The organism is Geothermobacter hydrogeniphilus, assembly GCF_002093115.1.
GTDB lineage: Bacteria > Desulfobacterota > Desulfuromonadia > Desulfuromonadales > Geothermobacteraceae > Geothermobacter_A > Geothermobacter_A hydrogeniphilus.
In genome coordinates this window covers 1-48526 of the sequence record NZ_NAAD01000023.1, presented here as the reverse complement: position 1 = coordinate 48526, position 48526 = coordinate 1, and the positions used below count along the sequence as shown (strand labels likewise).

Genomic DNA, 48526 nt, shown 5'->3' with positions numbered 1-48526 from the left:
AGGCGAAAGGGAGTCCCCTGGCCGCTTGTGCCTTTACCTTTAGCCCTTGGCCGATTTTTACAAATTCGAAAGGATAAAACCATGTCTGACGTATTCATCATCGAGGCCCTGCGTACCCCGTTCGGCAGTTTCGGCGGCAACCTGGCTGATGTCCCGGCTCCCGAACTCGGGGCGACGGTGGTCAGGGAACTGCTGGCAAAAACCGGTGTCGCGCCTGACCAGGTCGGGCAGTTCATCGCCGGCCAGGTGATTCAGGCCGGGGTCGGCCAGGCGCCGGCCCGGCAGGCGATGCGGGCGGCAGGAATTCCCGACGGGGTTCCGGCGATGACCATCAACAAGGTCTGCGGCAGCGGTCTCAAGGCGATCATGCTGGCCGCCGACAGCATCCGTCTTGGCGACGACCAGCTTGCCATCGCCGGCGGCATGGAGAACATGTCGCTGGTTCCCTACGCCCTGCCCAAGGCGCGTTACGGCATGCGCATGGGCAACGCTACGGCGATTGACCTGATGATCCACGATGCTTTGTGGGACCCCTACAGCGGCCGTCACATGGGCGAAGTGACCGAGGAAACCGTGGCTCGGCTCGGCATCAGTCGCGAGGACCAGGATGAATTTGCCATCGACTCCTATCGGCGCGCCCAGAATGCGGTCAAGGAAGGCCTGTTCGTCCGGGAAATTGCTCCGGTCTGTAAAAAGACTCGCAAGGGGGACGTCGTCGTCAGCGAGGATGAAGATCCGTTCCGGGTCGATTTCGACCGTTTCACGTCCCTGCGGCCCGCGTTTCGCAAAGACGGTACTCTGACCGCCGGTAATGCCTCGACCATCGCCGACGGCGCGTCCTTCGTTATGCTCGCCTCCGGTGAAGCGGTGGCGAAATACGGCCTGCAGCCGCGTGCCCGCCTGGTGGCCTACGCGACCAACAGTCTGCACCCGGACAATTTCCCCGAGGCGCCGGTCGGGGCGATTGAGCGCGCCTGTACCAGGGCCGGATTGACGGCCGGGCAGATCGATCTGTTCGAGATCAACGAGGCTTTCGCCGCGGTGACGATGATCGCCATCCGCAAGCTCGGTCTCGACCGTGACAAGGTCAACATCAACGGCGGCGCCTGCGCCATCGGGCATCCGGTCGGCGCCAGCGGTGCCCGCCTGGTTACGACCCTGCTCAACGGACTGGAACAGCGTCAGCAGCGTTTTGGTCTGGCGACCCTCTGCATCGGTGGCGGCGAGGCGGTTTCGGCGATTTTCGAGCGGGTGTGAAAACAAAAATCTTGAGCCACCAAGGCGCCAAGAACACCAAGAAAAACAGGAATCTGGGACGGAAGGCTCCATTCTTGGTTTTTCCTCCATCTTTTTCGACTTCTTGGTGAACTTGGTGCCTTGGTGGCTGCATCTGGTTTTCGATTCTTCAAACAGGAGGAAAGCAATGGCAATCAAGCGGATCATGGTCATCGGGGCCGGTCAGATGGGTGGCGGAATCGCCCAGGTGGCGGCCGAGGCGGGTCTGGAGGTGGTCCTCAACGACATCGACCGGACCTTCATCGACAATCGGCTGGCGTTTATCGGCAAACTGCTCGACAAGAATATCGCCAAGGGGCGGATCAGCGAGGATGACAAGGTCGCCATCATGTCCCGCTTGATCCCCTCGACCGACCTGGCTGACGCCGCCGGGGTCGATTTCGTCGTCGAGGCCGCCGTCGAGAAAATGGAGATCAAGGAGAAGATCTTCCGCACCCTTGACGAGGTGGCCGCGCCGGGCGTGATTCTCGCCAGCAACACCTCCTCTCTGCCGATTACCGAGCTGGCGGCGGTGACCGGACGCCCGGAACTGGTGATCGGCATGCACTTCATGAATCCGGTACCGGTGATGAAACTGATCGAGGTGATTCGCGGCATCGCCACCAGTGACGCCACCTATGCCACGGTCAAGGAACTGGCGGAAAAGATGGGCAAGGTTCCGGTCGAGGTCAACGACTATCCCGGTTTCATCTCCAACCGGGTCTTGATGCCGATGATCAACGAGGCGATCTACTGCATCTACGAGGGGGTCGCCGACGCCGAGTCGATCGATACCGTGATGAAACTCGGCATGGCCCATCCGATGGGACCGCTGACACTGGCTGATTTCATCGGCCTCGATACCTGCCTGGCAATCATGGAGGTTCTCTATGAAGGCTTCGCCGACAGCAAGTACCGGCCCTGTCCGTTGCTGCGCAAGATGGTCAAGGCCGGCTGGCTGGGCAAGAAGAGCGGCAAGGGATTTTTCGATTACCAGAATTCATAAAGTATACTGAATCCTGGAATTAACCGTTGACACCCCGGGAGGTGAGCATGGCCTACAGGAACATCCTGGTGCACCTCGACCAGACCGACCGCAGCAGCGAACGTTTCGATCTCGCCCTGGACCTGGCAGGACGCCGGCAGGCGCGGTTGAGCGCCTTTTACTCAACATCAATGCCCTATCTCTTTCAAGGGCAGGAAAAGGAACTCCGGGATCAGGTGCAGGCGGATTGTGCCGCCCGTGCCCAACAGGCCGGAGTCGACTTCGTCTGGATTCCGGAAATCCGGAGCATGGCTCACCAGCCTCTGGCGGCGCGGTTGAGTTTTCAGGCCTTTTTCGCCGACCTGACCCTGGTCGGCCAACCGGGTCCCGAGGCCGGAGCACCGCCCGCACCGCCCCGTGACCTGCCGGAAAAAATCATTCTCACCTCCGGACGGCCGATTCTGACCATCCCCTTTGCCGGGAATTTCCAGCGGGTCGGTACCCGGGTAATGCTTGCCTGGCGGTCGGGTCGGGCCTCGGCGCGCGCGGTTTCCGATGCTCTGCCGCTGATGGCGGAGGCCGAGGCGGTTTATCTGCTCAGCTTCGCCACCGACAGTTCGGAGCGTGAACAGTCCGAGGTGACACTGAAAAAACTTGCGGATTTTCTCGCCCTGCATGGGATCACGGCCGAGGTTGAAGTGCGTCTGATCAGTGGCATCGGCCTGGGAGATGCCCTGCTCAACCGGGTCGCGGAAGAGGGAATCGACCTGCTGGTCGCCGGCGGCGCGTTGCCCACGGCCCCGGCGCCGATGGCCTCGCAGCTGCTCAAGCAGATGACGGTGCCGGTACTGATGTCGTCATAGGGTGAACGTCGGCCAAGGGCTGAGGGCCAAGGGCCAAAGGCTGAAGGGCCAAAGGCTGAAGGGCCAAAGGCTGAAGATGAGTCAACAACCAACTTAAGACCCAGACGGGGGATGGAATGACATTCGAAAATTTGTTGTATGCAGTCGAGGATGGTATCGCTACGGTGACGGTCAACCGACCCAGGGCCCTCAATGCCCTCAATGAAGCGACCCTGAAGGAGCTGATCTGCTGTTTCGCCGGGATTCGGGATGATGACGCGGTCAAGGCGGTGATCCTGACCGGGGCCGGTGAGAAGGCCTTCGTTGCCGGGGCGGATATCGCTGAAATGCAGTCGCTCGATGCCGTAACCGCACGTCGGTTTGCGCAACTCGGTCACCAGTTGGCGGCGGCCATCGAAGAGCTGTCCAAGCCGGTTATCGCCGCGGTCAACGGTTTTGCCCTCGGTGGTGGTTGCGAACTCTCCCTCTGCTGCGATATCCGCCTGGCTGCTGAAAATGCCAGATTCGGTCAGCCGGAGGTCAATCTTGGAGTCATCCCCGGCTTCGGCGGTACCCAGCGACTGGCGCGGCTGGTCGGCAAGGGGATGGCAGCGGAGTTGATTATGACCGGCGACATGATTGACGCCGCTGAAGCCCATCGCATCGGGCTGGCCAACAAGGTTTATCCTTCCGCAGAGCTGCTGCCGGCGGCGCGCAAGATGGCGGCGAAAATCGCTTCCAAGGGGCTGGTGGCGGTGTCTTTTGCCAAGGCCGCCCTGCGTGACGGACTCGAAACCGATCTTTCCCGTGCCTGCGCCCGCGAAGCCGACCTCTTCGGTCTCTGTTTCGCCACCGCCGACCAGAAGGAAGGGATGCAGGCCTTCCTGGAGAAGCGGCCGGCGAAGTTTACGGGGAAATAAGCTGAAAATCTTTGGGCCGCCAAGACACCAAGAGCGCCAAGAGAACCTTTTTCAACGGAGAGACGCAGAGCAGGAGAGAACGCAGAGCAAATCCAGACCTGGATTCGGGAATTTAAATTCTTCCAAATGGATTTTCTCTGTCTCTGCCCCTCTCCACCTCTGCGTGAAACAGATTTTGACTTTCTTGGCGTCTTGAGCGAACACCGTGAGCGGGCGGCCCCCGAAAAAAGGATCTGAAACGTGAACCTTGACCTGACCGAAGAACAGAAACTGATCCAGCAGACCGCGAAGGAATTTGCCGAGGCGGAACTGGCCCCGGTGGCCGGCGAGCTTGACCGGGGCGGCGATCAGCAGCCCTTTTTCGACAATCTGCGCAAGCTGGCTGAACTCGGCTTCATGGGGCTGAACGTGCGCGAGGAGTACGGTGGTGCCGAGACCGGGGTGGTCGCCTTTTCCCTTGCCCTGACGGAGATCTCCCGTGCCTGCGCTTCGACCGCGGTGACCGTGTCGGTCAACAACATGGTCTGCGAAGTCATTCAGGCGGTCGGCAGTGAAGAGCAGCGCCGGCAGTACATTCCCCGGATCTGTTCGGGGGAGTACCCGGCCGGTGCCTTTGCCCTGACTGAATCCGGTGCCGGGTCCGACCCGGCCGGGATGACGACCACGGCTGTCCTGGAGGGTGACCAGTGGGTTCTCAACGGCAGCAAGATCTTCATCACCAGCGCGCCCTACGCCGGGGTGTTCGTGGTCTGGGCGGTGACCGACAAACAGGCCCCGAAAGGGAAGGGGATCAGCTGTTTCCTGATCGAGCGGGAGACCCCGGGCCTGAGCATCGGCAAGCAGGAAGAGAAGATGGGGCAGCACGCCTCGGCTACCAACGAGGTTGTTTTCAGTGACTGCCGGGTGCCGAAAGATGCGTTGATGGGGCGCCTCAACGACGGTTTCCGCGTCGCGGTCGGTGAACTGGCCGGTGGTCGTATCGGCATTGGTTCCCTGGCTCTCGGCGTCGGCCTGGCTGCCATCGACTGTGCCACCCGCTATGCCCTGGAGCGCAAGCAGTTCGGCCACAAGCTGGCCGATTTCCAGGCGATCCAGTGGAAAATAGCGGATACCTTCACCGAACTCGAAGCGGCCCGATTGCTGCTGATGAATGCCGCTTTCCAGAAGGAGCAGGGTCGCTCCTACGCCCGGGCGGCGTCGATGGCCAAGCTGTTCGCCAGTGAAAGCGCCAACCGGGCCTGTTACGAGGCGTTGCAGATCCACGGCGGCTACGGATACACCAGCGATTTCCCGGTCGAGCGCTACGCCCGCGACGCCCGCATCACCACCATCTACGAAGGCACCAGTGAAATCCAGCGACTGATCATCGCCCGGGATATTCTGCGCAGTTTCGGGTGAAAACGGCAGTAGATTCGCCACCAAGACACCAAGATCACCAAGAAAACCATCTTGACGGAGAGTCGCATAGAGGGAGGGGACGCCGAAAAACCAGAAAGCAATTTCGGGTTTAAAACCCAGAGGATTTTCTCGCTTTCTCCAATGTTCTCTGCCCCTGCGATAAATCAGTTTTCAGTTTTTGATTTTCTTGGTGGACTTGGTGTCTTGGTGGCTGCATTTATCTTTTTCAACCAGCAACAGGAGGCATAAATGAAATTTGAACTGACCGAAGAACAGAGCCTGATCCGCCAGACGGTGCGCGAGTTCGCCGAAAAGGAGATCAAGCCGGGCGCCGCGGAGCGGGATGAAACCGAAACCTTCGATCGCGCCCTGATGCACGACAAGGTTGGTGAACTCGGCCTGACCGGGATCGTTTTCCCCGAAGAATATGGTGGCGCCGGTGCCGACTATATCAGCTACGCCATTGCCGTTGAAGAACTCTCTCGGGTTTGCGCTTCGACCGGCGTGACCCTTTCGGCGCACCTGTCCCTCGGCGCCAATCCGATCTACCTGTTCGGGACCGAGGAACAGAAACAGCAGTTTCTGACCCCCCTGGCCCAGGGGACCAAGCTCGGAGCTTTCGCCCTGACCGAGACCGGGGCCGGTTCTGACGCCGGCGGCACCCGGACCACCGCGGTCAGGGATGGGGACAGCTGGGTCTTGAACGGCACCAAGATCTTCTGCACCAACGGTGGAGAGGCCGAGATCTACATCGTTTTCGCCCGGACCGACAAGCAGGCGGAGAAACATCACGGCATCAGTGCCTTCATTGTCGAGAAGGATACCCCCGGTTTTACCTTCGGCAAGAAGGAGTCGAAGCTGGGTATCCGCTCCTCACCCACCCGTGAACTGGTGTTCGACAATTGCCGGATTCCCCTTGCCAACCTGCTCGGCGAAGAGGGGAGCGGTTTCAAGGTGGCGATGAAAACCCTCGATGGCGGTCGCATCGGAATTGCTTCCCAGGCCCTCGGCATCGCCCAGGGAGCCTACGAGGAAGCTTTGAACTACGCCCGTGAGCGCAAGCAGTTCGATCAGCCGATTGCCGGTTTCCAGGCGATCCAGTTCAAGCTGGCCGACATGGCGACCGAGATCGAGGCCGCCCGTCTGCTGGTTTACCAGGCCGCCTACAAGGCGAGCGCCGGGATTCCCTACGGCAAGGATTCGGCCATGGCCAAGATGTACGCTTCCGACGTGGCCATGAAGGTGACCACCGAAGCAGTGCAGATTCACGGCGGTTATGGATTTACCCGTGATTTCCCGGTTGAAAGAATGATGCGCGACGCCAAGATCACCCAGATTTACGAAGGCACCAATGAGGTGCAGCGGATTGTCATCGGGGCGGCCATCACCCGCTAGCTGTCCCGGGTCAACGGACGGAGACAGCTGTTAAGCAGCGGTCGTCTCCGTCCGTTGACACACCCCGGAAGAAGATTTGAACAGTCACTATGCCGGTCTTTAAAGCCGTTTTATTTCAATAGGTTAGTGGAGGATTTTTAAATACGTAATCGCTTCCGGGTTTGGCACTGGGCTTGCTATTCAACAGGGCAGCAGTTTCTTAACCACCGTTGGAGAAAATCATGACAGTGATCAACTATCCCGGACTCAGTTTTGACCTTGACGATACCGCTACCCTGCTGCAGGAGACGGTGCGACAATTTGCTGCCGAGGAGATTGCTCCGCGTGCCGCCGACATCGACCGGGACAATCTCTTCCCGGCCGACCTCTGGCGCAAGATGGGGGATCTCGGACTGCTGGGCGTCACCGTCAGCGAAGAGTACGGCGGGGCCGGCATGAGCTACCTTGAGCACGTCATCGCCATGGAAGAAATCAGCCGGGCCTCGGCTTCGGTGGCACTCTCCTATGGCGCCCATTCCAATCTCTGCGTCAACCAGATTTTCCGTAACGGCAATTCCGAACAAAAATCAAAATACCTGCCGAAACTGATCAGCGGCGAGCATGTCGGCGCCCTGGCCATGAGCGAGACCGGGTCCGGTTCCGATGTCGTCAGCATGAAGTTGCGGGCGGATCGCCAGGGAGACGTCTTCGTCCTCAACGGTACCAAGATGTGGATCACCAACGGCCCGGATGCCGATGTGCTGGTGGTTTATGCCAAGACCGACCCGGAAGCCGGTCCACGCGGCATCACCGCTTTTTTGATCGAGAAAGGGTTTACCGGTTTTTCCACCGCTCAGAAACTCGACAAACTCGGGATGCGCGGTTCCAATACCTGCGAACTGGTTTTCGAGAACTGCCAGGTGCCGGTTGAGAACGTCCTCGGGGAGATCAACGGCGGGGTCAAAGTGCTGATGAGCGGCCTCGATTACGAGCGGATTGTTCTTTCCGGCGGTCCGCTGGGAATCATGGGGGCCTGCATGGATGTGGTGATCCCCTATGTTCATGAACGCAAACAGTTCGGGCACGCGATCGGCGAGTTCCAGTTGATCCAGGCCAAGCTGGCCGATATGTATACCGGTATGAATGCCTGCCGGGCCTACGTCTATGCGGTGGCCCGCGACGCCATCAGGCGCGGTGGGCGCACCCTGCGCAAGGATGCCGCCGGCGCGATCCTCTACTCCGCCGAAACGGCCACCCGGATGGCCCTCGACGCCATCCAGTGTCTCGGCGGCAATGGTTACATCAATGAATTCCCCACCGGCCGACTGCTGCGCGACGCCAAGCTCTACGAGATCGGCGCCGGCACCAGTGAGATCCGGCGGATGCTGATCGGTCGGGAGTTGTTTGCGGAGACGGAATAGGGAACGGCGAATGCAGTCACCAAGGGACCAAGGCCGCCAGGAAAAACCCTTTTAACGGAGAGTCGCAGAGGGGGAGAGGGCCCAGAGAGAAAATCAAAAGCAATTTTTTGGTTTTAAACCCAAATCTTCTCTGCCTCTCTCCGCCTTTGCGTTAAAGCAGTTTGCAGTTTTGCCTTTCTTGGCGTCTTGGTGGCAAAAAGATTTTGATGTGAACCCCAGATCGGATCATTCATGAGTATTCTCAAGAGTTCATTACAGCCTGAATCAGAGGATTTTCGTCGCAACGCCGAGGTGCTGCGCGCCCAGGTTGCGGATCTGCGCGAGAAGGTGGCGCGGATCAAGCTGGGCGGCGGCGAGCGGGCGCGGGAGAAGCACCTGGCCCGCGGCAAACTGCTGCCGCGTGAACGGATCCGCCAGTTGCTTGATGTCGGTTCGCCGTTTCTCGAATTTTCCCAGTTCGCCGCCTGGGACATGTACGACGGCAAGGTCGCGGCCGGTGGAGTGATCACCGGTATCGGCCGGGTTTCCGGTCGGGAATGCCTGATTATCGCCAACGATGCGACGGTCAAGGGCGGTTCCTACCTGCCGCTGACGGTCAAGAAGCATGTCCGGGCCCAGGAGATCGCCGAGCAGAACCATCTGCCCTGCATCTATCTGGTCGATTCGGGCGGGGCCTTCCTGCCTCTGCAGGAAGACGTCTTTCCAGACCGGGACCATTTCGGACGGATTTTTTACAACCAGGCCAGGATGTCCTCCAAGGGCATCCCGCAGATCGCCGTGGTGATGGGCTCCTGCACCGCCGGGGGCGCCTATGTCCCGGCGATGGCGGACGAAAGCATCATCGTCCGGCAGCAGGGCACCATCTTTCTCGGTGGTCCGCCGCTGGTCAAGGCGGCCACCGGCGAAGTGGTCAGCGCCGAGGATCTCGGCGGCGCCGATGTGCACTGCCGCACCTCCGGGGTGACCGACCATTACGCCGCCAACGACGCCCACGCGCTCGGTCTGGCCCGGAAGATCGTTGCCAATCTCAACCGGGTCAAGCGCCCTTCGCTGGCGTTGCGCGAACCGGTCGAACCGCTCTACCCGGCCGAGGAGATCTATGGACTGATTCCGACCGACAGCCGCAAGCCCTTCGATGTCCGCGAAGTGATCGCCCGTATTGTCGACGGGTCGGAGTTCGATGAATTCAAGAAGCTCTACGGTGAAACCCTGGTCTGCGGGTTCGCTCACATCTTCGGCTACCCGGTCGGCATCGTCGCCAACAACGGCATCCTCTTCTCCGAATCGGCGCAGAAGGGTGCTCACTTCATCGAGTTGTGCAGCCAGCGCGGCATCCCGCTGGTGTTTCTGCAGAACGTCACCGGCTTCATGGTCGGCAGCAAGTACGAGGCCGGCGGCATCGCCAAGGACGGGGCCAAGATGGTGACCGCGGTTGCCTGCGCGGCGGTACCTAAGTTCACGGTACTGATCGGCGGCAGTTTCGGGGCCGGCAACTACGGCATGTGCGGTCGTGCCTACAGCCCGCGCATGCTCTGGATGTGGCCCAACGCGCGCATCTCGGTGATGGGCGGCGAACAGGCCGCCGGGGTGCTGGCCCAGGTCAAGCGGGACGGGTTGGAGGCCCGCGGCGAGGAGTGGAGCGCCGAGGAGGAAGAGGCCTTCAAACAGCCGATCCGTGAACAGTACGATTGCCAGGGACATCCCTACTACGCCAGCGCCCGTCTCTGGGATGACGGCATCATCGACCCTGCCGAAACCCGCATGGTACTGGGCCTGGGGATCTCGGCGGCGCTCAACGCGCCGGTTGAAGCAACCCGCTTCGGAGTGTTCCGGATGTAGGCCGGATTGTCCCGCGACCGGCGGCAGGCTGGCCCAAATCCACCGGCGGTTTTGCGGAGCGAGGGTGGCGGAACGGGTGGAGATGCGCGGCGCCGCACCGTTTCGGGCACAGGCGTAGCCGCGCTACGTCGAGCACCGAAACGGTGACGGCAACAAAGCAGATTCACCGTAACGACAGCCGAATCCCGAAATGGTCGGTGGATTTGGGGCTGGGTGAAGGGATTGTCATTTTCCCCCTTTCCCCTTACCCTGCCGCAACGCGCGGGAGAGGCCTGCGGCATCTGAACATTCTTCATTTCGAAAGGTTTATTCAGCCATGAGCAACGACAAACTGCTGACGGAGATCGACGACCTCGGCCGGGCGACCCTGACCCTGAACCGGCCGGAACTGCACAACGCCTTCGATGACAGCCTGATCGCCGGGATGACGGAGGCGCTGCAGAAGTTCGCGGCCGATCCGCGGGTGCGCCTGGTGCGCCTGACGGCAACGGGAAAGAGTTTTTCCGCCGGGGCCGATCTCGGCTGGATGCGGCGCATGGCCGACTACTCGCGTGAAGAGAATCTCGCCGATGCCATGGCCCTGGCCGAACTGCTGCGGACCCTGAACGATCTGCCCAAACCGACTGTCGCCCTGGTCCAGGGAGCCGTCTTCGGCGGTGGTGTCGGACTGGTGGCTGCATGTGACCTGGTGCTGGCCACGCCACGGGCCAGTTTCTGCCTTTCCGAGGTGAAGCTGGGGCTTATCCCGGCGACCATCTCTCCCTATGTGGTGGCCGCCATCGGTCCGCGTGCCGCCCGCCGCTACTTTCTCACGGCCGAGCGGTTTGATGTCGAAAGCGCGCTGCGGATGGGCCTGGTGCATGAGATCGTGGCTGCCGAAGACCTGGATAGGGAAGCGGACCGGCTGACCCGGTTGCTGCTGCAGAACGGCCCGCAGGCGATGGCGGCCGCCAAGCAGTTGGTTGCCGATGTCGCCTGGCGTCCCGTGGACGAGGATCTGCTGGCCGATACCGCCGAGCGGATCGCCGCCGCCCGGGCCAGTGACGAGGGGCGTGAAGGGCTCGGCGCGTTCCTGGAGAAACGCCGGCCGAACTGGGCGGTGGAAAAAGATTAAGAGGGCCGCCAAGAAAGGCAAAACTGCAAACTGCTTTAACGCAGAGGTGGAGAGAGGCAGAGAAGGAGAGAAGATCTTTTGGGTTTGAAACCAAAAATCGCTTTTGATTTTCTCTGTATTCTCTCACTCTCTGCGACTCTCCGTTAAAAGGGTTTTTCTTGGCGTCCCTGGCGCCTTGGCGGCGAAAGGTTGAAACATTATGTTCGATTCTCTACTCATAGCCAACCGCGGCGAGATTGCCTGCCGCATCATCCGCACGGCCCGGAAACTGGGCCTGCGCACCATAGCGGTCTATTCCGATGCCGACCGACAGGCCCGGCATGTCGCCCTGGCCGACGAGGCCTGGCACATCGGTCCGGCCCCGGCGGCTCAAAGCTACCTGCAGGCTGACAAGCTGCTCGATGTCGCCCGCCGTGCCGGGGCCGGAGCGATTCATCCCGGTTATGGTTTCCTGGCCGAAAATGCCGATTTCGCAGCCGCCTGTGGCGCTGCCGGACTGACTTTCATCGGTCCGACCGTCGAGGCGATCCGGGCCATGGGTTCAAAAAGTGCCGCCAAGACAATCATGCAGCAGGCCGGGGTGCCCCTGGTCCCGGGCTATCATGGTGACGACCAGGACCTTCAGACCCTGCGGGCGGCGGCCGGTGAGATCGGCTTCCCGCTGCTGGTCAAGGCAAGTGCCGGCGGCGGAGGGAAGGGGATGCGCGTGGTGCGCGATCCGGCGGAGCTGGATGCCGCCATCGAGGGCGCCCGGCGCGAGGCCGCAGCCAGCTTCGGCGACGACAAGCTGCTGCTGGAGCGTTACCTGGAGCAGCCGCGACATGTTGAAATCCAGGTCTTTGCCGACAGTCATGGCCGGGTTCTGCACCTGTTCGAGCGTGACTGTTCGGTGCAGCGCCGTCACCAGAAAGTGCTTGAAGAGGCCCCGGCTCCCGGGATGACCGCCGAGCTGCGTCGCGCGATGGGAGCGGCCGCGGTGACCGCCGCCGAGGCGATCGGCTATGTCGGCGCCGGAACGGTCGAGTTCCTGCTTGATACCGATGGATCCTTCTATTTCATGGAGATGAACACCCGCCTCCAGGTCGAACACCCGGTGACCGAGCTGATCACCGGGCAGGACCTGGTTGACTGGCAGCTGCGGGTGGCCGCCGGGGAACCGCTTCCCTGTCGCCAGGAAGAGCTCAATATCCATGGCCACGCCATCGAGGCCAGGATCTACGCCGAGGATCCGGCGCGTGATTTCCTGCCCTCCATCGGTTGCCTGCATCATCTGCAGTTTCCGTCCGAGGACGGGCATCTGCGGATCGATACCGGCGTCCGCCAGGGGGATGAGGTCAGCATTCACTACGACCCGATGATTGCCAAGCTGATCGTCTGGGACCGGGACCGCCCGGCTGCCCTGCGTCGCCTGCGTCGCGCCCTGGAACAGGTCGAAGTGGCCGGGGTGAAGACCAACGTCGGTTTTTTGTCGGCGGTGGCCGGGCAGGACGACTTTGCCGCCGGGACCTTTGACACCGGTTTCATCGAGCAGCATCGTGACGAGCTGATCCCCGAGACCGCTCCGGCGTCCGACCTGGTGCTGGTGCTGGCCTCTCTTTACCTGTTGCTGAGTCGCGAAGCCGAGGCGCAGCGGGCCGCGGTCGATTCCCACGATCCCTGGTCGCCCTGGCACCTGACCGACGGCTGGCGGCTTAATGATGACAATCATCATCGTTTCTGCTTCACCGACGGTGAAACCGATGTTGAGGCCAAGGTCCATTATCGTTCGGGCGGCTGCCTGGTCGAATTATCGTCCGGAACGATCGAAGCATCCGGATCCCTGGCGGAAGACGGATCCCTGCAGGCGTCGATCGCCGGGAGAAAGCTGCAGGCCAGGGTCGTTCGCCGGGGAGCTGAGCTGGACGTCCTGGTGGCCGGTCATGCGCACCGGCTGCTGCTGCACGATCCTTACGCCGAGGCTTTTGACCAGGAGGATGCCGGCGGCAGCGTGACGGCGCCGATGCCGGGTAAGATCATCGCGGTGATGGTCGACCAGGGGGCGCGGGTCAAGCGCGGCACGCCGTTGGTGATTCTCGAAGCGATGAAGATGGAGCACACCATCACCGCGCCCGCTGACGGGGTGATCGCGGAGCTCAACTATCAGGCCGGAGCCCTGGTGGACGAGGGCGCGCCGCTGCTGGTTTTTGACGCAGACGAAGGGACCTGACGATGAGAGTGAGATTGCCGAAACGGGTCAAGATTGTCGAGGTCGGACCGCGTGACGGTCTGCAGCATGAGTCGACCGTCGTCCCGACCGAGGTGAAGATCGAACTGATCAACCGGCTTTCCGAAACCGGTCTGGCGGCCATTGAAGGGGCGAGTTTCGTCTCGCCGAAGTGGATGCCGCAGATGGCCGACAGCTCCGAGGTGATGCTGGGAATCAAGCGTCGGCCGGGGGTCAGCTACCCGGTGCTGGTGCCCAACCTGCAGGGGCTGCAGGCGGCGATCGCCGCCGGCGCCGATGAGGTGGCGGTGTTCGGTGCCGCCTCGGAATCCTTCTCGCGCAAGAATATCAACTGTTCGATCGCTGTCAGTTTTGATCGTTTCGGCGAGGTCTGCGAGGCGGCCCGCAAGCAGGGTTTAAGGGTTCGCGGTTATGTTTCCTGCGCACTCGGCTGTCCCTACGAAGGCGCGGTCGATCCGGAGTCGGTCGCCTGGGTGGCCGGGCGGATGATGGAACTCGGCTGTTACGAGATTTCCCTTGGAGACACCATCGGGGTCGGCACTCCGGGCAAGGCCCGGGCGATGATCGCGGCGGTGTCACGCAAGGTCCAGGTGGAGCGGTTGGCGGTTCATTTTCATGATACCTACGGTCAGGCGCTGGCCAACATTCTTGCGGTGCTGGAGCAGGGCATTGCCGTGGTTGACAGCTCGGTGGCCGGTCTCGGCGGCTGCCCCTTCGCTCCCGGCGCCTCGGGGAATGTCGCCAGCGAGGATCTGCTCTATATGCTCAAAGGTCTCGGCATCGAAACCGGGGTCGATCTGCAGGCGCTGGTGGCGGCGGGTCGTTATATCTCCGACTATCTCCAGCGTCCTTCCGGTTCACGCGTGGCCAATGCCCTGGCCGCGCACCGGGGTGAAGGAAAGAATTGCGCCTGAACTCTCCTCCGCCTCCTCCCGGAGAATGCTCCTCGGTTCAGGTTGGAATCCCCCCTTTTCACAAGAGAAGGGGGGATTGCTTTTGCCGGGAGACAGGATCCTGACAGCATGAATTCGGTGCAGAAGACGGTCGATCCGGTGCCCTGTTCTCTGCTTTCTGTAACTCCCTGACCTGCCCCTCAGCCCCGGCAATTGTTGTCTCGGATGGCAATGGAATTGTGCCCTGCAGTTGTTCGTGCCGCGTTGACGAGGGTAGAATGATAGCTGGACTGATTCAGGTGATGACTGGAGGATCAAGGATGTCGCCGCCGGTAAAGACCATTCTGAAACTCGTGTTGCCGTTGTGCCTGTTGGTTTTCGTCCTTGCCAACCGTGCCACCCATAGCGACTGGCATGCCGCAAACCGCGCATCGGCCGGGATCGCTCCCGATCCGCAAACGACCCGGGAGGCGGTGCTGCAGGTCTATGGAGCCTCCGCCTGGAGCTGGCGGGGGTGGTTCGCCATTCACACCTGGATCGCCGCCAAGCCGAGCAATGCCGACCACTATCGGGTTTACGAGGTGATCGGCTGGCGGCTTAAACCCGCCGGTTCGGTGGTGCGGATCGCTGCCGATCTGCCCGACCGTTTCTGGTACGGCGAGCGGCCGCGACTGCTGAACGAGCATCGCGGAAAAGGGGTGGATGAACTGATCGCCCGGGTTGACGCGGCGGCCCGCAGCTACCCCTGGGCAAAAGAGTACGGCCTTTTTCCCGGACCGAACAGCAACACCTTCACCGCCTGGGTCGGCCTCAAGGTACCCGAACTGCATCTTGATCTGCCTTTTTCCGCCATCGGCAGCGGCTATGCCGAACGAGGTTTGTGAGGTTTTTTGGGGGAGGGGAGGTGGAAGGGACTTTTGTCCGACCTCGCCACCGGATTCATCTCCGTCTGGAAAAGGTAGAATAATTTCATGACCCTGCGGCTGCCGTTTCGTAATCTCCAACCGAACTTCTGCTCCGGGCTGTTCGACGATCCGTTGCTGCTGATCCGCCAGCGGCCGCTCGGCAGCAACCTGCTGTTCGACTGCGGTCGGCTGCAGCACCTCGCCAAGCGCGTCCTGACCGCGATCGAGGCGGTCTTCGTCAGTCACGGTCATATGGATCACTGGATGGGGATTGATACCCTCACCCGCCATGTCTACGTTACGCCGAAGACCGTCGAGCTGTTCGGCCCGGTCGGGATCGCGGCCAAGCTGGAGAGCAAGCTGGCCGGATACGACTGGAACCTCTGTGAGCAGAACTGGGGAAGCTACCGGGTCCACGAGATCGGCAGTGAGACGATCAGGTCCCATCTTCTCTCCGGTCCCGACGGCTTCCGCCGCACGGAACTCGGAAGCCGCCCCCGGAGCAGCCGGGTCATCTTCGAGAACCACCTGCTCCGGGTTGCGGCGGAGCCCTGTGATCACCTGGTCGACTCGCTGATTTTCCGTATCGACGAGCAGCCGACCTTCATCATCGATGAAGCCTTTCTCGACCGGCACCAGTTGCTCAAGGGCCCCTGGATCAGGCAATTGAAGCGGCGTTTTCACCGGCGGGAAGATCTTGACCTGCCGCTCACCGTCCTGCGGTGCGGGGTGGACGGCGCCGAAGAGTTCCGGATCGAGGACGTACGGGGGTTCTGCCGGGAAATTGCCGCCGAGCAGCGACCGGCCTCGATCGGCTATATCAGCGACATTGGCTGGAGTGCTGCCAATCGGGAGAAAATCACCGGGCTGCTCAGCGGGGTGACCCTGCTACTCTGCGAAACCACCTTCCTGAGCGATGCTGTCGAACGGGCCCGCAGCTCACGACATCTCTGCAGCGCCGATGTCAACCGGTTGCTGGAGCAGCTGCGTCCGGAGTTTTTTCTGCCGATGCACCTGTCGAAAAGCTATAATCGCTGCAGTTCCCGGCTCTACCGGGAGCTGCAGATCCCGTCCGGAACCACCTTGTTGCGGATCCCCGATCAGGTTACCCCGCGACCGCTGCTGCAGAGTGAGTTCCCCTGGCAGGAGTACCGCGCTTCCGGTCCCGCGGAGTAAACCCATGAGTGCATCTCCCTCCCTTTATCAGCGCATCTATGATCGGGTTCGGCAGATCCCCGAAGGCCGGGTCACCACCTATGGCCGTATTGCCCGGCTGGTTGGCTGCGGCGCCCGCACGGTCGGCTTCGCCATGGCCGCCCTGCCGACCGGGCATGAACTTCCCTGGCAACGGGTGATCAACAGCAAAGGCGAGGTCAGCCCCCGCGCCGCCGGCGACGGCGGGGAGATCCAGCGGCTGCTGCTGGAGGCGGAGGGCATTTTTTTTGATGCACGGGGCAGGGTGGATCTGGCGAGATTCGGCTGGGACGGTTCGGAGGATGGGAAATGAACGGCCGCGGCACGATTCCGGCAGGCCAGAGCTTGCTGACCGCAGTCTGCACGAGCCGACCGCTTTTCCCGGGTAATTTGCGCATTGTTGTGGGATGGGACAGCAGAAAAGCCCGGCATGGTGCCGGGCTTCGATGGGTATCGGGAGGGTTCTTTGACGCCGCCTTTTTTATTTTATCTGCTTCAGGCCTGCAGTCTTCGGAGCCACCGAGTTTCTGCCCTCAACTCCTGTTCGGCTCTCATTTATCAGACGCCAAGGGTCTCCGATAGTTGGTATCTCTGTCAATTTCATTATGCACCCGTTGCCGCTTCGCGTGCAACCCGGCCTCAGTTCCAGCGCCAGAGCGCGACAACCATCAGGATAGCGATAGCCAGCCCGAGGTTGAGGTAGGCAAACAGGTAGAAAAGCCGTTTCGGAGCAGGCTCCGTTTGTTGTTCCGTTGTCGGCAAAAGCTGACCGACATCCGGCAGCTTCAGCACCCGGTCGGCCCCGTGCGGGGCCTGGCCGAGCGCTTCGCTCAGGTCGGTCCCGGCGGGGTGGCGTTTCATGTGCTCACCGCCTTTCCAAAGAGGGCTGTTGCCGGCATTGAAGATCCGCCCCTGGAAGGCGAAGCAGACCGGGTGCCCATCCTTGCCGTCGCAGCGGGCCAACTGCTCAGTGGTCATGTCTCCGAGAACCACGTCCTGGGTCGCCCCCCTTTTCTGCCGCAGTTTCGGTCCGATCACGAACACCGCCAGCAGCGCCAGCGCCACCATGATCCCGAACAGACCAATTTTGACCAGCAGTAGGATGCCGAAACTGGTGTGCAGCAGGGTCTCGAACGAATCGACCCGTAGCCAGGTCAGGTAAGCTCCGGTTACGGCCATCACCACCATCGAGACCAGCCCGACCCGAACTTCGCTGCGCGGCAACCCCTGCGAGGCATAGGCCGGTTTGAGTACCAGATGGACGTAGAAGATGGTGCCGAACCAGAAGACTGCGGTGAACAGGTGCAGAAAACCGACCAGCAGCCGCAGGATTCTGCCGGCCACGGGTGTGGTGACCGGTGCCCCGGCCGCCGCCTGCTGTTCTATGAAAGCCTCCCCCGCCGCAGTCAGTTCACCGCCTCCGGCCGGGTTGAGGTGGCAATAGTTGCAGTCATGACCGGTCTTCCGGGCGAACTTTTCGGTGGCTCCGGCCAGGCCGACAGAGAGCAACAGCAACAATAAAAACAGCATCGGAATTCTCATGTCTGTTGTCTTACCGACTGACGGTCGCTTTGTCAATCTGACTTCTTTTCTCCCTCCCATGTCTTGACAATCTTGACGAGATGGGAAAATCAGCACCGCCCCTGAGGTTTTCAAATCCACAACCCCTGCCCTTGAAAGCCCCGCTACGCAGTGGGCTTTCAAGGGCAGGGAGAAGAGGGGAGAGAGTCACTCCGGGGTTGCCTGTCCCAACAGCTCCATCAGGTGCAGCACGTCCTGCTTTATGCCGGCCTGCTTGAGTCCCCAGGCGAGCTGCAGGTGGCAGCCGGGGTTGGCGGTGACCAGGTGGTCGGCGTCGGTGGCCTTGATGTTGTTCAGCTTGCGGTCGAGGACCTGCTGGCTCTCTTCGGTGAACTTCAGCCCCCAGGTGGCGGCTGAGCCGCAGCACCAGCTCGACTCGTTCATCTCGCGGAACTCGACCCCGGGAATCGCCTTGATCAGATCGCGCGGCTGCTTTGAGACGCCCTGGGCGTGACAGAGGTGGCAGGGCTCGTGGTAGGTGACGCTGGTGTTGACCGGCTTGAGCCCTTCGCTGCGCAGCCCGGCCTCGGCGAGGAACTCCTGCACGTCGCGGATCTTCGCGCGGAACTTTTCCAGCTTCTCGTGCGGCACCAGCCCCTCGAGCAGTTCCTCGTATTCCTTCAGCGAGGCGCCACAGCCGGCACAGTCGGTGACGATGGCATCGACATCCTCTTTTAAAAACAGCTCGAGATTGTGCAGTGCCAGCTGGCGGCTGGTTTCGCGGTCCCCTTCGGCGAGGTGCGGCGCTCCGCAGCACTTGGTCGCCTTGGGGGTGAGCACGTCGAAGCCCTGGTAGGCGAGGACGCGCACGGTCTGGCGGGAGACCTCGCCGTACATCAGTGACATCACGCAGCCGAGGAAGAAAGCGACCCGGCCGCGCTTCTCGCCCCTTGCCGGGGTGATCTCGGGGAGCTGCTGGCGTAGTGGCTCGCCGATTTTCGGCATCATCCCCTCGGCCTTCTCCATCCAGTCGGGGCCGAGCTTGAGGATGTGCGAGTGGCGCACCAGCCACTGGATGCCCAGGCGCTGGTAGAGGCGGTTGGGGAGCATCGATTTCTCGAGGGCATCCGGGTCGGGGAGCATGCGCTCGAGGACGAAACTGCGGAACTTCTGTGACAGGTGTCCGCCGGGGAAAAATTGCTGTGCCTGGCTGCGGCAGACCTCCATCACCTCGCCGGCCTTGACGCCGGAAGGGCAGGCGGTGGTGCAGGCACGACAGTCGAGACAGAAGAAACTCTCCTCTTTCAGGGCCTCGCTGAAAGTGAGTTTGCCGTCGTGGACCGCCCGCGCCAGCGCCACCCGGCCGCGCGGGCTGGAACGCTCGCGACCGGTGAGGGCGAAGGTCGGACAGGTCGGCAGGCAGAAGCCGCAGCGCATGCACTGCAGCACCGATTCGTATGTCGGGGCGTCGCCGGGGGCGAAGTTGCTTTTGTCTATGTCAGTCATGTTGTCTTGCCACTCGCTCTCTTCGTTCGCTCAAGACACCAAGAGCACCAAGAAGAGCAAAGACTCTTTTAACGGAGCGACGGAGAGGTGCAGAGGTGGGGAGAGAAAAGCTTTTGGGTTTTAAAACCCCAAAAAGGTCTTATGCCTTTCTCCGCACCCTCTCCATCTCTGCGTCTCTCAGTTAAAAAATGGTTTTCTTGGTGAACTTGGTGCCTTGGTGGCCACCTTTTCTCATCATTTTTCCGCGATCACCTTCCCCGGGTTCAGCATCCTCCGCGGATCGAAGCTGTCCTTGATCCGCCGCATCACGGCGATGCCGGCCGGACCGATCTGCCGGGCCAGGTAGTCGCGTTTGGCGACGCCGATGCCGTGTTCGCCGGAGACGGTTCCGCCCCAGGCGAGGACTTTTTCGTAGAGTTCGTCGTAGAAGGCGTGGGCGCGCTGCATCTGGTCGCGGTCGCGTTCGTCGCAGAGTACGGTCGGATGAATATTGCCGTCGCCGGCATGGCCGAAGGTGCCGACCGTGAGCCGGTATTTGTCGGTCAGACGCTCGATTTCGGTGAAGGTCTCGGCCAGCATCGAGCGGGGCACGGTAGCGTCTTCGAGCAGGGTGGTCGGCGACTTGCGGGCCAGGGCCGACAGGGCGGTGCGGCGGGCGGCGGCCAGCGAGGCGGCCTCGTCGGCGTTCCCGGCCAGCTTGATCTCGGCGGCGCCGACCTGCTGCAGAACCTTGTGGACTGCCGCCGCCTCTTCCTCGACCACCGCCGGGTGGCCGTCGACTTCGATCAGCAGCAGCGCCGCCATGTCGAGCGGCAGGCCGATGCCGGCGAATTCCTCGACACAGCCGATGGTCGCCTGGTCCATGATTTCAAGGGTCGAAGGGATGATCTTGGCGGCGATGATCCGGGCCACCGCCTCGCCGGCTTTGGGCATGGTGTCGAAGTATGCGAGCAGGGTTTTCCTGGTCTGCGGCGGTGGGATCAGGCTGACGGTGATCTCGCTGATGATGCCGAGAGTTCCCTCGGAGCCGACCAGCAGGTCCTTGAAGGCGTAGCCGGCGACATCCTTGACGCTCTTGCCGCCGGTGTTGACGACGCTGCCGTCGGGCAGCACACACTGCAGGGCCATGACGTAGTCGCGGGTGACGCCGTATTTCAGTCCGCGCAGGCCACCGGCGTTTTCCATGACGTTGCCGCCGAGGGTGGAGATCTTCTGTGAGCCGGGATCGGGCGGGTAGAAGAGTCCCTTTTCCGCCACGGCGTTGAACAGGTCGAGGGTGATCACCCCCGGTTCAACGGTGGCGGTCAGGTTGGCCTCGTCGATCTCGAGGATCCGGTTCATGCGGTTGAGACAGAGGACCATGCCGCCCGAGACCGGCACCGAGCCGCCCGACAGGCCGGTGCCGCTGCCGCGCGGGACGATCGGCAGTCCCTCGTCACGGGCGATCTCGATGGCGGTCAGGATGCCGTCGAGATCGGGCGGGTAGACGGCGACATCGGGCTGTCCGGAGAGTTCGGGAGTCGAATCGTAGCCGAGGGTCAGCAGGTCTTCCGGTTCGCTCAGGACATTTTTTGTGCCGAGCATGTCGCGCAGGCGCGCGACCGCAGCTTGAGAAATCATCGGTGCCTCTTAGTGGGTAGATGGATAAAGCGGACACTCAGCTTTGAGCCTCAGGTGAAACCTTATCATGGAACCATGAAGCTATGAACAGGTTGCAATCGGCAAGCTGATATCTGCTGGCTGTCGCAGCTGAGGTTCCTGCTGTCAATCAGCCGCCGAAGAAGAGCGATGGCAGCCAGGTGATGATTTCCGGGAACCCGACCAGCAGGCAAAGGCCGATCACCTGGATGACAACGAAGGGCATAATTCCGCGGTAGATGTCGCCCATGGTGTACTCGGGCGGCGCCACCCCCTTGAAATAGAAGAGGGCATAGCCGAACGGCGGGGTGAGAAACGATGTCTGCAGGTTGACGCAAACCAGCATCGCGAACCACAGCGGGTTGAAGCCGAGGTCGCCGGCGATCGGCGTGAAAATCGGCACCACCACCAGCAGGATTGCCGCCCAGTCGATGAACATCCCCATGATGAAGACCACCATCATCATGATGGCCAGCACCACATAGGGGCTGACATCCATGCCGAGCAGCATGTCGGCGACCACGTCGCCGCCTCCCATGCTGAGAAAAACAACGGAGAACATTTTTCCGCCGATGAACAGCAGCATGATCATCGCGGTGGTGCGCAGGGTCGCCTCGCAGGCCAGCTTGAGAACCTCGAAGTTGAGTTTCCTGTTGAACAGCGCCAGCACCATGGCGCCGATACAGCCCAGGGCCGCGGCCTCGGTGGGGGTGGCGACACCGGCGAGGATGGTCCCCATGACGGTCAGGATGAGCCCGAAAGGGGGGACGAAGCTCTTGACGGTCATCATCACTTTCTGCTTCAGGGTGGCGGTCCGGTCTTCTTCGGGGATCGGTGGTCCCAGTTGCGGGTTGATGGCGCAGCGCACCGCCACATAGCCCAGGTAGAGGCTGGACAGCAGGATGCCGGGCAGGATGGCACCGGCGAACAGGTTGCCGACGGAGGTTTCCTTCAGGCCGGTCAGGCCGCCGTAGACCACCAGCATGATCGACGGCGGAATCAGGATGCCCAGGGTGCCCGAAGAACAGATGATGCCCGATGCCAGTCCGCGGTCATAGCCGCGTTTCAGCAGTGCCGGACCGGCCATCAGTCCCATGGCGACGACCGAGGCGCCGATGATGCCGGTGGTGGCGGCGAAGACTGTCGAAACCACGATGACAGCCATTCCGAGGCCGCCGCGCATGCCGCCGAGAACGATGTAGAGCGCATCGAACAGCCCCTCCGAGACCTTGGAACGGTCGAGGATCTGGGCCATGAAGATAAACAGCGGGATGGCGACCAGAACATAATTCTGTTCGATGCCCCAGGCGTTGTTGATGAACATCTGGAACAGGGCGCTGATGTTTCCGCCGTTGTCGATCAGTCCAAAAAGAGTCGCAACACCGGCCAGGGTGATCGCCAGGGGATGCCCCAGGGCGATGGTGGCCATCAGTGTTACGAACATCAGAATCGTCAGGATTTCCGCACTCATTTCAATCTGTCTCCAGACCGTCAGTGGCCGTTTTGGCCGAGGGATTTAAAGTCTTCGATCAGTTTGGCGACGCCCTGCAGGAAAAGCAGAACAAAACCGAGTGCCATGATCGATTTGAACGGGTAGATCGCCGGAGCCCACGAGGTTGATGCGTGTTCCCACTGACTCCAGGAACTGGCCGCGTAGATAATGCCGTAAGTCGCCAGCAGCCCCACCGTGGGGATGAACAGCACCAGGGAAACGATGATGCGCAGGATGACGCGTGTGCGGGGCTGGAGCCGGGCTTCGAAGACGTCGATGGCGACGTGGCCGTTGTGTTTGTAGGTGTAGCTGAGGCCGAGGATGAAGTGGATGCCGTAGATGAAGGTGGTAGCCTCAAATCCCCAGGAGGTCGGGGCGTTGAAGACGTAGCGCATGAAAACTTCGTAAACCACGACCAGAACCAGTGGCAGGGCGAGAAAGCTGGTCAGCTTGCCGGTCGTTTCACAGAGGCGGTTGATGCCGTTTGCTAGGGGATTCATGTGATCCTCTTTCGTTTCTGCGATGCAGCACAGGGGCGGGGGCCCGATCGCCCCCGCCCGTTTTGACAGTTCCGTTGCGGCTGCTCAGTTGTGTTTGCCGGCGATGTAGTCATCGATCGGCCAGGGCACCACGCCGGCGCGTTCCTCGCGCCAGGCGGCAAAATCCTTCTTGAACTGTTCCTGGGAGTCGAGGGTCTTCTTGACATCGGGGTTCTTGGCCTTGACCGTTTCCAGATACTCTTTGGTCTTCCTGGCGAAGGCGCTGAGGGTCTTATCGTCCATGCGGACAAATTCGATTTTTTCCTTGAACTTGTTGATCGCCTGAACGTTGAGGTTCTCGATCCAGGCGTTGGACCAGAGCTGGGTCTCTTTGGCGGCGATCTTGACGATCCACTTCAGATCGGCGGGCAGCTTGTCCCAGGCGTCCTTGTTGAAGAACACCGAGCACTGCACCGACGGCTGATGGACGCCCGGCTCGATGACGTACTTGGTGATCTCGTCGAAGCCCATCGGGTAGTTGATGGCGGGGGCGGAGAATTCGGCGGCATCGATCACGCCGCGCTCCAGGGCGAGGTAGACCTCGCCGCCCGGCAACGGTGAGACCGAGGCGCCGAGGCTGTTCATGATGTCCATGTACCAGCCCGGGGTTCGGACGCGCATCCCCTTGAAGTCTTCCATCCTGGTGGCTTTTTTGTTGGAGAAGAAGCCCATCTCCTGGCCGCCGTTGCCGCAGGGGAAGGCGACCAGATTGTAGCGGCCGTAGAGTTCCTGCATCTGTTCCAGTCCGCCGCGCTCATAAAGCCAGACATTGTAGCCTTCGGTGTCGAGGCCGAAGGGGACCGAGGCGAAGGAAACGAAATTCTCGTTTTTGCCTTTCCAGTAGCCGGGCCAGTCGTGTCCGACCTGGGCCGCGCCCTTGGAGACGGCGTCGAAGGTCTCCATCGCTCCGACCAGTTCCCCCGCGGAAAAAACCTTGATATCGAGCCGGCCTCCCGAGGCGAGTTTCACCGAGTCGGCGAAGTGCTGGGCCATGTCGTAGAACAGCAGCCCTTTGCTCCAGGGCATGACCATCTTCCAGCGGATCTTTTCATCCGAGGTCTTGATGCGGCGCAACTCCTTCTTGACCGCGGTGTGGCGGGTGTCTTCGCCGAACTTGGCGCGTTTGGCGGCAAAGGCGCCGGGGGCGAGGGCCAGGCTGATGGCGATCGCCAGGCCGATCAACAGTCTCAGTTTCTTCATGGGGCTCCTCCTCTTGGGGTGTTGAGTGGCAGATCTCAATGTCTGCCTGATGGTGGCGGTGCTTGGTAGACCAGTCAATGGTAAGACCAATTGTTGAAACAAAAGGCTAGGACAATTTCACAAGACAGTCAAGGGAAAATAAAACGACGTTCTTTTATTTGTATATTCAGTGGGTTGTGGCTGATATTGGAGTGGTTGGAGGGTGTCAGGCCAATTGATTTTGGAAGGGTGCTTTGCGAGATGAGGTGTTCTGGAAGGTCAGACGAAAATGTTGAATTGCAATCGTGCAGAAGGGGCGGGGGTGACAGGCGCAGGGAGGAGGGAGCCCGGCATGGTCCGAAGGAAGCCGTGGGCAGAATGCTCACTCTTGACGATGCTGTTTCAGGAGTCGGATGAACGCCAGGTTGCGAAAGCGAATTTTGTCGGCGATGGTCTGCCGGTCCGGGTAGGCATAGAACCCCTGACCGGTTTTGACGCCGAGTTCCCCCCGGCGGTTCATCTCTTTGAGGACCGCAGGCGTGGTGGGCGTGCAGTCGAGTTCGGGGGCAAGGTTTTTCATGACGCTCTGCCAGGTGTCCAGGCCGCCGAAATCAGCTGTCTCCAGCGGGCCGATGACCGACCAGCGGAAACCGGGACCGGCGGTCACCGCCAGGTCTATATCCTGTTCGCTCGCCACGCCGCTTTCAACCAGGTGCAGGGCTTCGCGCAGGATGGCGGCCTGCAGGCGGTTGGCGATAAATCCCGGAACTTCTTTCTTGAGGACCACCGGAGTTTTCCCCGCCCGACGCAACAGATTCAAAAGGGTCGTGAGGGTCTCCTCCGGAGTGTTCTCCGCCCTGACGATCTCCACCAGCGGCACCAGGTGGGCGGGGTTGAAAAAGTGCGTGATGAGCATCCGTTCCGGTTGGGCCAGCTGCCTGCTCAGTTCGCTCAACGGCAGGGTCGAGGTGTTGGAGGCGATGATCGCCGTTGCTGGAGCGTGGGCCTCGATGCGGGAAAAAATCTGCCATTTCAAGGCCAGTTGTTCCGGCACGGCCTCGGTGATGAACCCGGCATCACCGACAGCTTCCTTGAGACTGGCGGTGGGAGTGATGTTGTCCAGTGTCGCCTGACACTCAGCGGCGGAGATCAGTCCTTCGTCGGCGAGCAGCGTCAGATCGGTTCCGATCAGGGTTTTCGCCTGTTCCAGGGCTTCCCCGCTGGTGTCATGCAGGGCGACGGACCAACCGTGCAGGGCATAAACCAGAGCGATTCCGCGTCCCATGATGCCGGCGCCGATGACGGCCGTTTTCTCCATCGTCAGGTTTCTCCCTCGGGTTATGTTTGATGGCGTCGCAAAAACTCACCAGCAGCAGCAAAGCTGCGCTTGTCTCGCTGCTTCGACGTACGTAAGTACGCCTCATTGCTTGACAATCGCGCGCCTTGCTGCCGGCGCTTTTTGCTTATCCAACACTCATGATGCTTTTTTGCGAAAGCATCATGTTTATCAGTCGTTCGGTTTGGGCGGTCGGGTCCTGATTTTTTCAAGCACTTCGCCGACAAAGCCGCGCCGAAAAGACAGAACGCAGACAACGAAGGTGATGCCGATGACCACGGTGACCCATGAGCCGAAAGCGCTCAGTTCCGCCTGTAGCGCGACCACGGTGAAGGCTCCCACCACGGGGCCGAGTACCGTGCCGAGTCCCCCGAGCAGGGTCATCAGGACCACTTCTCCGGAGGTGTGCCAGCTGACATCGGTCAGCGAAGCGAGTTGAAAGACGAGCGATTTGGTTGCGCCGGCCGTTCCGGCCAGCGACGCTGAGATGACAAAGGCCAGCAGCTTGAGGCGTTCCACCTTGTATCCCAGGGAGATCGCCCGCGGTTCGTTTTCCCGGATGGCCTTGAGGATTTGACCGAACGGGGAGTGGATTGCCCGGTGGATGATCCAGAAGCCGATGCAGAAGATAATGAAAACGAAATAGTAGAGGTTGAGCTCCAGCGGTTTGCCGGCGACATGATACGTGTGGCCGAGGTCGACCAGCCCCAGGAACATGCCGCGAGGGACATCCTGCAGGCCGTCCTCGCCGCCGGTAAAAGGCGCTTTCAGGGCGATAAAATAGATCACCTGGGCCAGGGCCAGGGTAATCATGGCGAAATAGATCCCCTGGCGGCGGATGGTCAGGATGCCGAAGATATATCCCATCAGTCCGGCGGCCAGGGTTCCGACGATCACCCCGAGTTCCGGAGTCAGTCCGGCGTTTTTGACCAGGTAGCCGGTGACATAGGCGGCTCCGCCGAAAAACGCGGCGTGGCCGAAGGAGAGCAGCCCGGTATAGCCGATCAACAGGTTGAAGGCGCAGGCGAACAGGGCGAAGCAGAGCAGCTGCATCACGAACACCGGGTAGATCAGGAAGGGAGCCGCCAGTCCCGCCAGAAACAATGCTGCCCACAGTTTACGGTTCACGGATATCTCCTTCACTGTTCCTTGCCGAAGAGGCCTTCCGGTTTTACCAGCAGCACCAGTATCATCATGAAGAAGATCACCGTGTTGGCGGCTGGAGGATAGATCACTTTCGTCAACCCTTCGAGCATGCCGAGGGAGAGCCCGGTACAGATCGAGCCCATGATTGAACCCATGCCGCCGATGACGACCACGGCAAAGACGGTGATGATCAATTCAGAACCCATGATGGGGCTGACCGAATAGATCGGCGCCGCCACCACTCCGGCAAAGGCCGCCATCCCCACGCCGAAGCCGTAGGTCAGGGTGATCATGAGCGGGACGTTGATGCCGAAGGCCTGCACCAGGCTGGGGTTTTCCGTGCCGGCACGGAGATAGGATCCGAGCTTGGTGCGTTCGATCACGAACCAGGTGGCGAAGCAGACCGCGAGCGAGATGGCGATCGACCAGAGTCGGTAGGTGGGGAACATCATGAATTTCAGGTTGACCGCCCCACGCAGGATTTCCGGTTTGCCGTTATAGGAAATCCCTGAAACATTGAAGTAATTTGTAAATACTCCCTGAAGGATCAATGCCAGCCCGAACGTGAGCAGCAGGCCGTACAGGTGGTCAACCTTGTACAGGCGTCTGAGCATGGTTTTTTCGATGAGAACCCCCAGCGACCCGACCACCAGGGGGGCGACGAGCAGGGCCGTCCAGTAGTTCATGTGAAAGTCCGGCATGCCCAGCAGCGGGCCCAGTTCGTTGTAGCCGAGCAGGGCCACGAAGGCGCCGAGCATGTAAAGGGCGCCGTGGGCGAAGTTGATAATGTTCAGCAATCCGAAAATAACGGCCAGCCCCAGGCTGAGAATGGCATAAAAGGCGCCGATATTCAGTCCGAGCATCAGTTGCGCCAGTACGACTTGATAGGATAGATGCATTGCGGGCTCTCCGGGTTTGCTGTCCGGCCCCGGCGCGAAGCGGGCTTCGCGCCGGGGCCGCCAACCCTGTTGATCGTGATTTATTATTTCTTCACCATGGAGCAGCTGCCTTCGGCAAGGGACATGAACGCCTCGTCGCCAGGCACTTGTTTGATGACCTTGAGCAGATCCCAGGGTGCCTTCGATTCGGAAGGTTTCTTCACTTCGACCAGGAACATGTCGTGGACCATGGAACCATCGGCGCGCAGGTGGCCGTTGATGGAGAAGAAATCATTGATTTTCATGCCGCGCATCGTCTTCATGACGGCGTCGGGGTTGTCGGTGCCGGCTTTCTTGATCGCCTTGAGATAGGTTGTGACGGCGGAGTAGACCCCGGCCTGGTTCATGGTCGGCATGGAGCCGGTCTTGGCAAAGTAGCGCTTGGACCATTTGCGGGAAGCCTCGTTGCGGTCCCAGTAGAAGCTGGTCGCGAAATTCATCCCCTGGGCGACGTCGAGACCGAGGCTTTTGACATCGCTCAGGAAAACCAGCATCCCGGCGATTGTCTGCCCGCCCTGAACAATACCGAACTCACGCGCCTGTTTGACGGCGTTGATGAAATCTCCGCCGGCGTTGGCCAGGCCGATAACCTTGGCTCCGGAAGCCTGGGCCTGCAGCAGGTAGGAGGAGAAGTCCGAGGTGGCCAGGGGATGGCGGACCTGCCCGAGAACCTTTCCTCCGTGAGCCTTGACAAACGCGGCGGTGTTCTTTTCCAGGGAATGGCCGAAGGCATAGTCGGCGGTGAGGAAGAACCAGCTCTTGCCGCCGGTATCAACGATGGCGCCACCGGCGACCTTGGGAAGAGCATAGGTGTCGTAGACATAGTGGATACCGTAGGGGCTGCAGTGCTCATTGGTCAGTGTGGTGCTGCCCGCGCCGGTGGCGATGGAGATCACCTTTTTCTCCGTACCGATTTTCTGGACTGCCAGGGCGCATCCTGAGTTGAGCAGGCCGGTGATCATGTCGACATGATCGGTGTCGGCCCATTCCCGCGCCTTGGTCGAGGCGATATCCGCTTTGTTCTGATGGTCGGCGGAGATGAGTTTGATCGGTTTGCCGAGAACCTTGCCGCCGAAGTCCGCGATGGCCATTTTCGCGGCGGTCACGCTCCCTTTGCCGCCGATGGCGGAATAGACCCCCGACATGTCGGTAAGCACGCCGATTTTTACGACGTCCGTGGAAATGCCGGCAGCGCCGGCGACCATGGCCATGCCGAGAATGGTTGTACACGTGACAAACTGCATAAGCCTTTTTTTCATGATGACGCTCCTTTTTTCATTGAATGAATCTTGCGTTAAACCCCGAGATAGCCGCTGAGCCGTTCCATGCTCGCTCCCAGGGCCTCCATTGGAATCATCTCCACGATATTTCCGTGGTCAACCACGTAGTGACGGTCGGCCAGGTCTGCGGCAAAATGAAAATTCTGTTCGACGAGAATAATGGTGAATCCGCGTTCCTTGAGTTGACGGATCAGTTTTCCAAGGGCCTGAACAATGACCGGCGCGAGCCCCTCGGTGATTTCGTCGAGCAGCAGCAGGTCGGCACCGGTGCGCAGAATGCGGGCCATGGCCAGCATCTGTTGTTCTCCCCCGGATAAACTGGTGCCCATGCTCTTTCTGCGTTCCAGCAGGTTGGTAAAGAGCGTGTAGATTTCCTCCAGGCACATCCCGCCGCTTTTCACGACCGGAGGCAGCAGCAGGTTTTCCTCCACGGTGAGCCGGGAGAAAATCCCCCGTTCCTCGGGGCAGTACCCCACCCCCAATCGGGCGATGCGGTAAGGGGGGAGCTTGATCGTTTCCTTCCCCGCGATGCGGATTGAGCCGGAACGACGCCCCACCAGCCCCAGGATCGATTTGAGAATTGTGGTTCTGCCCGCCCCGTTGCGGCCGAGCAGGGTGACCAGCTCACCCCGGCGCACCGAGAAGTCGATGCCGTGCAGAATGTGCGACTCGCCGTAGTGGGCGTGCAGGTTCGATACGGAAAGCAGTTCTTGAGTCTGGGTTTCAGGCATGCACGCTCCCCATGTAGGCTTCCATGACTTGCGGATTTCGCGAGACTTCGTCGTATTCACCTTCAGCCAGGATGGACCCCCGTTGCAGTACCGTGATCCGGTCCGCCAGGCTCGCAACCACCTTCAGGTTGTGCTCGACCATCAGGATGGTACGGTTTTGCGCCACATTGCGCACCAGTTCGGTGATTTTCCCCACGTCTTCAGCACCCATTCCCTGGGTTGGCTCATCGAGGAGCATCAACTCGGGGTCAAGGGCCAGGGTCGTGGCGATTTCCAGGGCCCGTTTCTGTCCGTAGGCAAGCTCCTCGGTATGGTGATGGGCCAACTCTTTCAGGCCGACGGAATCCAGCAGTTCAAAGGCCTGTTCAGTCAGGATGTCGAGACTCGATACCGGTTTCCAGAAGTGATAGCAGGTGCCGAGTCGACGCTGCAGCGCGATTCTGACATTCTCGAAAGGGGTCAGTTTCGGGAAGACGGCAGAAATCTGGAAGGAACGGATGATCCCGCGCAGGGCGACATCGGCCGGTTTTTCCCGGGTGATGTCCCTGCCCTTGAACAGAATGCTCCCCGATGAGGGGATGAGAAATTTCGTCAGCAGATTGAATACTGTCGTCTTGCCGGCGCCGTTGGGGCCGATCAGGGCGTGAATCGAACCTTTCCGGACCTTGAGGTTGACTTCACTGACGGCGGTGAACCCGGAAAAATCCTTGGTTAGGTCACGCGTTTCAAGAATGTATTCTGCGCTCATAGCGGCGGTTGTTTCCTCGGGGTGGAACAAGTAAAAAGATACATGGTGCAACGAAGTCGTCACCGTTTCTGCCGTTGGACCCGGTCATCATGGCGGACGGGCCCGCGACGGTGAGGCGTCGGTTCCGTCAGTCAGCCGGCGGTCCAGCCGCAGTCGATGGTCAGCATTGATCCCGTGATGCAGGCCGCGGCATCGGAGCAGAGATAGGTGACGAGGTTGCCGATCTCGCCCGGTTCAATGAGGCGTTTAACGGCCGCTTTTTTCAACATGATCGCGTCGATGACTTCGTTGCGCGGAATTCCGTGGGTCGTGGCCTGGTCGTCGATCTGGGCATCAACCAGCGGGGTGCGGACATAGGCCGGACAGATCGAATTGACCGTGATCCCCTGCGGTCCGCCTTCGAGCGCGGCCGTTTTGGTCAGGCCGGCCAGGCCATGTTTGGCGCTGATGTAGGCGGCCTTGAATTCCGAGGCGCGCAGACCGTGGACCGAGTTGATGTTGATGATCCGCCCCCAGCCATGTTCACGCATGCTCGACCAGAGGTGTTTGGTCAGCAGGAAGGGGGCGGTCAGCATCAGGTTGATGATGAAATCCCATTTATCCTCGGGAAACGTCTCGATGGCGGCGACATGCTGGATGCCGGCGTTGTTGACGAGGATGTCGCAACGGCCGAAGCGGTCGAGGACCATGTCGGTCAGCACCCTGCATCCTTGACGGTTGCTCAGGTCGGCGGCGATGAAGGTGCCGTTGAGGCGTCGCGCGGCCGCTTCTCCCGCCTCCTGGTTGATGTCGGCCAGGACCACGGTGCGGCCGGAGGCGGCCAATGCTTCCGCCGCCGCCAATCCGATGCCGCCGCCGGCACCGGTTATCAGGGCAACTTGCTGTTCAGGCATGGGTTTTGTTCTCCTCCTGTGGCCGGTGTTTCATTAAATTTCCCTTTTGACAAAACAACGTTATGTTCATCTTTCCATCGTTCATAAGGCAATGGCCGTGCCAGTCCTGAAAAGTGATCATGGAGTTCGTTGCAAGCACTGTAAATACTGTAAAAACGAGATGTTGTTCATGGTCGTCGATATGCTTGGGTCTCCTTGCCCGTGGACCTGAAAATGTCGTTGTCGGGCGACATGTAGGCGATTGACTACAGCTTTATGTTTGCCGTATGATTGGGATAAAATAAAAAGCCGTTTAATTTTGAGAGAGAGGGACAGGATTTGAAGGGTTTTGAAGAAGATCTGCCACGGGGGTTGTCTGAACAGCTGCGCGGGCTTGGCGATCGTTTGAAGATGGCCGACCTGATTTTCGATCATATCGAAAACGGGGCGGTGGTGACGGATGCCGATGGCTATATCCTGTATTTCAACCGGCCTTACGCGAAGTTCCTGGGGATTGAGGGGGAGGACGCGATCGGCAGGCATGTCACCGAAATTCTGGCCAGCAGCCGCATGCATATTGTCGCGAAAACCGGCAAGGCCGAAATCAATGAAATCTTTACCGCCAAGGGCCATGACATGGTGGTCCAGCGCATCCCGATTTTCGAAAATGGCAAGGTCGTCGCGGTTTTCGGCCAATTAATGTTCAAGGAGGTCGGGGATGTCGGTCGGCTGGCGAGAAACCTGAGCGTGCTGGAATCGAAACTGAAGCTCTATGAAAAGGAGCTGACCTCGTTGCGTGCCGCCCGCTACAGTTTTGACAGCATCTACGGTTCCAGTCCTGCCCTGCTCGCGCTCAAAGAGGAGGCACGCAAGGCCGCCCTGACCGACCTGCCGGTTTTGCTGACGGGGGAATCGGGAACCGGCAAGGAATTGTTTGCCCAGGCGATTCACCAGTCCAGCCCCAGGCGTCGCGGTCCGTCGATCAATATCAATTGTGCCGCCATTCCCAAGGAACTGTTCGAGTCGGAGCTGTTCGGTTATGCCGGTGGCGCCTTTACCGGCGCAAGTTCGGGTGGAAAACCGGGAAAGTTCGAGCTGGCTGATGGCGGAACCCTGTTTCTGGATGAGATCGGCGAGATGCCGCTCGACCTGCAGCCCAAGTTGCTGCGGGTGCTGGAAGAGAAGGTTTTCGAGCGGGTCGGCGGTAATCAGGTGATCAGGAGCGACTTCAGGATTATTGCCGCGACCAATCGGGATCTTGCGGAGATGGTCAGGCAGAAAGAGTTCAGGGAGGATCTCTTCTATCGGCTGAATGTCGTTTCGCTCAATATCCCCCCGCTGCGGGAACGGAAGGGGGATATCGTCTCGTTGGCCCGGCACCTGTTGGACAAGATTGCCGGAAATCATCCCGGTTCACACTATCGATTGACCGAAGCGGCAGAGCGTGTCCTGGCAAATTATCACTGGCCCGGCAATATCCGGGAATTGCTGAATGTTCTGGAAAGAACGGTTTTTACAATTGAGGGGGACAGTATCGATGCCTGTGACCTGCCCTTTTATCTGAGCCGCCCGGTCGCCGTCAGGGCGAGGGGGACGCAATGGAGTCTCCAGGAAGTTGTGGCCGAGGCAGAGCGCGAGGCGTTGCGCAACGCGCTGAAAGTCAGCGGCAACAACAAGGCCCGGGCGGCGAAGCTGCTCGGTATTCACCGGACCGTGCTTTACAAAAAGATGAGCAGATACAAGATTCCGCTGAATTGAAACGCGCCTATGTCGGAAGGCGGGAGCTCTCCGGGTTGTCAATCGGTTCGCCGATCTTGTGCCGGCGCAGTTTGCGTGCCGCGGTCGCCTGGCTGATGCCGAGGGCGGTGGCGACCCGGCGGGTGGTGCGGTGTTTCTCCCAGGCCCTTGTCAGGATCTCCGCCTCGTGGTTTTCCAGCTGGCGTTTCAGGCTGCCCTGCCCGTTGGCCGGGGCGGTCGGCAGACCGCAGTTCTCCGGGGTGAGGACGGTTTCCGTCGAGGTGACCACCAGCCGTTCGATGAAATTTTCCAGTTCGCGGATATTGCCCCGCCAGGGGAGCTGCTCCAGGCGGGACAGCAACGGGGGTGAGAGCTGTTTGAAACTGCGGTATTTGCGGTTGAAGCGTTCGACAAAGGCGTCGGCCAGCAGCGGGATATCCTCTGGACGTCGGCGCAGCGGCGGCAGGGTGATCGGTACCACGTTAAGGCGGTAGTAGAGGTCTTCCCGGAAGCGGCCGGCGGCGACCATCTCCAGCAGGTTGCGGTTGCTGGCGGCGATCACCCGGACATCGACCTTTTCGGCCCGGTTGCCGCCGATGCGGAAGAACTCCCGCTCCTGCAGCACGCCGAGCAGTTTCGACTGCAGATGCAGGGGCAGTTCGGCGATTTCGTCGAGGAACAGGGTGCCGCCGTCGGCCAGAGTGAAGCGCCCGTCGCGGCCCTTGCGGTCGGCGCCGGTGAAGGAGCCGGGGGCATAGCCGAACAGCTCGGCTTCAAGCAGGGTCTCCGGGATGGCGCCGCAGTTGACCTGCAGAAAGGGCCCTTTGCGCCGTTCGCTGGCGCGATGCACCAGCCTGGCGAGCAGGCTCTTGCCGACTCCGGATTCGCCGCTCAGCAGCAGGGTCGAGTCGGTGGGTGCCACCCGCAGGGCGAGGTCGAGGACCTGCTGCATCTGGGGTGAACAGGTGACCAGGTCCTCTTCTTCGGGCATGGCGTCGCGGGCGGTGTCGGCGTCGACCGCCCGGCTGTAGGAGACCACGGTCAGGTCCCAGATGGTGTTGATGATCAGGCGGATGCTGCCGTCGTCGTGGAACAGCGGAATTCCCCTGACCAGCAGCTTGCGGCCGGTGCTGGTCGAGTAGGTGGCGGTCACTGGCTTCTTTTTCTCCAGGACCAGCAGCGAGGCGCTGCCGGAGAATTCGCGGTCCGGGCCGACCATGTCGCGCAGATTGCGACCGACCAGCTCGGCGTTGGAAAAGCCGCTCATCTCCTCGAAGGTCCGGTTGACCCGGATGGTGGTCCCCTCGCCGTCGACCAGGTAGATGCCGTTGGCGACATGGTCGAAGGTCAGTTCCAGCAGTTCCCGGTCGAGGGGCGGCAGGTTGTCGGGGTGGTGGGGCATGGCTGTCTGTTTAACGCAGAGACGGAGAGGAGCAGAGCCGCGGAGAAAAATCGCTCACCGTGTTTTCTCCCCCTCTGCGCCTCTGCGTTGCAATGAAGGTTACAGGTTCACTGCAAACTCGCAGCCGGTACACGCCTTCAGTTCCTCCAGCGAGCTGAAGGGGGAGATCTCGATCAGGGTCAGGCCTTTTTCGGCATCCACCTCGAACACCCCCTTGTCGGTGACCAGCAGGTCAACGACATTCTTGCCGGTGATCGGCAGGCTGCATTCCGGGAGAATTTTCGGACTGCCGTCCCGTGCGCAGTGGTCCATCATTACCACCACTTTCTTGACCCCGGAAACCAGGTCCATGGCTCCGCCCGGGCCCTTGACCATCTTGCCGGGAATCATCCAGTTGGCCAGGTCGCCGGTGCGGGAGACCTGCATGCCACCGAGGACCGAGAGGTCGACCTTGCCGCCGCGGATCATGGCGAAGGACTCGGCGGAATCGAAGAAGGCTGCGCCGTCGATGGTGGTGATGGTCTGCTTGCCGGCATTGATCAGGTCGGCGTCGACCTGCTCCTCGGTGGGGAAGGGGCCGATGCCGAGCAGGCCGTTCTCCGACTGCAGGATGATGTCGACGTCCGCGGGGATGAAGTTGGCGACCAGCGTCGGCATGCCGATGCCGAGGTTGACATAGGCGCCGTCGGTCAGTTCGCGGGCGACCCGTTTCGCCATCCATTCCCGTTCCGGCTTGATTCCTGCTCCGCCGGTGCCGCTTACCGCCAGGGTGCGCTGTTCGATCGGTTTTTCAAAGGAGGCGCCGAGCAGGATGCGGTCGACATAGACGCCCGGAAGGTGGACCTGGTCGGGATCGAGTTCCCCGGCTTCGACGATCTGTTCGACCTCGGCGATGGTGACCCGGCCGGCCTTGGCGCAGGCGGCGTTGAAGTTGCGGGCAGTCTTGCGGAAGATCAGGTTGCCGGCCTTGTCCGCCTTCCAGGCCTTGATGATCGCCAGGTCGGCGGTCAGGCTTTCTTCCTGGACATAATCCTTGTCGCCGAAACGCTGCACCGGTTTGCCTTCGGTCAGCTTGGTGCCGTAACCGGTGCGGGTGAAAAAAGCCGGAATGCCGGCGCCGCCGGCCCGCAGTTTCTCGGCCAGGGTGCCCTGCGGGGTCAGTTCCAGTTCGAGGTCGCCGTCGAGGAACTGTTTTTCAAAGGTGGCGTTCTCGCCGACGTAGGAGGAGATCATTTTTCGGATCTGTCGCGTCTGCAGCAACAGGCCGAGACCGAAGTCGTCAACCCCGGCGTTGTTGCTGATCACTGTCAGTCCTCTGGCGCCTGAGTCGCGCAGGGCGGTGATCAGGTTTTCGGGAATCCCGCAGAGTCCGAAGCCGCCGGCCGCCACGGTCATGTTGTCGCTGGTGAGGCCCTCCAGGGCCTTGGCTGCATCATGAAAAATCGGTTTCATCAGTTACACTCCTTGTGTTAGACCTGCCTGAACAGGCCCCGGATTCAGGTCGGGATGAAAGGTGTTTCCACTTGCTTCAGCAAGTCCCGTTCCGGAGCTGAAAAAGTCAGCAATAACAACGAGTTGTCAATCGGCAGCGGTTTCTGGCAAGACTGTTTGACGCATTTGTGAATCAACGGTTGCCGGATATTGGTGATTTATGCCTCTTTTTTCCGGCAAAAGCAACCATGATTCAGAAATAATTCATTGATTCATTTATGAATCAATAGATGAAGTAAAGCTAGTCTTCACCGCTTCATAGCTACGGCTATGCAGCGGAAAGCGCGCCTTGTCGACACGGAAAATCCCGGCGCAATATGACGAAATCCTATGAGTTACAGGGTATTGGGGAGGTGTCGAGAAAACGATGTTTTGAATTTTTTCTTGACCCGGGATTTTGTCCTGAATATGATAAGACCAATTATTGGTAAGACCAATTGTGATTGAGGTGTCCATGAACGAGACAAACCTGATCCGGACTTTCTGCGCTGCCGCCGAAGCGGTCGGCGCCGAAATCCTGCGCCCCGCGGGATCTGAGCAGGCGCTGGGGATGATTCGCGAGCTGGTGACCGGTCCCGTCGCCCTGCCCGCCTTTCCGAGCGGCGAACGTCTCGGTCTGGCTGCGGGACTGGCCGGATTCGGCATTGAGCTGCTTACCGGTGACCTGCGCGCCGGCGCGGCGACTGCCGCCCTCGGCATCACCGGCGTCAACTTTGCTCTGGCGGCGACCGGAACCCTGGTGCTGGAGAGCACCCCCGAGCCGATCCGTCTCGCCAGCACCCTGCCGGAGCGCCACGTCGCCCTGCTCGATCCGAAGAAAATCATCCCTGACCTGGTGGCGGCCACTCCGCTGCTGCGGCAGTTTCACCAGCAACAGCCGCAGAACTATCTTGCCTACATCACCGGTCCGTCGCGCACCGCTGACATCGAACGGGTCCTGACCATCGGCGTACACGGCCCGAAGGAACTGTATATTCTGCTGCTGGAAGGGTTGTCGGACGATCCTCTGGAGATGTAGGGCGCTTCGCGCAGGGCACGAGGCCAGAGGCTCGAGGTGAGAGGTAAAAACCTTTGAAGGCCACCAAGGCGCCGAGAGCGCCAGGAAAAGCATGAAGATTCTGTTTTCACCCAAAAACTTGCAGGTTCTCTTGGTGACCTTGGCGTCTTTAGCGAGCAGAGCGAGCGAGTGGCCCAAAGATTTTCTCTGTGTTCTCTGTGACTCTGTGGTGAAAAACGATTGTGAGGCGTTATGAAAACACGCACAAAACAATACAAGCAGCGCGTCGATCAGGCGCTGGCGACTCCGAAACTGCAACAGGCGCTGCACCAGTTCGGCGATGCCTACCTGCTGGCGCGGGAAAAGGCCTTCGAGGGTTTTGATTTCGAACAGTTGCGCGCGGATGTGGCGCAGATGAAGGATCGTGTTCTGGTTGATCGGCAGCAGCTGCAGGAGCAGTTCATCGCCAACGCCGAAGCCGCCGGAGCAAGGGTTTTCCTGGCGAAAACCGCCGAGGATGCCAACCGCTACATCGCCGATCTGGTTCGCGAGCGGGGCGTCAGGCTGGTGGTGAAGAGCAAGAGCATGGCCAGCGAGGAGATTCACCTCAACCGGGCGATCGAAAAGGCCGGGGCGAAGGCGCTTGAGACCGATCTCGGTGAATGGATCATCCAACTCGCCGGACAGCGGCCGAGCCACATGGTGATGCCGGCGATTCACATGTTCAAGGAAGAGGTCGCCGAGCTGTTCAGCAAACAGACCGGCCGCGAGGAACCGGCCGAGATCGAACACCTGGTTCAGGTCGCCCGCGAGCAGTTGCGCCAGGGCTATCTTGATGCCGACATGGGGATCTCCGGGGCCAACCTGGCGATCGCCGAAACCGGAGGTATCGCCCTGGTGACCAACGAGGGCAATGCCCGGCTGGCCACCACCCTGCCGAAGATTCATGTCGCCCTGGTCGGTATCGAGAAACTGGTGCCGACCCTGGAAGATGCCGCCAGAGTGCTGCAGGTGCTGCCGCGCAACGCCACCGGTCAGCAGCTCACTTCCTACGTCAGCTGGATCCGCGGCGCGGTGCCCTGCGACGACGGCGAGAAGGAACTGCACATCGTGCTGCTCGACAACGGCCGCGGCGCTCTGGCCGAGTCGGACAAATGCCGGGACGCTCTGCGCTGCATCAAGTGCGGTGCCTGCGCCAACGTCTGCCCGGTCTACCAGAGTGTCGGCGGGCATGTCTTCGGCCACATCTACATCGGTGCCATCGGCATCATCCTCACCGCCTTCTATCATGGCCTCGACAACGCCGCCGAGCTGGTGCGGGCCTGCATCGGCTGCCGCGCCTGCGTCAGTGTCTGCCCGTCGCAGATCGATCTCGAAGACATTATCCTCCATCTGCGTGAGGCCATTGGCGACGAAGAGGGTGTCGGCGCAGCCAAGTCGCTGGTGTTCCGCAAGGTGCTGCGCAACCGGGCGCTGTTCCATACCCTGCTGCGCACCGCCGCCAGGCTGCAGAAGCCGGTCACCAGGGGCGAGCGAATTATCCGTCATCTGCCGCTGTTCTTCAATTCCCTGACCGAATGGCGCAGTCTTCCCGCCATCGCCGACAAGCCGCTGCGCGACAGTTTCGCCGACATCCCGCAACGGGTCGAGAAGCCGAAATACACCGTTGCTTTCTTCGCCGGCTGCCTCAACGACTTCGTCTACCCGGAGATGGGCGAGTCCCTGGTCAAGGTCCTCAACCGCCTCGGGGTGCGGGTCACTTTTCCGAAACAGCAGAACTGCTGCGGTGTCCCGGCCCTCTATTCCGGCGACCGGGAGACCGCCACCGAACTGGCCCGGCAGAATATCGAGGCGCTGCTCGCGGACTCCCCCGATTTCATCGTCACCACCTGCCCGACCTGCACCATGGCCCTGCAGCGTGATTTCGTCGATCAGCTCAAGGATAACCCGGCCTGGGCGGCCCGCGCCGAGGACCTGGCGGCGAAGACCATCGATGTCGCCCGCCTGATCCACCAGTACCTCGACGCGAAAGAGCTGCTGGGCGAAGCGGCCGAGAAGGTCACCTACCACGATTCCTGCCACCTCAAGCGCGGTGCCGGGGTCTGGCGGGAACCGCGCGCGCTGCTCGAACAGAGTGGCCGGGAACTGGTCGAGATGGCCCATGCCGACCGCTGCTGCGGTTTCGGCGGCAGCTATTCCTTCTCCAGTCACCCGGAGATCGCCCGCACGATTCTCGACGACAAGCTGCGTGATATCGAGCAGTCCGGCGCGACCTGCGTCGCCATGGATTGTCCCGGCTGCCTTCTGCAGATCGCCGGCGGTCTCGACAACCGGCGCTCGAAGGTGCGCGCGCGTCACACCATCGAACTGCTGGCGGAATCGGTGGCCAAGGGGTAAGATGGGAGACAGGATGTGAGATGCCAGAAATAAGATCCGCAAAATGAGTTTTTCGCTTTGCCTTCGCGTCTCACATCTCTCATCTAACGTCTCACTTGTTACATTCTTCCCTTCAGCCCCGGATGCCCCATGACGTTTTCTCCCACCGCCATCAGTTCCCATCCCGCCTTCATCTCCCGGCAGCAGCTTCGACAGCTGCTGGGATGTATGCGTGCCCTTTATCGGCTGCAGGCCTGCCCGGCCTATCGCCGCGAGGTCGAGGTCGAACTGCCGGCATCGGCCCGCTTCGATCCCGGGCACGACGCGGTGATGATGGGTTACGATTTTCACCTGAGCGATGATGGTCCGCGACTGATCGAAGTCAACACCAATGCCGGCGGCGCCATGTATGCCTATTTCGCCGCCCATCCGGACCAGATCGGCAAATGCCCGCCGCCGGGGCCGTTCCCGCGCCGACTGCTGGAAACCTTCTGGCGGGACTGGCGGGCCTTCAGCGATGGGCAGTCGCCTCGGCCGCGGCGGCTGGTGATTCTGGACGAGAAGCCCGAAGAGCAGCATCTCTACCCCGAGATGGTCTGTTGCCGCAGCCTTTTCATCCAGGCCGGACTCAGTTGCGACATTGCCGATCCGGAGGAACTGGAGGCCTCCGCGGAGGGGGTGTTCCTGGCCGGAGAAAGGGTCGATTTCATCTACAACCGGCATTGCGATTTCTACCTTGAAAGCGAGGCCATGGCCGGGTTGCGCCGGGCCTACCTGGCCGGGCGAATCTGCCTGTCGCCCCATCCGCGCGCCTACGGACTGCTGGCCGACAAGCGGCGCATGGTGCTCTGGTCCGATCCGGAGCGCCTGGCCGGTTATGGCCTGCGCCCGGAAGATCGTGAGTTGATTCAATGCTGCGTGCCTAGGAGCCGACTGCTGGCGGATCTTGACCCCGAGAATGCCTGGAGCGACCGCAAGAAAATGATTTTCAAGCCGGTCGGGCGTTATGGCGGCAAGGGGGTGCTCAGCGGCCGGTCCATCACCCGCAAGCGGTTTGCCGTCCTGCCGCCGGCGGAGACCCTGGTGCAGGCCGAGGTGCCGCCGTCGATGACCGACGGCGGAGATGAGCGGTTCAAGACCGATTACCGGGTTTTCGCCTACCGGGACCGGGCGATCGGCATCGCCGCCCGTCTCTACCGGGGCCAGGTGACCAATCTGCAGACGCCCGGCGGCGGCTTTGCCCGGGTCGAACTGGTGGATTGAGCCGGATGGCCCTGCTGGCCGTTGACCTTGGTCTGCGCACCGGGCTGGCCTGTTATGGCCGGGAGGGGCGGTTGCTCTGGTACCGTTCCAGCAACTTCGGTCGGCCGGGACGATTGCGGCGGGCCATCCCCGGTATTGTTGCCGCGATCCCCAACCTCTCTCACCTGGTTATGGAGGGGGGCGGCCCCCTGGCCGAGATCTGGCGTCGGGAAGCCGAACGTCAGCGGCTGGAGATTCTGCAGTTCAGTGCCGAGCAGTGGCGCCGGGACCTGTTGCTGCCGCGTCAGCAGCGCTGCGGCGTTGACGCCAAACGTCATGCCGACGAGCTGGCTCGGCAGGTGATCGCCTGGTCGGGGTTGAAGCGTCCGACCTCGCTGCGGCATGATGCCGCCGAAGCGATTCTGGTCGGTCTGTATGCCGTCCGGCGGCTTGCCTGGATTCCCGACGCAACCGCGCTGCCGGATGCGTTGCGAGGTTGATATGCGTCGTTTCTGCTGTCTGCTGCTGGTCCTGGGGTTATCGATCGCGGCCTGTCACGCTCCGCAGCCTCTGCCGCCGACCTCTGAACCGTCCTTCCCTGTTCCGAACGAACCGTCTGCCGCGCAAGTGATCCCTCCAGGTCAGGTGCCGCCGGACGAGCGACCACCCGTGGTGACGCCGGACATCTCCCTTGAACCGCTCGAAAAAATTTCTCCAGTTGTGCCGTCAGCCCCGGTGTTTCCGGTTGCTGCCGAGGAGCCGTTCGGCGTCGTGGCTGCTGTCCATCCGTTGGCGGTGGGTGCCGGAATGCGGGTGTTGCGCGGCGGCGGCAACGCGGTGGACGCCGCCGTTGCCGCGGCGCTGACGTTGGGTGTGGTGGATGGCTATAATTCCGGAATCGGTGGCGGCTGCCTGATCCTGGTGCGGACCTCCGGGGGCGAACTGCTGGCGATCGACGGACGTGAAACGGCACCGCGGCTGGCCGATCGCGAGATGTTCCTTCACAACGGCGAGGCTGATCCCGAGTTGTCGCGCCACGGGCCGCTGGCGGTCGGTACGCCGGGGGCTCTGGCCGCTTACCGGTTGCTGCTCGACAAGGCCGGAACAAAAAAGCTGTCCGACCTGATCAAACCTGCCGCCGATCTGGCGGAGCAGGGTTTCCTGATCGATGGGCGCTACGCGGACCGCCTGCGGCGGGTCGCCGGACGGTTGAAACGTGACCCCGGCAGCGCGGCGATCTTCCTTGATCGCCGGGGGCGTCCCTGGCCGGCCGGGCATCGTCTGCTTCAGCCCGATCTCGCCGCCAGTTATCGCCGTATCGCCCGTGAGGGAATTGACTGGTTCTACCGCGGCGCCTATGCGCGTTCTCTGGATCGCTGGATGCGCGCTCACGGCGGAGTGCTGCGTTTCGCCGACCTGGCAGACTATCGCCCCGTTCACCGCCAGCCGATCCGCAGCGGTTACCGCGGACTGACCATCGTCGGTTTTCCGCCGCCTTCCTCGGGAGGAGTTCTCGTTGCCGAAATTCTCAATATCCTGCAGTATTTTCCCCTCGCCCGGTTGCCGGCAGGTACCCGCCTGCATCTCGTTGCCGAGGCCGAGAAGCGGGCCTTTGCCGACCGCGCCTTCTGGCTCGGGGACGCTGATTTTGTTCCGGTGCCGCGGGGATTGCTGGACAAGGGCTATGCTGCGGAACTGGCTGCCGGAATCGATACCGAGATGGCAACCCCGGTGCCGGTGGCCGGTACGCCACCACGGGCAGCGAACGACCTGTTTGAACACCACACCACCCACATCGCCGCTGCCGACCGGGCCGGCAACTGGGTCGCCATCACCGCGACCCTCAATACCAGCTTCGGGGCCAAGGTTGTGGTGCCGGGCAGCGGCATCGTTCTCAACAATGAGATGGATGACTTTGCCGTGGCTCCGGGGGTGCCCAACAGTTTCGGCCTGGTCGGTGCCGAGGCCAACAGTGTCGCGTCCGGCAAACGACCGCTGTCGAGTATGAGCCCAACCCTGGTTCTGCGGGGGGAAAAGCCGATTCTGGCCCTTGGTGCCGCCGGCGGACCGACCATCATCAGCCAGGTTGTCCAGGTGTTGATCAACCGTTTTGATCTCGGGATGTCCCTTTCCGCTGCGGTTGCGGCGCCCCGCATTCATCACCAGTGGCGTCCCGATCGACTGCGGGTTGAGCGGCGGCTGTCTCTGCCGGTGCGCAGAGTGCTGGAAAAAGCCGGTCACCGGCTGCAGACGCGCGGCACCATCGGCGTTACCCAGGCGGTCGGCCGTGATCGCGAAGGTCACCTGCGGGCGGTGATCGACCCGCGGCTGCAGGCGGAGTGATGTCGATATTTTTCAGCGGCCTTCTCTTTTCTCTGCTACACTTCCCGTCAAACCCCACTCCTCCGCGATTCGTTGTTCATGACGCTGAAAAGTAAGATCATTCTCCAGACCTCCCTGCTCTGCCTGATCCTCTGGGTCGGTGCCTGCTACCTGTTCCTGGGGACCTACCGTGTGCAGCAGAAACTGCGTTATTTTACTCCGGCCACCGACTACCTGATTGCGGTGGCCGATATCGACCTCGCCCTTTCCAGTGAACAGCGGTTCCTCTGGTCGAGCCTGGCGGGAGGAGGGACGCTGCCCGGCAAGACCCTCGACCGGCGGCAGCAAAGAGTTATCGCCGCTTTCGAACGGGCCCTGGTCGTGATTGAACGCCAGCGCGCTCTCGGTGTCGTCGGCGAGGATGATGACCTCGCCCGGGTCAGGAGCCTGTTCGAGCTCTACAATCTCTGGCGGCAGCGCAGCCGTGAGCTGCTGAAGGCTGATTCCTATGTCCGCCGTCTGACCGAAACGGCCCGCGTGCTGCTCGGGGATCAGCTTTTTCCCGGCCTTGAGGAGGCCGCTGAAGACGGGGTCGGTGAAGTCCAGGAGGCGTATGTCGATCTTGAAGAAACCCTCGGTTTTTTCCCCTGGATGCAGGCCGGGGCCCGGCAGCGGATTCGTGACATCAATGCCGATCTCGCCTTCGTCATTGACGGTAACCACGTCTATGCCCTGCTCAACCGCCAGTTTGCGGTCCTGCAGGCCTACCGCGTCAACGGCCAGAAAGAAGACCTGGGTCGTTTCCAGGAACTCTTTGCCCTGACGGAAGATGCCCTCAGCCGTTGGCAGGGGCAGTCGCTGGAGCGGCTGCGGTTGGATATTGATGATCGCGCGCGGTCCCTCGACCTGGACAAGGTGAAGGCTGTCGAAGAGGGTTACTCACTGCTGCGGGAACTGGTCGGCGAGGCCCTGCTGCCGGTACCGGTCGAGAAAGCGGACGAGGCGCTCAAGAGCGTGGTTCACCGGATCGAGGGACTGATCCAGGGGAACCTGCGACCGGCGGTGATGGCATCGCTCAAGAGCGGAGTCGAGAGTATCCATCAGACGTCGACCGTCACCAACCAGGTGGGGGTGGCCGCCTTTGCCGTTCTGTTGCTGCTCATTATCGTGCAGTCGCTTCGCTGGGTGCGCGACCTGCTGCGTTCTCTCGATCGGCTGCGGGTCGGTATCGCGGCCTTCCAGTCCGGGGACCTGGACCATCGGGTCGAGGTCGTCGGGCGGGACGAATTCACCGAGTTGGCCCGGTCGCTCAACCTGATGGCTGAACAGCTGCAGTCCAGCCGCCAGGAAATCGGCGACCTGAATGCCTCTCTGGAACGCAAGGTCAGGGAGCGGACACGGATGCTTGAAGAGGCCAACCGTGAGCTGAAGGCTTTCAACTACATGGTCTCCCACGACCTGCGCAATCCTCTCTCGGCGGTTCTCGGCCTCGGCCAGGTGCTGCTGGAGAAGGCGCGGCGGAACCGGGATGAAGACCAGATACCTCTCCAGCATGTGGTCGAGGGAGCCGAGCGGATCGACAAGACCATCGATGCCCTGCTCAACCTGTCGCAGTTCGGCTGTCGGCCGTTGCGTTACGATGCGGTCGATCTCGCCGTACTGGCGGGGAAGGTCAGGGATGAACTGCAACTGATTCATGGCGGGTTCATGCTGAACTGCCCCTCTTCGGGGGGACTGACGATCGCCGCCGACCCCGACCTGATGCGGCTGGTGATGGAAAACCTGATGCAGAATGCCCTCAAGTATGCCGTTGCCGATCGTGAACTGCGTATCGAGGTCGGCAGGACCGAAACCGAAAAAGGACCGGCTTTCTATGTCAGGGACAATGGTCGGGGTTTTGATCCGTCCGCTGCCGGTGACATATTCGCGCCTTTCAGCCGCCTGCACGAGGAGTCGGGGATTGAAGGCAAGGGAATCGGGCTGGCGATCGTGCAGCGCATCATTCGTCGTCATGGCGGTGATGTCTGGGCTGAAGGGATGCCGGGGGAAGGTGCCTGTTTCTACTTCACCATCGGTTTGCCGCGGACAGGAGAGTCCTGATGAGTGATCATCGTGAAGGAGTCATCAAGTTTGAGCTTGATTACCGGCAGGGACCGGCTCCGGCCCGGGAGCTGGTGACCGGCCTCAATGCCTGGCGGCAGATTCTTTGTCGGCTCGGTCTGCTCGGGCAGGATCCCGACCGCTACCAGGGACTGGGGTTCGGCAATGTCAGCTGCCGGGTCGGCGCCTTTGCCGGTGAGACCCGCCGGCGCCGGTTCATCATCAGCGGCAGCCAGACCGGCATGCTCGAACAGCTGACCCCGGAGCATTTCGTCCTGGTGGACGAGTGCTGTCCCGAGACCAACCACATCAGTGCCAGCGGGCCGCTCAGGCCCTCCTCGGAATCCTTGACCCACGGCGCCCTCTACGCCGCCGACAACCAGCTGCGGGCGGTGCTACACGCCCATTCCCCGGAAATCTGGCAGGCGGCCGTAACTCTCGGTCTGCCGGTCACCGATCACCGCATTGCCTACGGCACCCCGCAGATGGCGGCCGAGATGCAGCGTCTCTATGCCGACCCGGCGGTTCGTGACGGCGGGCTGATCGTCATGGGCGGCCATGAGGACGGGGTGGTCAGTTTCGGGCCGGGGCTGGATGTCGCCGGCCAGGTGATGGTCCGGACCCTGGCGCGGGCCCTGGCGGTGATCCGCTGAGGGCAGGGCTAAGGTTGACGCCCTGTTTACATTGACGTATTATTTGTTTGTACATATACGTCATGGAGGCCGCCATGCAGACAAAACTGACTTTACGTATTGACGAGAAATTGATTGCCCGGGCCAAGAAAACCGCCCGGGCAAGGGGTAAATCGGTTTCGCAGATGGTTGCAGAATATTTCGTGCGTCTTGATTCGCAACGTCCCATTGATCCTGATCAACTTCCCCCGACAACTCTTTCCCTCAAGGGATTTCTCGGTTCCAGGGATTTGAGTCGCGAAGACTATCGACGTTACCTTGAGGAGAAGCACCGGTGAAGGTCCTGATCGATACCAACGTGGTGCTTGATCTGCTGTTGGACCGGGAACCTTTTGTCGCAGACGCCGCCGAAGTTTTTGCCCGCATCGAACGTTGTCAATGGCAGGGGTATTTGTGTGCTACAACCCTGACAACGATTCACTATCTTGTCGGCAGGGAGGTTGGCGGGCAGCGGGCCAGGATCGCGGTCGGCAAATTGCTCAGCCTCTGTGAAGTGGCTCCGGTGACGCGACAGGTTCTGGAGGGGGCTTTGCGGTCAGGTTTTGCAGATTTTGAAGATGCGGTTCTGCACGAGGCGGCAAAGGCGGTTCAGGCTGATGTGATCATGACCCGGAATCAGAAGGACTTCAAGCCGGCCACCCTTCCGGTTGTCGGGCCGGATGAACTGCTGGGCAGATAGTCGTTATCCCGGTTCCCCCATACACTGTTCTCACCCGAACATCCGTTTGAACAATCCTTTCTTTTCCTGTTCCCGTTTTTCCCGCAGCTGTTTCAGGCCGCGACGGGCGAGCACCTGCCGGGGATCGAGTTTCAGCGCCTTGCCGAATTCGGCCTCGGCGAGGGAATCCTGGCCGGCGTCGAGGTGCATCCAGCCCTTGTAGGCGAAGCCTTCGCCGCTGCGCTCCAGGGTCAGAGCGCGGGCCAGCAACTGCCGCGCCTTGTCACGCATCGCCCGGCTCTGAGCGTTATTGGGATTTTTGTAGATCGCCCAGGCGAGGTTGGCGAGATAGATGCCGTTGTTGGTGTCGATGTTGCTGGCATCCTGCAGGGCCTTTTCGGCCTCCTCCCATTCCTCCATGGCAAGGAAGGTCAGCCCCGACTGGAACTGGATCCGGGCCTGAAACCGTTCGTCTCCCGCTTCCCCCAGGCCGATCTTGTCCGAGCCGAGCAACTGGTCGTAATTCTCCTTTTTAACCACGTCAGAGAGGGTGTTGTAGGCGTTGCTGACGGTTGACAGGATCTCTTCGACCAGTGCCGCTTCTTCTCCGCCGAGCTGCATCAGCGTCTCCGGACCGAATTTGCGGGTCAGTTTGAAGTAGCGTTGTTTGAGCAGGTCGAAGGAGAACTCACCGCTGCGCAGCCCGAAGACTTCATAATAGTTTTTGCCCTGCAGTTCGGCATGGGCCCGGCGGACTTCCGCGGCCAGTGAACTGTCGCTGCTCTCAGTTGACGCGGCGTTCTCCGCCGGCATGACGAACGCGGCGGACTCCTCTTCGCCGCCGAGGACATCACCGAAGCTTTCCAGTTTTTCTTCGACGGCGTCGGCTTCGATCTCGAGATCGTTGAACAGGGTTCTGACCGGTCGTTCTCCGGGCTCGGCGGCGGGGATCGGTTGCGCGGCAAAGCGGATCATTTCCAGCTTGTCGAGGGTGTGCAGCAGAGCCCGGCCGATGTCGAGCCCCGCGAGGACCTCCTGCAGCGTCCGTTGACCGTCGAGGCGCGGCAGAAGTTTCTTTTCTTCCTCTTCCAGGCACAGGAAGTTGACGTATCGGTAGTAGTTGTCAGCCAGGGCGACGTACTCGCCACCGTGCCGTGCCAGCAGCCCGTCGCCGGTCGGCGGGTGATGATGAAAACCTTCGTAGAGAATGCGTGGGACGTTGACCGCAACCACCTGCAGTCGCGGCGGAAGCCGGTACGGATGGCGTTTGACTGCGGGGGAAGGGAGGGTGAAGCCGGCCACCAGTTCGGTACTCAGCCAGGCGAGTTTTTCCTGCAGCAGATCGGGATAGGTGAGGCAACCCATTTCAACCAGGGCGGTGTGACGGCCTTCGGCAGCGTGCCTGTACCAGGCGTATTCTTCGGCGGACAGGAGACCGCGGCTCTGCAGCCAGCTGCCGAAGTCGGGCTGGGTTATGCCCGGAGAAAGGGCGACCGGGCGGCCGTCGATCAGGTCGAGGCTGCAGTGCTGTTGCGGTGACCGCAGCTGCAGCCGGCCACTGAAGCGGTCGAGGAAGGCGCCGGCGAGGATGGCGGCAAAGGGTTGGCCCTCCGTTTTTCCCGGCTGCAGTTCGGCTTTGACCGCGGCCAGCAGTTCGGCCCCCTTGAAGGGTTTTTCCAGGTAATGGCGGACGCCCAGTTTGCGGGCCGCCTGAAGATACTTGTCACCTTTGTAGATGCCGGTCGCGATAATTACCGGCAGCGAGCGGGTCTTGTCACTCTGGCGGAGCTTTTTCAGCAGCTCGATGCCGTGCAGTCGCGGCAGTCGCAGATCGAGCAGCAGCAGGTCGGGCGGCTGCCTGACGATGCGGGTCAGGGCGCTCACTCCGTCGGCAGCGATGTCACAGTCCAGGCCGCGGCGTTCCAGCAGAGTCTTCAGTGACACCGCCAGTTGCGGATTGTCTTCGGCGATGAGAATGCGTTTTTTCATGCGCTGCTCCTCCCGCCATTCCCCTCCTGCCGGAATGGAAAAATGCAGAAAATCAGTTGTCAGTTGTCAGTTGTCAGTTGTCAGCACCCAGCGCCCAGTACCCAGCGCCCAGTACCCAGCGCCCAGTACCCAGCGCCTAGTACCCTGTAACTCAAAGGATTTCGTAATATTGCGCCGGGATTTTCCGTGTCGACAAGGCGCGCTTTCCGC

General features: G+C 61.2%; 40 protein-coding genes. 24 read left to right on the top strand and 16 right to left on the bottom strand.

What is annotated here, in order from left to right:
• Nucleotides 1-81: 81 nt before the first annotated feature.
• The 14 genes from B5V00_RS14600 (at nucleotide 82) to B5V00_RS14530 (ending at nucleotide 16697) form a co-directional block, all read left to right on the top strand.
• Entirely contained in the window at nucleotides 82-1257 is a 1176-nt protein-coding gene (locus B5V00_RS14600) for a thiolase family protein (protein ID WP_085011558.1), read from the top strand.
• Between the two features lie 166 nt (nucleotides 1258-1423).
• Nucleotides 1424-2281, top strand: coding sequence for a 3-hydroxybutyryl-CoA dehydrogenase (locus B5V00_RS14595; protein ID WP_085011557.1), 858 nt, complete (start codon nucleotides 1424-1426; stop codon nucleotides 2279-2281).
• 47 nt (nucleotides 2282-2328) lie between these two features.
• Nucleotides 2329-3123 (top strand): hypothetical protein, encoded by a 795-nt coding sequence (locus B5V00_RS14590; protein WP_085011556.1) that lies wholly within the window; start codon nucleotides 2329-2331, stop codon nucleotides 3121-3123.
• Between the two features lie 116 nt (nucleotides 3124-3239).
• Nucleotides 3240-4022 (top strand): enoyl-CoA hydratase-related protein, encoded by a 783-nt coding sequence (locus B5V00_RS14585; RefSeq protein WP_085011555.1) that lies wholly within the window; start codon nucleotides 3240-3242, stop codon nucleotides 4020-4022.
• Nucleotides 4023-4262: 240 nt separating this feature from the next.
• Nucleotides 4263-5420, top strand: coding sequence for an acyl-CoA dehydrogenase family protein (locus B5V00_RS14580; protein WP_085011554.1), 1158 nt, complete (start codon nucleotides 4263-4265; stop codon nucleotides 5418-5420).
• A 249-nt stretch (nucleotides 5421-5669) separates the two neighbouring features.
• A complete protein-coding gene (locus B5V00_RS14570; protein WP_085011552.1) occupies nucleotides 5670-6815 on the top strand; it encodes an acyl-CoA dehydrogenase in 1146 nt (381 codons plus the stop codon).
• Nucleotides 6816-7036: 221 nt separating this feature from the next.
• Nucleotides 7037-8215, top strand: coding sequence for an isovaleryl-CoA dehydrogenase (locus tag B5V00_RS14565; protein ID WP_085011551.1), 1179 nt, complete (start codon nucleotides 7037-7039; stop codon nucleotides 8213-8215).
• A 231-nt stretch (nucleotides 8216-8446) separates the two neighbouring features.
• Nucleotides 8447-10054, top strand: a complete 1608-nt coding sequence (locus tag B5V00_RS14560; RefSeq protein WP_085011550.1) for a carboxyl transferase domain-containing protein — start codon at nucleotides 8447-8449, stop codon at nucleotides 10052-10054.
• A gap of 316 nt (nucleotides 10055-10370) precedes the next feature.
• The gene (locus tag B5V00_RS14555) at nucleotides 10371-11168 is read left to right on the top strand and encodes an enoyl-CoA hydratase/isomerase family protein (protein ID WP_085011549.1); all 798 of its coding nucleotides are present in this window, start codon (nucleotides 10371-10373) and stop codon (nucleotides 11166-11168) included.
• 199 nt (nucleotides 11169-11367) lie between these two features.
• Nucleotides 11368-13374: an acetyl/propionyl/methylcrotonyl-CoA carboxylase subunit alpha gene (locus B5V00_RS14550; RefSeq protein WP_085011548.1), complete on the top strand. Its 2007-nt coding sequence runs from the start codon at nucleotides 11368-11370 to the stop codon at nucleotides 13372-13374.
• A gap of 8 nt (nucleotides 13375-13382) precedes the next feature.
• Nucleotides 13383-14306, top strand: coding sequence for a hydroxymethylglutaryl-CoA lyase (locus B5V00_RS14545; RefSeq protein WP_085011561.1), 924 nt, complete (start codon nucleotides 13383-13385; stop codon nucleotides 14304-14306).
• Between the two features lie 299 nt (nucleotides 14307-14605).
• On the top strand, nucleotides 14606-15169 hold the full coding sequence (locus B5V00_RS14540; RefSeq protein ID WP_245803991.1) for a DUF3750 domain-containing protein: 564 nt from the start codon (nucleotides 14606-14608) through the stop codon (nucleotides 15167-15169).
• Between the two features lie 87 nt (nucleotides 15170-15256).
• A complete protein-coding gene (locus tag B5V00_RS14535) occupies nucleotides 15257-16366 on the top strand; it encodes an MBL fold metallo-hydrolase (protein ID WP_085011547.1) in 1110 nt (369 codons plus the stop codon).
• A gap of 4 nt (nucleotides 16367-16370) precedes the next feature.
• Nucleotides 16371-16697, top strand: coding sequence for an MGMT family protein (locus tag B5V00_RS14530; protein ID WP_085011546.1), 327 nt, complete (start codon nucleotides 16371-16373; stop codon nucleotides 16695-16697).
• 326 nt (nucleotides 16698-17023) lie between these two features.
• Here B5V00_RS14530 and B5V00_RS14525 read toward each other — a convergent pair whose 3' ends face one another.
• The 13 genes from B5V00_RS14525 to B5V00_RS14465 form a co-directional block, all read right to left on the bottom strand.
• Nucleotides 17024-17914 carry a CopD family protein gene (locus B5V00_RS14525; protein WP_245803990.1) on the bottom strand — a complete coding sequence of 297 codons (891 nt, stop codon included), beginning with the start codon at nucleotides 17912-17914 and terminating at the stop codon, nucleotides 17024-17026.
• A 198-nt stretch (nucleotides 17915-18112) separates the two neighbouring features.
• The gene (locus B5V00_RS14520; protein WP_085011544.1) at nucleotides 18113-19411 is read right to left on the bottom strand and encodes a (Fe-S)-binding protein; all 1299 of its coding nucleotides are present in this window, start codon (nucleotides 19409-19411) and stop codon (nucleotides 18113-18115) included.
• A gap of 234 nt (nucleotides 19412-19645) precedes the next feature.
• Nucleotides 19646-21031: an FAD-binding oxidoreductase gene (locus B5V00_RS14515; RefSeq protein WP_085011543.1), complete on the bottom strand. Its 1386-nt coding sequence runs from the start codon at nucleotides 21029-21031 to the stop codon at nucleotides 19646-19648.
• Between the two features lie 148 nt (nucleotides 21032-21179).
• Nucleotides 21180-22520, bottom strand: coding sequence for a TRAP transporter large permease (locus tag B5V00_RS14510; protein ID WP_085011542.1), 1341 nt, complete (start codon nucleotides 22518-22520; stop codon nucleotides 21180-21182).
• A 20-nt stretch (nucleotides 22521-22540) separates the two neighbouring features.
• Nucleotides 22541-23041 carry a TRAP transporter small permease subunit gene (locus B5V00_RS14505; protein WP_085011541.1) on the bottom strand — a complete coding sequence of 167 codons (501 nt, stop codon included), beginning with the start codon at nucleotides 23039-23041 and terminating at the stop codon, nucleotides 22541-22543.
• A gap of 84 nt (nucleotides 23042-23125) precedes the next feature.
• On the bottom strand, nucleotides 23126-24280 hold the full coding sequence (locus B5V00_RS14500; RefSeq protein WP_085011540.1) for a TRAP transporter substrate-binding protein: 1155 nt from the start codon (nucleotides 24278-24280) through the stop codon (nucleotides 23126-23128).
• A gap of 361 nt (nucleotides 24281-24641) precedes the next feature.
• Nucleotides 24642-25577 (bottom strand): 3-hydroxyacyl-CoA dehydrogenase family protein, encoded by a 936-nt coding sequence (locus tag B5V00_RS14495; RefSeq protein ID WP_085011539.1) that lies wholly within the window; start codon nucleotides 25575-25577, stop codon nucleotides 24642-24644.
• Nucleotides 25578-25766: 189 nt separating this feature from the next.
• Nucleotides 25767-26729 carry a branched-chain amino acid ABC transporter permease gene (locus tag B5V00_RS14490; RefSeq protein ID WP_425432588.1) on the bottom strand — a complete coding sequence of 321 codons (963 nt, stop codon included), beginning with the start codon at nucleotides 26727-26729 and terminating at the stop codon, nucleotides 25767-25769.
• A 5-nt stretch (nucleotides 26730-26734) separates the two neighbouring features.
• A complete protein-coding gene (locus tag B5V00_RS14485; RefSeq protein ID WP_085011537.1) occupies nucleotides 26735-27640 on the bottom strand; it encodes a branched-chain amino acid ABC transporter permease in 906 nt (301 codons plus the stop codon).
• Between the two features lie 83 nt (nucleotides 27641-27723).
• Nucleotides 27724-28938 carry an ABC transporter substrate-binding protein gene (locus B5V00_RS14480; protein ID WP_085011536.1) on the bottom strand — a complete coding sequence of 405 codons (1215 nt, stop codon included), beginning with the start codon at nucleotides 28936-28938 and terminating at the stop codon, nucleotides 27724-27726.
• 35 nt (nucleotides 28939-28973) lie between these two features.
• On the bottom strand, nucleotides 28974-29690 hold the full coding sequence (locus tag B5V00_RS14475) for an ABC transporter ATP-binding protein (RefSeq protein WP_085011535.1): 717 nt from the start codon (nucleotides 29688-29690) through the stop codon (nucleotides 28974-28976).
• A complete protein-coding gene (locus B5V00_RS14470) occupies nucleotides 29683-30438 on the bottom strand; it encodes an ABC transporter ATP-binding protein (RefSeq protein WP_085011534.1) in 756 nt (251 codons plus the stop codon). The genes B5V00_RS14475 and B5V00_RS14470 overlap by 8 nt, the downstream gene beginning before the upstream one ends.
• Nucleotides 30439-30569: 131 nt before the next feature.
• Complete coding sequence (locus B5V00_RS14465) at nucleotides 30570-31331, bottom strand: 3-hydroxybutyrate dehydrogenase (RefSeq protein WP_085011533.1); 762 nt, start codon at nucleotides 31329-31331, stop codon at nucleotides 30570-30572.
• Between the two features lie 318 nt (nucleotides 31332-31649).
• On the opposite strand from B5V00_RS14465, the gene B5V00_RS14460 reads away from it, so the two are divergent.
• Nucleotides 31650-33068 (top strand): sigma-54 interaction domain-containing protein, encoded by a 1419-nt coding sequence (locus tag B5V00_RS14460; RefSeq protein WP_245803989.1) that lies wholly within the window; start codon nucleotides 31650-31652, stop codon nucleotides 33066-33068.
• A gap of 7 nt (nucleotides 33069-33075) precedes the next feature.
• Here B5V00_RS14460 and B5V00_RS14455 read toward each other — a convergent pair whose 3' ends face one another.
• Together B5V00_RS14455 and B5V00_RS14450 are read right to left on the bottom strand one after the other, a co-directional pair.
• Complete coding sequence (locus B5V00_RS14455; protein WP_085011532.1) at nucleotides 33076-34449, bottom strand: sigma-54 interaction domain-containing protein; 1374 nt, start codon at nucleotides 34447-34449, stop codon at nucleotides 33076-33078.
• A gap of 99 nt (nucleotides 34450-34548) precedes the next feature.
• Nucleotides 34549-35901 carry a 3-oxoacid CoA-transferase gene (locus B5V00_RS14450; RefSeq protein ID WP_085011531.1) on the bottom strand — a complete coding sequence of 451 codons (1353 nt, stop codon included), beginning with the start codon at nucleotides 35899-35901 and terminating at the stop codon, nucleotides 34549-34551.
• Nucleotides 35902-36394: 493 nt separating this feature from the next.
• Here B5V00_RS14450 and B5V00_RS14445 point away from each other — a divergent pair, with 493 nt between their 5' ends.
• The 9 genes from B5V00_RS14445 (at nucleotide 36395) to B5V00_RS14405 (ending at nucleotide 46348) form a co-directional block, all read left to right on the top strand.
• On the top strand, nucleotides 36395-36958 hold the full coding sequence (locus B5V00_RS14445) for a LutC/YkgG family protein (RefSeq protein ID WP_085011530.1): 564 nt from the start codon (nucleotides 36395-36397) through the stop codon (nucleotides 36956-36958).
• A gap of 231 nt (nucleotides 36959-37189) precedes the next feature.
• Complete coding sequence (ldhH, locus tag B5V00_RS14440) at nucleotides 37190-39334, top strand: L-lactate dehydrogenase (quinone) large subunit LdhH (RefSeq protein ID WP_085011529.1); 2145 nt, start codon at nucleotides 37190-37192, stop codon at nucleotides 39332-39334.
• Between the two features lie 129 nt (nucleotides 39335-39463).
• Nucleotides 39464-40576: a hypothetical protein gene (locus B5V00_RS14435; protein ID WP_085011528.1), complete on the top strand. Its 1113-nt coding sequence runs from the start codon at nucleotides 39464-39466 to the stop codon at nucleotides 40574-40576.
• A gap of 5 nt (nucleotides 40577-40581) precedes the next feature.
• Nucleotides 40582-41055, top strand: a complete 474-nt coding sequence (locus B5V00_RS14430; RefSeq protein WP_085011527.1) for a hypothetical protein — start codon at nucleotides 40582-40584, stop codon at nucleotides 41053-41055.
• A 1-nt stretch (nucleotide 41056) separates the two neighbouring features.
• On the top strand, nucleotides 41057-42898 hold the full coding sequence (gene ggt, locus B5V00_RS14425) for a gamma-glutamyltransferase (protein WP_172399771.1): 1842 nt from the start codon (nucleotides 41057-41059) through the stop codon (nucleotides 42896-42898).
• A 78-nt stretch (nucleotides 42899-42976) separates the two neighbouring features.
• Nucleotides 42977-44977 carry a sensor histidine kinase gene (locus B5V00_RS14420; RefSeq protein WP_085011525.1) on the top strand — a complete coding sequence of 667 codons (2001 nt, stop codon included), beginning with the start codon at nucleotides 42977-42979 and terminating at the stop codon, nucleotides 44975-44977.
• On the top strand, nucleotides 44977-45630 hold the full coding sequence (locus B5V00_RS14415) for a class II aldolase/adducin family protein (RefSeq protein WP_085011524.1): 654 nt from the start codon (nucleotides 44977-44979) through the stop codon (nucleotides 45628-45630). The genes B5V00_RS14420 and B5V00_RS14415 overlap by 1 nt, the downstream gene beginning before the upstream one ends.
• Nucleotides 45631-45704: 74 nt before the next feature.
• A complete protein-coding gene (locus B5V00_RS14410; RefSeq protein WP_085011523.1) occupies nucleotides 45705-45947 on the top strand; it encodes a DUF6364 family protein in 243 nt (80 codons plus the stop codon).
• Nucleotides 45944-46348, top strand: a complete 405-nt coding sequence (locus B5V00_RS14405) for a PIN domain-containing protein (RefSeq protein WP_085011522.1) — start codon at nucleotides 45944-45946, stop codon at nucleotides 46346-46348. Before B5V00_RS14410 ends, B5V00_RS14405 begins: the two co-directional genes overlap by 4 nt.
• 30 nt (nucleotides 46349-46378) lie before the next feature.
• On the opposite strand, the gene B5V00_RS14400 is transcribed toward B5V00_RS14405, so the two are convergent.
• Entirely contained in the window at nucleotides 46379-48316 is a 1938-nt protein-coding gene (locus tag B5V00_RS14400) for a response regulator (protein ID WP_085011521.1), read from the bottom strand.
• Nucleotides 48317-48526: the final 210 nt, after the last annotated feature.

Excerpts from the sequence above, each read along its gene's own strand:
- B5V00_RS14600 (WP_085011558.1), top strand. The coding sequence starts at position 82 with ATGTCTGACGTATTCATCATCGAGGCCCTGCGTACCCCGTTCGGCAGT.
- B5V00_RS14595 (WP_085011557.1), top strand. The coding sequence starts at position 1,424 with ATGGCAATCAAGCGGATCATGGTCATCGGGGCCGGTCAGATGGGTGGC.
- B5V00_RS14590 (WP_085011556.1), top strand. The coding sequence starts at position 2,329 with ATGGCCTACAGGAACATCCTGGTGCACCTCGACCAGACCGACCGCAGC.
- B5V00_RS14585 (WP_085011555.1), top strand. The coding sequence starts at position 3,240 with ATGACATTCGAAAATTTGTTGTATGCAGTCGAGGATGGTATCGCTACG.
- B5V00_RS14570 (WP_085011552.1), top strand. The coding sequence starts at position 5,670 with ATGAAATTTGAACTGACCGAAGAACAGAGCCTGATCCGCCAGACGGTG.
- B5V00_RS14565 (WP_085011551.1), top strand. The coding sequence starts at position 7,037 with ATGACAGTGATCAACTATCCCGGACTCAGTTTTGACCTTGACGATACC.
- B5V00_RS14560 (WP_085011550.1), top strand. The coding sequence starts at position 8,447 with ATGAGTATTCTCAAGAGTTCATTACAGCCTGAATCAGAGGATTTTCGT.
- B5V00_RS14555 (WP_085011549.1), top strand. The coding sequence starts at position 10,371 with ATGAGCAACGACAAACTGCTGACGGAGATCGACGACCTCGGCCGGGCG.
- B5V00_RS14550 (WP_085011548.1), top strand. The coding sequence starts at position 11,368 with ATGTTCGATTCTCTACTCATAGCCAACCGCGGCGAGATTGCCTGCCGC.
- B5V00_RS14540 (WP_245803991.1), top strand. The coding sequence starts at position 14,606 with ATGTCGCCGCCGGTAAAGACCATTCTGAAACTCGTGTTGCCGTTGTGC.
- B5V00_RS14535 (WP_085011547.1), top strand. The coding sequence starts at position 15,257 with ATGACCCTGCGGCTGCCGTTTCGTAATCTCCAACCGAACTTCTGCTCC.
- B5V00_RS14530 (WP_085011546.1), top strand. The coding sequence starts at position 16,371 with ATGAGTGCATCTCCCTCCCTTTATCAGCGCATCTATGATCGGGTTCGG.
- B5V00_RS14525 (WP_245803990.1), bottom strand. The coding sequence starts at position 17,914 with ATGCTGTTTTTATTGTTGCTGTTGCTCTCTGTCGGCCTGGCCGGAGCC.
- B5V00_RS14520 (WP_085011544.1), bottom strand. The coding sequence starts at position 19,411 with ATGACTGACATAGACAAAAGCAACTTCGCCCCCGGCGACGCCCCGACA.
- B5V00_RS14515 (WP_085011543.1), bottom strand. The coding sequence starts at position 21,031 with ATGATTTCTCAAGCTGCGGTCGCGCGCCTGCGCGACATGCTCGGCACA.
- B5V00_RS14510 (WP_085011542.1), bottom strand. The coding sequence starts at position 22,520 with ATGAGTGCGGAAATCCTGACGATTCTGATGTTCGTAACACTGATGGCC.
- B5V00_RS14505 (WP_085011541.1), bottom strand. The coding sequence starts at position 23,041 with ATGAATCCCCTAGCAAACGGCATCAACCGCCTCTGTGAAACGACCGGC.
- B5V00_RS14500 (WP_085011540.1), bottom strand. The coding sequence starts at position 24,280 with ATGAAGAAACTGAGACTGTTGATCGGCCTGGCGATCGCCATCAGCCTG.
- B5V00_RS14495 (WP_085011539.1), bottom strand. The coding sequence starts at position 25,577 with ATGGAGAAAACGGCCGTCATCGGCGCCGGCATCATGGGACGCGGAATC.
- B5V00_RS14485 (WP_085011537.1), bottom strand. The coding sequence starts at position 27,640 with ATGCATCTATCCTATCAAGTCGTACTGGCGCAACTGATGCTCGGACTG.
- B5V00_RS14480 (WP_085011536.1), bottom strand. The coding sequence starts at position 28,938 with ATGAAAAAAAGGCTTATGCAGTTTGTCACGTGTACAACCATTCTCGGC.
- B5V00_RS14475 (WP_085011535.1), bottom strand. The coding sequence starts at position 29,690 with ATGCCTGAAACCCAGACTCAAGAACTGCTTTCCGTATCGAACCTGCAC.
- B5V00_RS14470 (WP_085011534.1), bottom strand. The coding sequence starts at position 30,438 with ATGAGCGCAGAATACATTCTTGAAACGCGTGACCTAACCAAGGATTTT.
- B5V00_RS14465 (WP_085011533.1), bottom strand. The coding sequence starts at position 31,331 with ATGCCTGAACAGCAAGTTGCCCTGATAACCGGTGCCGGCGGCGGCATC.
- B5V00_RS14455 (WP_085011532.1), bottom strand. The coding sequence starts at position 34,449 with ATGCCCCACCACCCCGACAACCTGCCGCCCCTCGACCGGGAACTGCTG.
- B5V00_RS14450 (WP_085011531.1), bottom strand. The coding sequence starts at position 35,901 with ATGAAACCGATTTTTCATGATGCAGCCAAGGCCCTGGAGGGCCTCACC.
- B5V00_RS14445 (WP_085011530.1), top strand. The coding sequence starts at position 36,395 with ATGAACGAGACAAACCTGATCCGGACTTTCTGCGCTGCCGCCGAAGCG.
- ldhH (WP_085011529.1), top strand. The coding sequence starts at position 37,190 with ATGAAAACACGCACAAAACAATACAAGCAGCGCGTCGATCAGGCGCTG.
- B5V00_RS14435 (WP_085011528.1), top strand. The coding sequence starts at position 39,464 with ATGACGTTTTCTCCCACCGCCATCAGTTCCCATCCCGCCTTCATCTCC.
- B5V00_RS14430 (WP_085011527.1), top strand. The coding sequence starts at position 40,582 with ATGGCCCTGCTGGCCGTTGACCTTGGTCTGCGCACCGGGCTGGCCTGT.
- ggt (WP_172399771.1), top strand. The coding sequence starts at position 41,057 with ATGCGTCGTTTCTGCTGTCTGCTGCTGGTCCTGGGGTTATCGATCGCG.
- B5V00_RS14420 (WP_085011525.1), top strand. The coding sequence starts at position 42,977 with ATGACGCTGAAAAGTAAGATCATTCTCCAGACCTCCCTGCTCTGCCTG.
- B5V00_RS14415 (WP_085011524.1), top strand. The coding sequence starts at position 44,977 with ATGAGTGATCATCGTGAAGGAGTCATCAAGTTTGAGCTTGATTACCGG.
- B5V00_RS14410 (WP_085011523.1), top strand. The coding sequence starts at position 45,705 with ATGCAGACAAAACTGACTTTACGTATTGACGAGAAATTGATTGCCCGG.
- B5V00_RS14400 (WP_085011521.1), bottom strand. The coding sequence starts at position 48,316 with ATGAAAAAACGCATTCTCATCGCCGAAGACAATCCGCAACTGGCGGTG.